47 protein-coding genes and 1 pseudogene (1 of these 48 running past the window's edge) are annotated in these 57671 nt (G+C 63.1%); 26 read left to right on the top strand and 22 right to left on the bottom strand.

What is annotated here, in order from left to right; translation table 11 throughout:
* Positions 1–60 precede the first annotated feature (60 nt).
* The 7 genes from ACGYLC_RS15200 to ACGYLC_RS15230 all read left to right on the top strand — a co-directional run bounded on the left by ACGYLC_RS15200 (position 61) and on the right by ACGYLC_RS15230 (position 7726).
* The gene (locus tag ACGYLC_RS15200) at positions 61–759 is read left to right on the top strand and encodes a GntR family transcriptional regulator (protein WP_394401061.1); all 699 of its coding nucleotides are present in this window, start codon (positions 61–63) and stop codon (positions 757–759) included.
* Positions 760–890: 131 nt separating this feature from the next.
* Positions 891–1853: a dihydrodipicolinate synthase family protein gene (locus tag ACGYLC_RS15205; RefSeq protein ID WP_394423659.1), complete on the top strand. Its 963-nt coding sequence runs from the start codon at positions 891–893 to the stop codon at positions 1851–1853.
* 174 nt (positions 1854–2027) lie between these two features.
* The gene (locus tag ACGYLC_RS15210) at positions 2028–2819 is read left to right on the top strand and encodes a cyclase family protein (protein WP_394423661.1); all 792 of its coding nucleotides are present in this window, start codon (positions 2028–2030) and stop codon (positions 2817–2819) included.
* A 3-nt stretch (positions 2820–2822) separates the two neighbouring features.
* Positions 2823–3302: a MarR family winged helix-turn-helix transcriptional regulator gene (locus tag ACGYLC_RS15215; RefSeq protein WP_394423662.1), complete on the top strand. Its 480-nt coding sequence runs from the start codon at positions 2823–2825 to the stop codon at positions 3300–3302.
* Between the two features lie 9 nt (positions 3303–3311).
* On the top strand, positions 3312–5462 hold the full coding sequence (locus ACGYLC_RS15220; RefSeq protein ID WP_394423664.1) for a thiamine pyrophosphate-dependent enzyme: 2151 nt from the start codon (positions 3312–3314) through the stop codon (positions 5460–5462).
* Complete coding sequence (locus ACGYLC_RS15225) at positions 5459–7000, top strand: indolepyruvate oxidoreductase subunit beta family protein (RefSeq protein ID WP_394423666.1); 1542 nt, start codon at positions 5459–5461, stop codon at positions 6998–7000. Before ACGYLC_RS15220 ends, ACGYLC_RS15225 begins: the two co-directional genes overlap by 4 nt.
* Before the next feature lie 123 nt (positions 7001–7123).
* Positions 7124–7726: a LysE family translocator gene (locus ACGYLC_RS15230; protein WP_394423668.1), complete on the top strand. Its 603-nt coding sequence runs from the start codon at positions 7124–7126 to the stop codon at positions 7724–7726.
* On the opposite strand, the gene ACGYLC_RS15235 is transcribed toward ACGYLC_RS15230, so the two are convergent.
* The gene (locus ACGYLC_RS15235) at positions 7723–9498 is read right to left on the bottom strand and encodes a glycoside hydrolase family 15 protein (RefSeq protein ID WP_394423670.1); all 1776 of its coding nucleotides are present in this window, start codon (positions 9496–9498) and stop codon (positions 7723–7725) included. The two genes, ACGYLC_RS15230 and ACGYLC_RS15235, sit on opposite strands and share 4 nt — an antisense overlap.
* Before the next feature lie 45 nt (positions 9499–9543).
* Positions 9544–10293, bottom strand: coding sequence for a trehalose-phosphatase (gene otsB, locus ACGYLC_RS15240; RefSeq protein ID WP_394423672.1), 750 nt, complete (start codon positions 10291–10293; stop codon positions 9544–9546).
* A gap of 198 nt (positions 10294–10491) precedes the next feature.
* Here otsB and ACGYLC_RS15245 point away from each other — a divergent pair, with 198 nt between their 5' ends.
* The 3 genes from ACGYLC_RS15245 to ACGYLC_RS15255 all read left to right on the top strand — a co-directional run bounded on the left by ACGYLC_RS15245 (position 10492) and on the right by ACGYLC_RS15255 (position 13722).
* Positions 10492–11466: a DNA topoisomerase IB gene (locus ACGYLC_RS15245; protein ID WP_394423674.1), complete on the top strand. Its 975-nt coding sequence runs from the start codon at positions 10492–10494 to the stop codon at positions 11464–11466.
* A 92-nt stretch (positions 11467–11558) separates the two neighbouring features.
* Positions 11559–12155, top strand: coding sequence for an exopolysaccharide biosynthesis protein (locus ACGYLC_RS15250; protein WP_394401032.1), 597 nt, complete (start codon positions 11559–11561; stop codon positions 12153–12155).
* A 175-nt stretch (positions 12156–12330) separates the two neighbouring features.
* Positions 12331–13722: a trehalose-6-phosphate synthase gene (locus ACGYLC_RS15255; RefSeq protein WP_394423675.1), complete on the top strand. Its 1392-nt coding sequence runs from the start codon at positions 12331–12333 to the stop codon at positions 13720–13722.
* A gap of 9 nt (positions 13723–13731) precedes the next feature.
* On the opposite strand, the gene ACGYLC_RS15260 is transcribed toward ACGYLC_RS15255, so the two are convergent.
* Positions 13732–14499: a DeoR/GlpR family DNA-binding transcription regulator gene (locus tag ACGYLC_RS15260; RefSeq protein ID WP_394423741.1), complete on the bottom strand. Its 768-nt coding sequence runs from the start codon at positions 14497–14499 to the stop codon at positions 13732–13734.
* Positions 14500–14719: 220 nt separating this feature from the next.
* Between ACGYLC_RS15260 and glpD the strand changes: the two genes are divergently transcribed.
* The 9 genes from glpD (at position 14720) to ACGYLC_RS15305 (ending at position 25030) form a co-directional block, all read left to right on the top strand.
* Positions 14720–16309 (top strand): glycerol-3-phosphate dehydrogenase, encoded by a 1590-nt coding sequence (glpD, locus tag ACGYLC_RS15265; RefSeq protein WP_394423743.1) that lies wholly within the window; start codon positions 14720–14722, stop codon positions 16307–16309.
* Between the two features lie 13 nt (positions 16310–16322).
* Complete coding sequence (locus ACGYLC_RS15270) at positions 16323–17408, top strand: ABC transporter ATP-binding protein (protein WP_394423677.1); 1086 nt, start codon at positions 16323–16325, stop codon at positions 17406–17408.
* Positions 17408–18493, top strand: a complete 1086-nt coding sequence (locus tag ACGYLC_RS15275; RefSeq protein WP_394401024.1) for an ABC transporter ATP-binding protein — start codon at positions 17408–17410, stop codon at positions 18491–18493. The genes ACGYLC_RS15270 and ACGYLC_RS15275 overlap by 1 nt, the downstream gene beginning before the upstream one ends.
* Positions 18490–19362 carry a carbohydrate ABC transporter permease gene (locus ACGYLC_RS15280; RefSeq protein ID WP_067268460.1) on the top strand — a complete coding sequence of 291 codons (873 nt, stop codon included), beginning with the start codon at positions 18490–18492 and terminating at the stop codon, positions 19360–19362. Before ACGYLC_RS15275 ends, ACGYLC_RS15280 begins: the two co-directional genes overlap by 4 nt.
* Positions 19362–20249: a carbohydrate ABC transporter permease gene (locus ACGYLC_RS15285; protein ID WP_394423679.1), complete on the top strand. Its 888-nt coding sequence runs from the start codon at positions 19362–19364 to the stop codon at positions 20247–20249. Before ACGYLC_RS15280 ends, ACGYLC_RS15285 begins: the two co-directional genes overlap by 1 nt.
* A 15-nt stretch (positions 20250–20264) precedes the next feature.
* Positions 20265–20537: a DUF2160 domain-containing protein gene (locus ACGYLC_RS15290; RefSeq protein ID WP_067268456.1), complete on the top strand. Its 273-nt coding sequence runs from the start codon at positions 20265–20267 to the stop codon at positions 20535–20537.
* Positions 20538–20608: 71 nt separating this feature from the next.
* Positions 20609–22321, top strand: a complete 1713-nt coding sequence (locus ACGYLC_RS15295) for an extracellular solute-binding protein (protein WP_394423681.1) — start codon at positions 20609–20611, stop codon at positions 22319–22321.
* A 76-nt stretch (positions 22322–22397) separates the two neighbouring features.
* The gene (glpK, locus tag ACGYLC_RS15300; RefSeq protein WP_394423683.1) at positions 22398–23894 is read left to right on the top strand and encodes a glycerol kinase GlpK; all 1497 of its coding nucleotides are present in this window, start codon (positions 22398–22400) and stop codon (positions 23892–23894) included.
* A gap of 8 nt (positions 23895–23902) precedes the next feature.
* The gene (locus tag ACGYLC_RS15305) at positions 23903–25030 is read left to right on the top strand and encodes an iron-containing alcohol dehydrogenase (RefSeq protein WP_394423744.1); all 1128 of its coding nucleotides are present in this window, start codon (positions 23903–23905) and stop codon (positions 25028–25030) included.
* Between the two features lie 33 nt (positions 25031–25063).
* Here the strand turns inward: ACGYLC_RS15305 and ACGYLC_RS15310 are convergent, their stop codons facing one another.
* The 7 genes from ACGYLC_RS15310 to ACGYLC_RS15340 all read right to left on the bottom strand — a co-directional run bounded on the left by ACGYLC_RS15310 (position 25064) and on the right by ACGYLC_RS15340 (position 33496).
* Positions 25064–26458, bottom strand: coding sequence for a M20 family metallopeptidase (locus ACGYLC_RS15310; RefSeq protein WP_394423685.1), 1395 nt, complete (start codon positions 26456–26458; stop codon positions 25064–25066).
* Positions 26455–28044 (bottom strand): gamma-glutamyltransferase family protein, encoded by a 1590-nt coding sequence (locus ACGYLC_RS15315; RefSeq protein ID WP_394423687.1) that lies wholly within the window; start codon positions 28042–28044, stop codon positions 26455–26457. Before ACGYLC_RS15315 ends, ACGYLC_RS15310 begins: the two co-directional genes overlap by 4 nt.
* A 4-nt stretch (positions 28045–28048) precedes the next feature.
* Complete coding sequence (locus ACGYLC_RS15320; protein ID WP_209219165.1) at positions 28049–29044, bottom strand: ABC transporter ATP-binding protein; 996 nt, start codon at positions 29042–29044, stop codon at positions 28049–28051.
* Positions 29041–30039 (bottom strand): ABC transporter ATP-binding protein, encoded by a 999-nt coding sequence (locus ACGYLC_RS15325; RefSeq protein ID WP_394423689.1) that lies wholly within the window; start codon positions 30037–30039, stop codon positions 29041–29043. Before ACGYLC_RS15325 ends, ACGYLC_RS15320 begins: the two co-directional genes overlap by 4 nt.
* 3 nt (positions 30040–30042) lie before the next feature.
* Complete coding sequence (locus tag ACGYLC_RS15330) at positions 30043–30945, bottom strand: ABC transporter permease (RefSeq protein WP_271690227.1); 903 nt, start codon at positions 30943–30945, stop codon at positions 30043–30045.
* Position 30946: 1 nt separating this feature from the next.
* Entirely contained in the window at positions 30947–31864 is a 918-nt protein-coding gene (locus ACGYLC_RS15335) for an ABC transporter permease (RefSeq protein WP_136720362.1), read from the bottom strand.
* Between the two features lie 114 nt (positions 31865–31978).
* On the bottom strand, positions 31979–33496 hold the full coding sequence (locus ACGYLC_RS15340; protein ID WP_394401003.1) for an ABC transporter substrate-binding protein: 1518 nt from the start codon (positions 33494–33496) through the stop codon (positions 31979–31981).
* A 164-nt stretch (positions 33497–33660) separates the two neighbouring features.
* Here ACGYLC_RS15340 and ACGYLC_RS15345 point away from each other — a divergent pair, with 164 nt between their 5' ends.
* Positions 33661–34443 (top strand): IclR family transcriptional regulator, encoded by a 783-nt coding sequence (locus ACGYLC_RS15345; RefSeq protein ID WP_394401000.1) that lies wholly within the window; start codon positions 33661–33663, stop codon positions 34441–34443.
* Positions 34444–34483: 40 nt separating this feature from the next.
* Here the strand turns inward: ACGYLC_RS15345 and ACGYLC_RS15350 are convergent, their stop codons facing one another.
* From ACGYLC_RS15350 to ACGYLC_RS15375, 6 genes and pseudogenes are all read right to left on the bottom strand, one after another.
* The gene (locus ACGYLC_RS15350; protein ID WP_394423691.1) at positions 34484–36547 is read right to left on the bottom strand and encodes a catalase; all 2064 of its coding nucleotides are present in this window, start codon (positions 36545–36547) and stop codon (positions 34484–34486) included.
* 102 nt (positions 36548–36649) lie between these two features.
* Entirely contained in the window at positions 36650–37696 is a 1047-nt protein-coding gene (locus tag ACGYLC_RS15355) for a glycosyltransferase (protein WP_394423693.1), read from the bottom strand.
* Between the two features lie 188 nt (positions 37697–37884).
* Positions 37885–38256 (bottom strand): annotated as a pseudogene (locus ACGYLC_RS15360) (class I SAM-dependent methyltransferase); the annotation flags it as partial.
* Positions 38256–38954 (bottom strand): PIG-L deacetylase family protein, encoded by a 699-nt coding sequence (locus tag ACGYLC_RS15365; protein ID WP_394423695.1) that lies wholly within the window; start codon positions 38952–38954, stop codon positions 38256–38258. The pseudogene ACGYLC_RS15360 and the gene ACGYLC_RS15365, both read right to left, overlap by 1 nt.
* Positions 38951–40039: an acyl-CoA dehydrogenase gene (locus ACGYLC_RS15370; RefSeq protein WP_394423696.1), complete on the bottom strand. Its 1089-nt coding sequence runs from the start codon at positions 40037–40039 to the stop codon at positions 38951–38953. The genes ACGYLC_RS15365 and ACGYLC_RS15370 overlap by 4 nt, the downstream gene beginning before the upstream one ends.
* Positions 40040–40212: 173 nt before the next feature.
* The gene (locus ACGYLC_RS15375) at positions 40213–40842 is read right to left on the bottom strand and encodes a glutathione S-transferase family protein (protein ID WP_394400987.1); all 630 of its coding nucleotides are present in this window, start codon (positions 40840–40842) and stop codon (positions 40213–40215) included.
* A 136-nt stretch (positions 40843–40978) separates the two neighbouring features.
* Here ACGYLC_RS15375 and ACGYLC_RS15380 point away from each other — a divergent pair, with 136 nt between their 5' ends.
* A complete protein-coding gene (locus ACGYLC_RS15380; RefSeq protein WP_394423698.1) occupies positions 40979–41482 on the top strand; it encodes a CinA family protein in 504 nt (167 codons plus the stop codon).
* Positions 41479–43542, top strand: a complete 2064-nt coding sequence (locus ACGYLC_RS15385) for an NAD(+) synthase (protein ID WP_394423700.1) — start codon at positions 41479–41481, stop codon at positions 43540–43542. Before ACGYLC_RS15380 ends, ACGYLC_RS15385 begins: the two co-directional genes overlap by 4 nt.
* 6 nt (positions 43543–43548) lie before the next feature.
* Here the strand turns inward: ACGYLC_RS15385 and ACGYLC_RS15390 are convergent, their stop codons facing one another.
* On the bottom strand, positions 43549–44769 hold the full coding sequence (locus ACGYLC_RS15390; protein WP_394423701.1) for an MFS transporter: 1221 nt from the start codon (positions 44767–44769) through the stop codon (positions 43549–43551).
* Positions 44770–45060: 291 nt separating this feature from the next.
* Here ACGYLC_RS15390 and ACGYLC_RS15395 point away from each other — a divergent pair, with 291 nt between their 5' ends.
* The 3 genes from ACGYLC_RS15395 to ACGYLC_RS15405 all read left to right on the top strand — a co-directional run bounded on the left by ACGYLC_RS15395 (position 45061) and on the right by ACGYLC_RS15405 (position 50930).
* Positions 45061–46170: an efflux RND transporter periplasmic adaptor subunit gene (locus tag ACGYLC_RS15395; protein ID WP_394423703.1), complete on the top strand. Its 1110-nt coding sequence runs from the start codon at positions 45061–45063 to the stop codon at positions 46168–46170.
* Positions 46167–49286 (top strand): efflux RND transporter permease subunit, encoded by a 3120-nt coding sequence (locus ACGYLC_RS15400; RefSeq protein WP_394423704.1) that lies wholly within the window; start codon positions 46167–46169, stop codon positions 49284–49286. The genes ACGYLC_RS15395 and ACGYLC_RS15400 overlap by 4 nt, the downstream gene beginning before the upstream one ends.
* Positions 49287–49370: 84 nt before the next feature.
* On the top strand, positions 49371–50930 hold the full coding sequence (locus ACGYLC_RS15405; protein ID WP_394423706.1) for a phospholipase D-like domain-containing protein: 1560 nt from the start codon (positions 49371–49373) through the stop codon (positions 50928–50930).
* 3 nt (positions 50931–50933) lie between these two features.
* On the opposite strand, the gene ACGYLC_RS15410 is transcribed toward ACGYLC_RS15405, so the two are convergent.
* The 5 genes from ACGYLC_RS15410 to ACGYLC_RS15430 all read right to left on the bottom strand — a co-directional run bounded on the left by ACGYLC_RS15410 (position 50934) and on the right by ACGYLC_RS15430 (position 57019).
* Positions 50934–52175 (bottom strand): OpgC family protein, encoded by a 1242-nt coding sequence (locus ACGYLC_RS15410; RefSeq protein WP_394423708.1) that lies wholly within the window; start codon positions 52173–52175, stop codon positions 50934–50936.
* The gene (mdoH, locus tag ACGYLC_RS15415; protein WP_394423710.1) at positions 52162–53967 is read right to left on the bottom strand and encodes a glucans biosynthesis glucosyltransferase MdoH; all 1806 of its coding nucleotides are present in this window, start codon (positions 53965–53967) and stop codon (positions 52162–52164) included. The genes ACGYLC_RS15410 and mdoH overlap by 14 nt, the downstream gene beginning before the upstream one ends.
* A 5-nt stretch (positions 53968–53972) precedes the next feature.
* Positions 53973–54143, bottom strand: coding sequence for a hypothetical protein (locus tag ACGYLC_RS15420; protein WP_394400963.1), 171 nt, complete (start codon positions 54141–54143; stop codon positions 53973–53975).
* Positions 54140–55639 (bottom strand): glucan biosynthesis protein, encoded by a 1500-nt coding sequence (locus tag ACGYLC_RS15425; RefSeq protein ID WP_394423711.1) that lies wholly within the window; start codon positions 55637–55639, stop codon positions 54140–54142. The genes ACGYLC_RS15420 and ACGYLC_RS15425 overlap by 4 nt, the downstream gene beginning before the upstream one ends.
* A gap of 351 nt (positions 55640–55990) precedes the next feature.
* A complete protein-coding gene (locus tag ACGYLC_RS15430; protein WP_394423713.1) occupies positions 55991–57019 on the bottom strand; it encodes an Ldh family oxidoreductase in 1029 nt (342 codons plus the stop codon).
* A gap of 106 nt (positions 57020–57125) precedes the next feature.
* On the opposite strand from ACGYLC_RS15430, the gene ACGYLC_RS15435 reads away from it, so the two are divergent.
* Positions 57126–57671: the beginning of an aldehyde dehydrogenase (NADP(+)) gene (locus ACGYLC_RS15435; protein ID WP_394423715.1), read on the top strand. It continues 972 nt past the right edge of the window; 546 of the gene's 1518 nt are visible here — the first part of the coding sequence; it begins with the start codon at positions 57126–57128; its stop codon lies off the right edge, out of view.

Genomic DNA, 57671 nt, shown 5'->3' on the forward strand with positions numbered 1-57671 from the left:
CGGCGGATTTGTTGCTTTATCCGGGGGGAGCCATGAACATAGAAAGGGCGGCATCCCCGCATGACCAGCAAACCTAAAACGGCGGAACGCAAGCGCGGGTCCGGGGCGCAATTTGTCTATTCCATCCTGCGCGATGAGATACTCGATCTGACCCTGTTGCCGGGCAGTCCGATTGACGAGATTCGTCTTTCCGAGCGGCTGTCGATGTCGCGCACGCCGATCCGCGAGGCTTTGGTGCGGCTGGCGAGCGAGGGGTTGGTGACCACGCTGCCGAACCGTTCGACTGTCGTGTCGAATATCGACTTTATGAACCTGCACACTTTCTTTGACGCGATGACCTTGATGTACCGTGTCACCACGCGTCTTGCGGCGCAGTTTCATACGCCGGCGGATATGGCCAATATTCGCGCGCGGCAGGTGGAGTTTGCCAAGGCTGTGTCGGCGCAGGACGCGCTGTCGATGATCGCCACGAACCGGGAGTTCCATGCCGAGATCGCCCGGGCGGGGCGCAACCCCTATTACGAATCGCTTTGCCTGCGGTTGTTGGATGAGGGTCGCCGGTTGCTGCGGATGTATTATCAGTCCTTCGACGATCAGCTACCCAGTGAGTATGTACAGGAGCATGAGGATCTGATTGCCGCCATTGAGGCGCGCGACATCGCTCGAGCGGATTCTTTGGCCGCGACCCATGCCGATCAGATCGTGCGGCAAATCCAAGCGTTGATTTCGCGGGATCGGCGCCAGCATATCGACTTGTAACCATTGATAGATGCGCGTTTTTCAGGCCGTCATGAGGGCTGTATAGATTTTATGTCGACAAATAAAATACAATAGCTAATATGCAGCGAACCCCGGCGGTATCGCGGCCGGTTTCTATGATGGAGAAATACATGACCCCTTCGATTTTTTCCGGCTGCATCCCGGCTCTGATGACCCCCTGTACCAAAGACCGGAAACCTGACTTCGACGCTTTGGTGCGCATGGGCAAAAAGCTCATCGCCGATGGTATGAGCGCGGTGGTCTACTGTGGCTCCATGGGCGATTGGCCGCTGTTGACCGATGCAGAGCGGATGGAAGGCGTCGAGCGTCTGGTCGCAGCGGGCGTGCCGGTGGTGGTGGGCACGGGGGCCGTGAATACGAAGCTGGCCGCCGAACATGCAGCGCATGCGCAAAGGGCCGGCGCGAAGGGGTTGATGTTGATCCCCCGCATTCTGTCGCGCGGCACCTCTGTTGCCGCGCAGAAGGATCACTTCAAAAAGGTTCTATCGGCAGCGCCCGAGCTTCCTGCCGTGATCTACAACAGCCCCTATTACGGTTTCGCCACTCGGGCCGATCTGTTCTTTGCGCTGCGGGCCGAACATTCCAACCTCGTCGGCTTCAAGGAGTTCGGCGGCGCGGATGATCTGCGCTATGCGGCCGAGAATATCACTAGCCGGGATGATGAGGTCACGCTGATGATCGGTGTGGATACCACCGTCTTCCACGGTTTTGTCAATTGCGGCGCCACTGGCGCGATCACCGGGATCGGCAATGTGCTGCCGCGCGAAGTGTTACATCTGGTTGCACTCAGCCAAGCTGCGGCGGCGGGCGATGCCGAAGCACGCCAGCGGGCGCAGGAGCTTGATGCGGCTCTCGGTGTTCTGTCCTCCTTCGATGAGGGGCCGGACCTCGTGCTTTATTATAAGTATCTGATGGTGCTCGAAGGCCATGCGGAATATGCGTTGCATTTTAATGAGACCGACGCGCTGACAGACAGCCAGCGCGGCTATGCCGAGGCGCAGTATAAGCTTTTCCGTACATGGTATGCCGATTGGAGCAAGCAGGGCGGTGCGGTCGCGAAATACGCCGCCTAAACCCTTCAGCCACCTCTCCCCGGCTGGGCAGGCCCGTCGCATTTGCGGCGGGCCTTTTGCGTTCTGGGCAAGGCTTTCGAAGAAGATAATTGCAAACGCATATAAATGTGACTAGCATCTTTGCAGGGACAACGCATCGGGAGTGGGTGCGCCATTTGAGGGAGATTAATTGACATGAGTGCTACGGATGTAATGCGTGATTTCGGCGCGATGCTGGCCTCGGGCGGGGTCGAGGTTGTCGATTGCTCGGGCGTTTTGGGGCCGGATACGCCGATCCTGCAACTGCCTGCCGATTTCGCTAAGCCCACGCCGAAGGTCGAGATTCACAAGATCAGCGAATATGACGAAGACGGCCCCTTCTTTGCCTGGAACTGGATGGTGTTGGGCGAGCATTCGGGCACGCATTTCGACGCGCCGCATCATTGGATCACCGGCAAGGATTACGACGACGGCTACACCGACACGCTCGACGTGCAGCGTTTGGTCGCCCCGGTCAATGTGATCGACTGCTCGCAGCAGGCTCAGGAAGACCCGGATTTTCTGCTCGACGCCAAGGGCATCAAGGAATGGGAAGCCGCGTATGGCGAGATCGGCGCGGGCGAATGGGTCGTCATGCGCACCGATTGGGACGCGCGCGTCGATGACGAGGCGCGGTTTCTTAACGCCGATGAGACCGGGCCGCATAGCCCCGGGCCGACGCCGGATGCGATCCAGTACCTGATGGACAAGAAGATCGTGGGCTGGGGCACGCAGTGCATCGGCACCGATGCGGGGCAAGCTGGCGGGATGGAGCCGCCCTATCCGGCGCATAACCTGCTGCATAAAAACAATTGTTTCGGTCTGGCGTCACTGGCCAACCTCGACAAACTGCCGCCCAAGGGGGCAATCCTGATCGCCGCGCCTTTGAAGATCAAGAACGGCACCGGCAGCCCCATTCGGGCGCTGGCACTGGTGCCGAAGGGCTGATCGGTGACGGATATACCATCTTCCGAGGCCGAGAATGCGCCGCTGGATCGGATGGGGCTCGATAACTTCGCGCCCTATCTGATGAACCGGATCATGGGGCGGTACAATGCCGCCCTGTCGGCGGAGATGGCCGCGCTTGGCCTGACCACGCCTCAGATGCGCTCGCTTGCGGTGCTGTCGGTGACCGACGGCATTCTGATCCGCGAATTGGCGGTCTACGCCGTGGTGCAGCAATCGACACTGAGCCGCGCGCTCGACGCGCTGGTGCGCGACGGGCTGGTGCGGCGCGAGACCGATGCCAACGACAGCCGCGCCACGCGGGTCTATCTGACCGATCAGGGGCGCGAGGCCTATGCGCGGCTCTGGCCGCATATGGCGCAGGCCTATGAGGCGATGTTCAAGGGCATCGGTGCCGAGGAGAAGGCGGCCTTCGTGGCCACCTTGCAGACCATGCTGCGCAACATTCGAAAACACGATTTCTGAGAGGGTCCGATGGCCGAACGTTCGTTCAAGGCAGAGGTGGAACATCTGCGCAAGGGAGATGGCGACGTCTTTACCGGCGAGGGCATCCTTGCGATCACCAAGGCGCTCTTGGAGAACGGCGTGGGCTATGTCGGCGGCTATCAGGGCGCGCCGATCAGCCACCTGATGGACGTGCTGGCCGACGCCGAGGAGCTGATGGGCGAGTTGGGCGTGCGCTTCGAGGCCAATGCAAGCGAGGCCGCGGCGGCGGCGATGCTGGCAGCCTCGGTCCATTACCCAATCCGCGGCGCGGTGACCTTCAAGGGGCCGGTGGGGGTGAACGTGGCCTCGGACGCGCTGGCGAACCTCAGCTCTTCCGGCGTGACCGGCGGGGCGCTGGTGATCGTGGGCGAGGACTACGGCGAGGGCTCCTCGATCATGCAGGAGCGCAGCCACGGCTTTGCAATGAAATCGCAGTTCTGGATGCTCGACCCGCGCCCGAACCTGCCCTCGATCACAAAGGCGGTGAAGGACGGCTTCGAACTGTCCGAGGCGAGCAACACGCCGGTGATGCTGATGGTGCGCATCCGGTCGTGCCATGTCACGGGCAGTTTCGAGACGAAAGACAACCAACGCCCGCCGCTCACCGTGGCCGAGGCTGCGGCCAACCCGCAGTCGGACTTCAACCGCGTGGTGCTGCCGCCGATGTCCTACCTGCACGAGAAGGACAAGATCGAGAACCGCTGGCCCGCGGCGGAAAAGTTCATCCGCGACAACAAGCTCAACGAATTCTTCGGGCCCGAGAAGGCGCCCATGGGCATCGTGGTGCAGGGTGGCATGTATAATTCCGTCATTCGGGCGTTGCAGCGGCTGGGGCTGGCGGACATCCACGGCCAGACCGAGGTGCCGCTATACGTGCTGAACGTCACCTATCCGCTCTTGCGCGACGAATTCGACACCTTCTGCGCGGGCAAGGAGCATGTGCTGGTGGTCGAGGAAGGCCAGCCCGATCATATCGAGCAACAGCTTGGCTCCTACCTCTACAAGCTCGAACGGAAGGTGAAGCTGCACGGCAAGGACGTGCTGCCGATGGCCGGGGAATACACCGGGCAGGTGCTGCTGGACGGCATGACGGCCTTTCTCAAGATCGCCGCGCCCGAGATGCTGCCGGGCGCCGTGCGCGCACCGAACGCCGAGGCACCCGCGATCCCGGACCTGTCGCAGACCGTGCCGATCCGCCCGCCGGGCTTCTGCACCGGCTGCCCGGAACGCCCGATCTTCGCGGCGATGAAACTGACCGAGCGGGAGTTGGGCAAACACCAGATCACCGGTGACATCGGCTGCCACCTCTTCGGCTGCCTGCCGCCCTTCGAGATCGGCGGCTCGACCATGGGCTACGGGCTCGGCCCTGCCTCCAACGCGGCCTTTGACGGCGGCGGCGACAAGCGGGTGATTTCGATCCTCGGCGACGGGGGGTTTTGGCACAATGGCCTGTCGACCTCGATTGGCAACATGGTGTTCAACAAGTCCGACAGCGTCGCGGTGATCGTCGACAATTACTATTCCGCCGCCACCGGCGGGCAGGACGTGATGTCCTCGCGCGCGCATAACGACACGAAAAGCACCAACAACCCGATCTCCAAGGCGCTGAAGGGCGTCGGCGTGGAATGGGTGCGCCAGATCGACCGGACCTATGACGTGGGCAAGCTGCGCGAAGTGCTGCGCGAGGCGCTGACCACCGATTACAAGGGGCCGAAGGTGATCGTGGCGTCTTCGGAATGCATGCTGAACAAGCAGCGTCGCGAAAAGCCGAAACGCAATCAGGCGATCAAGGATGGCCGCCGCATCGAGGTGCCACGCTTTGGCGTCGATGCCGATGTCTGCACCGGCGATCACGCCTGTATCCGCCTTTCGGGCTGCCCTTCACTGTCGCTGAAACGGCTCGACGATCCGCTGCGCGACGACCCGGTGGCGCATATCGACCAGACCTGCGTCGGCTGCGGCAACTGTGGCGAAGTGGCGGATACCGCCGTGCTTTGCCCGTCCTTCTATCAGGCCGATGTGGTGCACAACCCGACGAAGTTCGAGCGCTGGCGCGCCGAGAAAACCGGCCAGATCATCACCTGGCTGCAGCGGCGGCGTGACGCGAAACGGCTGCGCAATGAAGGAGTGGCGACATGAACATGGCGCTGCCGCAAAAGACCCCCGATGCGCGGGCCTCAGAGATCACCAAGCTCGCGGTCATGGCCGTGGGCGGGCAGGGCGGCGGCGTGCTCACCGGCTGGATCGAGGCGATGGCGCGGGCCGAGGGCTATGTCTGTCAGGCGACCTCGGTCGCGGGCGTGGCGCAGCGCACCGGGGCCACGATCTACTACGTCGAGATGGCGCCCAAGGGCGCGCTCGACCCGGTTTTTGCGCTGGCGCCGGCGGCCGGCGACGTGGACGTGCTGATCGCCGCCGAGATGATGGAAGTGGGCCGCGCGGTGATGCGCGGTTTCGTCACGCCGGACCGCACGACGCTGATCGGCTCGACCCACAGGGCGCTGGCGGTGAGCGAGAAGATGGCCCCCGGCGACGGGATCGCCGACGCCGATGAGGTCCGCGCCGCGGCCGAAATCGCAGCGCAGAAGCTGGTGCTCGAAGATATGGAGGGGCTTGCGGTTGGCGCGGGGTCGGTCATTTCCGCTTCGCTCTTCGGCGCTTTGGCGGGCTCCGGCGCGCTGCCTTTCCCGCGTGCGGCTTATGAGAATGCAATCCGTGCGGGCGGCAAGGGGGTGGAACCCTCGCTACGTGCCTTCGCCGTGGGTTTCGACGCGGCACAGGGGAAGTTGCCCGAAACACCGCAGACGCCCGAGGAAGAGATCAAACCGTTCAGCCTTGTGGGGCCGGAGAAGTTGCAGGCGGAATGGGCCGCGCTGGTGGCACGGGCCGACCGTCTGCCCGAACCCGCCCACGACCTCGCCCTCGCCGGGCTAGCCAAGGTGGTGAACTTTCAGGACTGCGCCTATGGCGCGCTTTACCTCGCCCGGCTCGAGACCGTGCTGGCCCGCGATGACGCCGCGCAAAACTGGGCGCTCTCGGCGGCGGCGGCGAAATATATCGCCAATGCCATGGCCTATGACGACATCATTCGGGTGGCCGACCTCAAGACCCGCGCGCCGCGCCTGTCGCACATCCGGCAGGAGATGCGCGCGGGCGACGAGAATCTGTTGCAACTGACCGAATACTTCCACCCCCGCGCCGAGGAGATCGCCGGTCTGATGCCCGCGCGGCTCGGTGCCAAGATCGAGGCGAGCGACAAGTGGATGGCCCGCCTGAACCGCTGGTTCGACAAGGGCCGCCGGTTGCGCACCGACCGGCTGCCCGCCTTCCTGATGTTGCATTTCCTGGGCGGTCTGAAGAGCTACCGGCTGCGCACCCACCGCCATGCCCTCGAGGTCGCGCATCTGGAGGATTGGCTCAGCCGTTGCCTTGCGGAGGTGGAGGGTGACTACGCCCTTGCCGTGGAACTGGTGAAATGCCGCCGGTTGATCAAGGGCTATTCCGACACCCATGCGCGGGGGCTGGGCAAGTTCGACCGGGTGATGGATGCCGCCGATCTGCTGCGCGGGCGCGACGATGCGGCGGAGTGGATCGCGCGGCTGCGCGAGGCGGCGTTGCAGGATGCGGAAGGCAAGGCGCTCGATGGGGCCATCGCCACGGTGCGCTCCTTCGTCTGAGGTGCCCGCTTTTTAAGCGGTCGCAGGGGCGATCACGCACCAAGCGGCCCCGGTTGCCTGTATCGCAGTTGACCATGGGCCAGCACCGCGCCTAGCTGGGCGCAGTCACAGGGGGCCGCCACCATGGAACTGTCGCATCTTCTCGCCTTCAACATCGCACTCATCGCGTCGATCCTCAGCCCCGGTCCGGCCTTTCTGATCGCGCTCAAAACGACGTTGAGTTCGGGGCGGCAGGCGGGCATTGCCGTGGGGGCTGGCCTCGGCCTTGTGGCGTCGTTCTGGACCCTCGCCGCGCTCTTGGGGTTGGAGGCTGTCTTCCTCGCCTTCCCATGGGCCTATGCCATCGTGAAAACCGTGGGCGCGATCTACCTGCTCTATGTGGCCTATGGCATGTGGCGCGGGGCGCGGACGCCGGTGACAAGTACCGTGACACCCGCCCGTCATGCGTTCCGGCAGGGGCTGGTGATCAATATCCTGAACCCCAAATCGGTGCTTTTCGCCGCCGCGGTGCTGGTCGTCATCTTCCCCGAGGGGATGCGGCTGAGCGAGAACCTCTTGATCGTCGCCAACCATCTGATCATCGAACTGGCCTTCTACACCGCCTTGGCCTTCGGCATGAGCCGCCCCGCCGTCAGCCAAGGCTATCTGCGCGCGAAGGTCTATTTCGACCGCATCGCCTCGGCCGTGCTAGGGCTTTTGGGGCTGCGGCTGCTGCTTGCGCGTTAAAGCTCGGCCTCCCACCGACGTGACAGGCGCATGGCGCCGTTGATGATGCCGACCATGGAGTAGGTCTGCGGAAAGTTGCCCCAGCCCTCACCAGTGGCAAAGGCGGTGTCTTCGGACATCAGGCCAAGGTGGTTGCGCGCCTCAAGCAACTCTTCGAACAGTTTGCGCGCTTCTTCTTCGCGGCCAATCCGCGCCAGCGCGTCGATGCGCCAGAAGGCGCAGACGTTAAAACCCACCTCCGGCACGCCGAAATCGTCGGCCTCCTCGTAGCGCAGCATGAAGGGGCCGCGGCCCAGCACTTCGGATAGACGTTCGACCGTGGCGATGAATCGCGGGTCTTTCGGCGGCAGAAAGCCGACCTCGCCCATCAGCAAGACACTCGCGTCGAGGGTGCTGCCGCCAAAGCTTTCGACAAAGGCGCCGCGTTCCTCGGACCATGCGTTGTCGAGGATCTTGTCGCGGATCACCTCGGCCCGCTCGGCCCAAAGGGCGGCGCGCTCGTCCAAGTCCAGATGCCGCGCAATTTTGGCCAGACGGTCGCAGGCAGCCCAGCACATCAGGGACGACGAGGTGTGAATCCGCGCACGGCTGCGCAATTCCCAGATGCCTGCGTCGGGCTGGTCGTGCAACTCCCACGCCTGTTCGCCGAGCGGCTCCAACTGCTCATAGGCGGTGCGCCCGGTGTTCATCGGCAAGCGGTGATCGAAAAACGCCGGGGCCGCGCCGAGGATGATGTTGCCATAGGTGTCATGCTGGAAATGCTCATGCGCCTGATTGCCGATCCGCACCGGCCCCATGCCACGAAAACCCTGTAGACTGGGCGAGATACGTTCGGTCAGCGCCGTCTCAAGCCCCAGCCCCAGCACCGGCTGAATATGCCCGCCCTCGGCATCGGCCACGGCATTCATTAGCCACTGGAAATAATGCTCCAGCGTGCGGGTGGCGGCGAGGCTGTTGAGGGCGCGTACGGTGAAGAAGGCATCGCGCACCCAGCAATAGCGGTAGTCCCAGTTGCGCCCCGAATCCGGCGCTTCGGGCAGGGAGGTGGTGATCGCGGCGATCACCCCGCCCGTGGCCTCATAGCTGCAAAGCTTCAACGTGATCGCGGCGCGGATAACGGCCTCTTGCCACTCGAAGGGGATCGCCAAACGCTGGGTCCAGCGCTGCCAATAGCGGGTCGTCTTGGTGCGAAAGGTGGTGCCGATCTGCTCAGGGCTGTCCGACAGTGTCTCGTCAGGGCCGAGGATGAAGGTCATCTCACCTTCGAGGTTGATCATCCGCCCGTCGAGCACATGGTCAATCGGCGCATCGGTGGTCAGGCGCATGTTTTGCTCAGGCCCGACGAAACGCACATGGTTGGAGCCGCGGGTGAGGGTCGGGGCCACTTCCCCCCATTGAAAGCGCGGTTTCAGGCGCATCCGCACACGGGGAGAGCCTTCGATGCGCCGCACCTGCCGCACCAGCATTTGGGGGCGAAAACTGCGGCCATAGGCGGTGAACCGGGGGCAGAAATCGACAATCTCGACCGCGCCTTTCGGGCTGCGCAACACGGTGCGCAGGATCGCGGTATTGGGCAGGTAGCTCTGCGCGCTCTCACGCATGTCTTCGAGTTCGACGGCAAACTCGCCGTCGCCCTCTTGACCCGCGCCATGGCCCATCAGGCTGTGAAAGACCGGATCGCCGTCGAAACGCGGCAGGCAGAACCAGTTGATCGCCCCTTCGCGGCTGACCAGTGCCGCAACCGCGCAATTCCCGATGACACCCAGATCCATAAGTCCCTCTTTTCTATTCATGATGCGACTGCCGGGCGGGCCGGATCAGCGCAAAACCTCTTTCAGCCAATCGGCAAAACCGGCCACGTCTTCGATGCGGTGATGGGCTTCGGTCGGCCCTTGGCCAATCTTGATGCCAAAGCCGCCCATGGCCTGCGCCGCGCGAAAGCCGTCTTCATCCGTCACGTCATCGCCGACCATCACGGGCAGGCGGTCCGCAAAGGCGGGAGAGGCCATGAACCGCGCCACCGCGCCGCCCTTGTCGACACCTTTCAGAGCAACCTCGCTGACCATCTTGCCATGCAAACCGCGCAGACTGGGGTCTTCGCCGACCAGCGTATCGACAAAGCCGCGACAGGCATCTTCTTGATCGGGGGCCTTGCGGTAATGCAGCGCGATCGCGCCGGGTTTGCGCTCGGATGTCACCCCATGCAGCACGGCGAATTCCTCGACCCGGTCGATCACCGGAGTGGGGATGCCCGCGCTCTGCTCCGGGGCGTGATCCTTTGCGGTGCTGAGCCGCAGCTCCAACCCATGCGATCCCGAGACCGGCAAGCGCAGCGCGCCCAAGATACGGTCGACATCCGCCATGGCCCGGCCAGAGATCACCGCCACCGCCCCATCGGTCTTTGCGACGAGCCGGGTCAGCAGATGGCGCGTTGCCTCCGGCAGACAGGCGTCTTCGGGGTTGTCGACGATGGGGGCGAGCGTGCCATCGAGATCGAGGAAGAACGCATGGCGCTCGACGTCGATCACGGGCGGCAGATTGCGGGGCGACAGGGTGGTGCTATCCATAGGGTCCGGTCTATCCGTTTCGTTGCACGGGCGTTCCCCCAGAAACCTATGCGCCGCCGCAGCGAAATCAACGGATTTATGCTGCAACTGCGCAGAGATGCGCGATGCGCCGCGCGGGAACCCAGCCGCTGCGCCCGCGTTGATCAAAACGGGGGCAGACCCCCCGCGTCACCCCGTCTATCGCAATCGGAAGCCCAGATGACCGCACCGTCGACGCTCAGGTACTACCCCGACAGCAAACCCGGCATCGCCCGGCGGCGCTGCGGGCGGGGGTTTTCCTATCACGCGCCCGATGGCCGCTGCATCAAGGACAAGGTCGAGCGGGCGCGGTTGGTGAAATTGGCTGTGCCCCCGGCCTATGAGCGGGTTTGGATCAGCCCCCATGACAATGGGCATCTTCAGGCGACGGGCTTCGATGCCCGGGGCCGCAAACAATACCGCTATCATCCGCTTTGGTCCGAGGCGCAGGCGCAAGAGAAATACGCAAGCCTGCCCGAGTTTGCCGAAACCCTGCCGCGTATCCGCCGCCGCGTGCGCCGCGACCTCAAGGAGGAGTTGGGCGACCGGGTCTTTGCCCTGGCCGCCGCCGTGGCGATGATCGACCGGCTGTCGCTGCGCGTCGGCAATCAGGTCTATGCCGAAACCAACCGCACCTATGGCACGCTGACCCTGAAACGGCGGCATCTGATCCTGCGCGATGGGAAGTTGCAGGCCTCCTTCATGGCAAAGGGCGGCAAACGGGTCCGCCGCCAGATCGCCAACCGCACCCTGATGCGCGCGCTTGAGAAAATTCGCGACCTGCCCGGCGCAGAGCTGCTGACGTGGATCGACGAAGAGGGGCAGCCGCGCAGTCTGACTTCCACCGCGCTGAACGATTATATTGCCGAAGCCGCAGGCACCGAAGGCTTCTCGGCCAAGACCTTTCGCACATGGGCCGGGTCCGTCGCCGCGTTTGACGTGGCGCTAAAGGAAGACAAGCCCAGCATCAAAGCCATGGCCGAAGCTGCCGCCGAACGGCTGCACAACACACCGAGCATCGCGCGCAACAGCTATATCCACCCGCAGGTGATCGACCTCTGCCAGACCCCGCAAGACCTGCCGGACCCGCCTGATATGGACGATATGACCCGGGCAGAAAGAGGCTTGCTGGCGTTCCTGCGCGCGAGGACGTGAACCCAGTTCGAAGATCTAGGCGAACTTTCACCGTGCTCAGGCATTGTTAACATGAACAGCACTATCGCCCGACTTTAGAAGGACTGGAACTCATGAGCGATACAGGTCGGCCAACCCTCAGCGGCGTCCTGGACGAGATGGAACATCTCTCCGGTGGCGCGGATCGGCAGATTACCGTGGAAGAGATCATCGACTGTCTGGGCAAACATTCCTTTGCCTCGACCATCCTTGCCTTTAGCCTGATCTCTACCTCGCCCGCCAGCGGCATTCCGGGGATCACGGCCTTTATTGGAATCGTGGTGCTGTTTCTGGTGGTGCAGATGATCTTTGGCCGCGACAGCCTCTGGCTGCCTGGTTTCGTCATGCGCCGCGACATCGCGGCGAAGAAACTCCGCGAGGGCGTTCGGTGGCTGCGCCGCCCGGTGGATTTCGTAGACCGTTATCTGCACGAGCGCTCCACCTTCATTCTGCACCGCCCGTGGGTTTACCTGCCTTTGTTGATGGTGATGGCGCTGTCGATGTTCATGCCGTTCATGGAGATCGTGCCCACCTCTGGCTCTATCGCCTCAGCGATGATCGCGATCTTCGCAGCGGGCTATCTCATGCGGGACGGGCGGGTGGTGATCCTGTCGATGATCCTGATGTCGTTGCTGCCTGTGGGGGTTGCGTGGTTCTTTCTTGGGCGCTGAGAAAATAATCCCCGCCATTTGCGATGCTGCGTCTGCAAAAGAATTGACCAAAGCTGCCCTAGCTGGGAACCTTTACTGACCTAAACCATTAAACCGTTAGTCGTGGTCGGCGTTCCGCCTTATCAGGCTCGGCGACCGAAAATGATTGTTCCCGGGGCTCAAAATGGCTGGCAGATTGATTGTAGTTTCAAATCGCATCCCATCGGAAGCCGCCCCTTCCGGTGGGTTGGTCTATGCGCTGCACGAAACCCTGCGCAAGATCGGCGGCATCTGGATAGGATCGCATCCCGAAACCACGGAAACACCCGCCAACAGCCTCGAAGAATATGGCGATCAGGGCAATTACACCCGGCTGAGCTTTCGCCTAACGCACGAAGATTACAAGAATTTCTACCTCGGCTTCTCGAACTCGGTGCTTTGGCCGGTCTGTCACCGCCGCGGTGATCTGGTCAAGCTCGACCGCGGCTTCGAGCGGGGGTATAGCGCTGTCAACACGCGCCTTGCCTGGCAGGTGATGGAAGTGGCCCGGCCGGACGATATGATCTGGGTTCACGACTACCATTTCTTCCCCCTCGCCACCGAGCTGCGCAAGCTGGGCTTCACCGGTAAGATCGGGTTTTTCCTGCATATTCCCTTCCCCGCCTTGGGCGATATGGGCGCCCTCCCGCGGGAGGCCAATCTGGCGCATTGGCTGGCGGATTATGATCTCGTGGGTCTGCAAACCCGCGCAGATGTGGCCCGCTGTCTTGAGATGTTCCGGGCCGAGACCGATTCCGAATTCCTGATGGACGGTACGATCAAATGCGGCTCCCGCGCGGTGGCGCTGCGGTCTTTCCCCATCGGCATCGACGTTGAGACCTTTGTGCAGGCCGCGCGAGGGGGCAGTGCGCAGGACCGTCTGGCCGACGATATGGCGGGCGATATCGTGATCGGGGTCGACCGGCTGGATTACTCCAAAGGTCTGCCCAACCGCTTTCGCGCCTTTGGCCGCTACCTCGAAACTCGGGATGAGCGCGAACGGCGGGTGAGCATGGTCCAGATCGCCCCGCCCAGCCGAGAGGAAGTCGCCGCCTACCGCGAATTGCGCTACGAGTTGGAAGAGCTTGTCGGTCGCGTGAACGGAGAGCATGGGGAGATCGACTGGACCCCGCTGCGCTATATCCATCGCAACCTCGATCGCAATCTTCTCGCCCGTCTCTATCGCCGGGCGCGGGTTGGGATCGTGACGCCCTTCGCCGATGGGATGAACCTTGTGGCCAAGGAATATGTCGCCGCCCAAGACCCCGAAGACCCCGGCGTGCTGATCCTGTCGCATATGGCCGGCGCTGCCGAAGACCTGACGGATGCGATTCAGGTCAACCCCTATGACATCGAGGACATGAGCGAGGCGCTGAAAACCGCGCTCGCCCTGCCGCTGGAAGAGCGCAAGCGCCGCCATGCAAGCTGCATGGCGCAGGTGCGGGCCACGGATGTAAACCGTTGGAGCCAGAATTTTGTCGAGGCGCTGAAAGCCTGCGCGCCGACCTTGGCGGTCAAACCCCGCGCGCGGGAATGGACCCACGCCTAGCGGCGGGGGTCATTCTTCCGGCACATAGACCACCGCGGTCTCCCACCCGCTGCATTTCTCCGCAAGGCCTGCGGGCAGGGGCATATCGGTAAAGAACATATCCACCTCCCGCGCCGAAGCGATGCGCGCGGGGGCGGAGCGTTTGAATTTGGAATGGTCGGTCACCAAAAAGGTCTTGCGCGACTGCGCGATGATACATTGGCTGACCCCCACCTCTTCGATGTCGAAGTCGAGCAGATCGCCATCCGCATCCATCGCAGAACAGCCGATCACCGCGATGTCGAACTTGAACTGGCGGATCGTCTCGATCGTCAGATTGCCGACCAGCCCGCCGTCCATCCGGCGCAGCGCGCCACCGGTCAGCACGATGCGGCATTCGGGGTTGTCGACCAGAATATTGGCCACGTTCATGTTGTTCGTCACCACCATCAGATCGCGGTGGTGGAGCAGGGCGCGTGCCACTGCCTCGGTGCTTGTCCCGATATTGAGAAAGACCGAACAGCCGTCGGGGATATGTTCGGCACAGGCGCGGGCGATGCGATTCTTCGCCTCTTCATGCAGATTCCGCCGTTCGGCATAGCCGATGTTGCTGGCCCCCGAGGGCAGCACCGCGCCCCCATGGACCCGCTCAAGCTTACCGCTGTCGGCCAGTTCCGTAAGGTCACGGCGGATGGTCTGATGGGTCACGCCGAAATGTTCGGCCAGCCCATCGACAGTGACTTTGCCTTCGCGCCGGGCGATTTCAAGGATGTCGGGATGGCGGAATGTCTGTGAAATGGGCGTCGCTCCTGCCTGCTGTTGGCGCATTATCTCCAGTGTTTTGGCTAACGCAAGCAATCGCGCAGCAGGACACGTTTAACATGTTCGCTATGTTGGCAAAACGAACATAAACGAAAATAATTCTTGTGCAGTTGGGAGTCGTTTCGTAACACTGCCCCAAATTGGACAGTCTGAGCTGGGGGAGGGCCGGATCGTGAACCAACAGCCCGATAGCCATATGGCCGCTGCCCCGGTCGATCTATTCGTCATCGGGGGTGGCATTAACGGCGCCGGGATCGCGCGCGATGCGGCAGGCCGGGGGCTGAGCGTGACACTCGCTGAGATGAACGATCTGGCCTCGGCGACCTCTTCGGCCTCTACCAAGCTGTTCCACGGCGGGCTGCGTTATCTTGAGTATTTCGAGATCGGCCTCGTGCGCCATGCGCTGACCGAGCGCGAAGTGCTGTTGAAGGCGATGCCGCATATCTCTTGGCCGATGCGTTTCGTGCTGCCCTATCACCGCGACATGCGGTTCGAGGGCGACACGCCGACCTCCAAGCTGCTGCGGCTGTTCATGCCGTGGATGCGGGGCCGCCGCCCGGCATGGCTGATCCGTCTGGGCCTGTTTCTCTATGACAACCTCGGCGGGCGTAAGATCCTGCCCGCCACCCGCAGTCTGTCGCTGCGCGGCACGCCCGAAGGGGCGCCGCTGGAGGATCGGTTCGAGAAAGCTTTCGAGTATTCCGATTGTTGGATCGAAGATTCTCGCCTTGTGGTGCTGAACGCCCGCGACGCGGAACTGCGCGGCGCGCGTATCATGACCCGGACCAAGGTCGTCTCTGCCGACCGCAGCGCAGATGGCTGGGCGGTCACCGTAGAGCATGGCGCGGATGGCCAACGCGAGGTGATCCACGCCAAGATGCTGGTCAACGCGGGCGGCCCGTGGGTGGGGGACATCATCCACAACACCGCGCGGCTGAACTCCTCCGAAGGGGTGCGGTTGGTGCGCGGCAGCCATATCGTGACCAAGCGGCTCTACGATCACGACAAATGCTATTTCTTCCAAGGCACCGATGGGCGGATCATTTTCACGATCCCCTATGAGCAGGATTTCACCCTGATCGGCACCACCGACGCCGATCATCCTGATCCATCCGTCACCCCGGAATGCACGCCCGAAGAGCAGGACTACCTGATCGACTTCGTGAACGGCTATCTCAAGCAGGACATCACCCGCGCCGATATCGTCTGGACCTATTCCGGCGTGCGCCCGCTTTATGACGATGGCGCCAGCAGCGCCACGGCGGCGACGCGGGACTATACGCTCAAGGTCGACAAGACCGGTGGCGCGCCGATCCTCAATGTCTTTGGTGGCAAGATCACGACCTACCGCAAATTGGCCGAAGACGCGCTGGAACTGATCGCGCCGCATTTCGACGGGCTGTCGGGCCATTGGACCGCGGGCGTCGCCCTGCCCGGCGGCGATTTCCCGGTGGACGGCGTGGCGCAGTTGATCGCGCGGCTGAAAGCGGATTATGACTTTTTGGATGAAAGCTGGGCAGCGCGGCTGATCCGCGCCTATGGTACGGATGCATGGGCGATGGCGGGCGAGGCCAAGACGCTTGCCGATATGGGCGAGCACTTCGGCGCCACCCTCACCGCGCGCGAGGTCGCTTGGCTGATGACCAAGGAATATGCCCTCAGCGCAGAGGACGTCGTCTGGCGCCGCAGCAAGCTGGGCCTGCGAATGGATGAGGCGCAGATCGCGCGTCTTGATGAATGGATGCAGATGCGCGCGGCGAAACAAGCCGCCTCTGCAGCGGAATGAGGGGAGGACGAACGTGAGTTTGATCCTAAAGAACGTGTCGAAAACGGTGGGCGGTCAAACGCATATCCACCCGACCGACCTGACCTTGGAAAAGGGCACGATGAACGTGCTTTTGGGGCCCACGTCCTCGGGCAAAACGTCCCTGATGCGGCTGATGGCGGGGCTGGATGTGCCGGGTACGGGGCAGGTGATCTGGAACGGCGAAGACGTGACCGGCATGCGGGTGCAGGACCGCAAGGTCGCCATGGTCTATCAGCAGTTCATCAACTACCCCTCGATGACGGTGTACGACAATATCGCCTCGCCGATGAAGCTGGTGGGCAAGTCGAAGGATGAGATCGACCGCGCCGTGCGCGAAACCGCCGAGTTGATGCAGCTCACCCCGATGCTCGACCGCAAACCGCTGGAGCTTTCGGGCGGCCAGCAGCAGCGCTGCGCCTTGGCGCGGGCGCTGGTCAAGAATGCCGGGCTGGTGCTCTTGGACGAGCCGCTGGCCAACCTCGACTACAAGCTGCGCGAAGAACTCCGCGCCGAAATCCCACGCATCTTCGAGCGGGCCGGGTCAATCTTCGTCTATGCCACGACCGAGCCTGAGGAGGCGCTGCTTCTGGGCGGCAATACCGCGACGCTCTGGGAAGGCCGCGTCACGCAATTTGGCCCGACGCCAAGCGTCTACCGCCGGCCCGAGAATGCGACCACCGCGCGGGTGTTCTCCGACCCGCCGATGAACTTCCTCAGCATGACCAAATCGGTCGACACTCTGCGCTTCGACGGGGGTGAGATGGCGGCACCGGCCAGCATGGCCAGCCTGCGCGACGGCGAATATACCGCCGGTTTCCGCCCCAACCACCTGACGCTGAGCGCGCAGGCGCCCGAGGCCATCGGCTTTGACGCGGTGCTGAACGTGACCGAGATCACGGGATCGGAGACCTTTATCCACCTCGATTACCACGGCGCGAAATGGGTCGGTCTGGTGCATGGCATCCAGCATTTGCAGCCCGGCCAGCCGCTGCCGGTCTATCTAAACCCGGCGCATATCTACCTGTTTGACGCGAACGGGGCGCTCGTCTCGGCCGCGCCCTATGCGGAGGCGGCATAATGGCCAAGATCACGCTTGATAACCTCGCCCATTCCTACCTGCCCAATCCCAGCGGTGAAGATGATTTCGCCCTTAAGGAATTGAACCACGACTGGATCGACGGCGAAGCCTATGCGCTTCTGGGCGCGTCGGGCTGTGGCAAATCCACCTTGCTCAACATCATCTCAGGGCTTTTGCAGCCTTCGCAGGGGCGCATCCTGTTTAACGACGTGGACGTGACCCATGCGCCGACCGCCGAGCGCAACATCGCGCAGGTCTTCCAGTTCCCGGTCGTCTACGACACGATGACCGTGCATGACAATCTGGCCTTCCCGCTGCGCAACCGCGGGGCGGATGCCTCTTATGTCGCGTCTCGGGTCCAGCAGATTGCCAAGATGATCGGCATGGAGGATGAACTGAACCGCAAGGCGCGGGGCCTTACCGCAGATGCCAAGCAGAAGATTTCGCTGGGCCGCGGCATGGTGCGTGAGGATGTGAACGCGCTCTTGTTCGACGAGCCGCTCACGGTGATCGACCCCCATATGAAATGGGAGCTGCGCACGCAGCTAAAATCCCTGCACCACGAATTCGGCCATACGATGATCTACGTCACCCATGACCAGACCGAGGCGCTGACCTTCGCCGACAAGGTGGTGGTGATGTATGATGGCCGCGTCGTGCAGATCGGCACGCCGCAAGAGCTTTTCGAGCGGCCCGCCCACACTTTCGTGGGCTATTTCATCGGCTCGCCGGGGATGAACCTCTTTGACGCGCAGATAGCAGGCAATGCCGCGCAGATCGCGGGCACAAGCGTCAATTTGAACAAGACCTACGCCCCCAAGGGCCAGAAAACGCAACTGGGTGTCCGGCCCGAGTTCATTCGGATCAATGGCGAAGGTCTGGGCCTGCCGGCCAAGGTGACCCGTGTCGAGGATGTGGGCCGTCACAAGATCATCCGTCTCGACGTGGCAGGCCAGCAGGTCAGCGCCATTGCCGAAGAAGGCGCGACAGTGCCAAGCGAAAACACCGCGATCAGTTTCGATCCGGCGGGCATCAACGTCTATGACGACGACTGGCGCATCAGCGCAGAGGGAGAGGCCGCATGAACAAGACCGTCAACCAAAAGGCATGGTTCCTTGTCCTGCCGGTGCTGATCCTCGTGGCCTTTTCGGCCGTGATCCCGCTGATGACCGTGGTGAACTACTCGGTGCAAGACACCTTTGGCCGGAACGAATTCTTCTGGGCCGGGCTGGAGTGGTTTTCCGACATGCTCGACAGCGACCGCATGTGGGACGCGCTTGGCCGTCAGCTGATCTTCTCGGGCGTCATTCTGGCCATCGAAATCCCGCTCGGCATCTTTGTCGCGCTCAACATGCCGAAAAACGGGTTCTGGGCCAGCTTCTGTCTGGTGCTTATGTCCTTGCCGCTGCTGATCCCGTGGAACGTGGTCGGCACCATCTGGCAGATCTTTGGCCGCGTCGACATCGGGCTTCTGGGCTATACGCTCGACAAGCTGGGCATCACCTATAACTACACCCAAGACATCACCTCGGCGTGGATCACGGTTGTGGTGATGGATGTCTGGCACTGGACCTCTTTGGTCGCACTTCTGGCCTATGCCGGTCTGCAATCCATTCCAGACGCTTACTATCAGGCGGCCAAGATCGACCAAGCCAGCCGTTGGGCCGTGTTCCGCTACATCGAACTGCCCAAGATGGCGGGCGTGCTGATGATCGCCATTCTGCTGCGCTTCATGGACAGCTTCATGATCTATACAGAGCCGTTCGTCGTGACCGGCGGTGGGCCGGGCAATGCCACGACCTTCCTGTCCATCGACCTCGTGAAAATGGCCATCGGTCAGTTTGACCTTGGCCCCGCAGCGGCGTTCAGCCTGATGTATTTCCTCGTTATCCTGTTGATTTCATGGGTGTTCTACACCGTGATGGTCAACCTCGACAAAAGGGATGGTGTGTGATGACCGACACAACCGTGCAAGCCCCCGGCGCCGCGCCCATTCCGGGTGACGTAACCGCTGCCAAACGCGCTCGCCGCAGCCGCTTCCGGCCCAAAGGCTCGGTGGTGGTGATGACGCTCTACTTGCTGTTCCTGATGCTGCCGATCTATTGGCTCATCAACATGAGCCTCAAGACCAACGCCGAAATCCTCGGGTCCTTCTCGCTCTATCCGCGGGACCTGACGCTGGCGAACTATGCCAAGATCCTTACCGATCCGAGCTGGTACATGGGCTATGTGAACAGTCTGATTTATGTGGTGATGAACACGGTGATCTCGCTCGCCGTGGCGCTGCCGGCGGCCTATGCCTTCTCGCGCTACACGTTTCTGGGCGACAAACACCTGTTCTTCTGGCTGCTGACGAACCGTATGTCGCCGCCCGCCGTGTTCGCGTTGCCGTTCTTTCAGCTCTACTCCTCGGTCAACCTCTTTGACACGCATATCGCCGTGGCGCTGGCGCATTGCCTGTTCAACGTGCCGCTGGCGGTCTGGATCCTCGAAGGGTTCATGCGCGGCGTGCCGAAAGAAATCGACGAGACGGCCTACCTCGATGGCTATTCCTTCCCGCGGTTCTTCATCCGCATCTTCACCCCGCTGATCGCCAGCGGCATCGGGGTCGCGGCCTTCTTCTGCTTCATGTTCTCATGGGTGGAACTGCTGCTGTCGCGCACGCTGACCTCGGTCGATGCCAAACCCATCGCCGCCACCATGACCCGTACCGTCTCCGCCTCGGGCCTCGACTGGGGCGTTCTGGCCGCGGCGGGTGTGCTGACCATCGTGCCGGGCGCGCTGGTGATCTATTTCGTCCGCAACTACATCGCCAAGGGCTTTGCCCTCGGGCGGGTATAAGAGAGGAGACCGCCCATGTCTTGGATGGCCTGGACCATGCCCACCGCGATCTTCTTCGGTGTCATCGCGCTGTTACTCGTGACCTTCACGATCCTCGCGATCAAATTCCCTGAGACGCCCCGCGTGGGCATCCTCAGGATTGAGACAACCCGTGGTGACCGTCTGTTCATCACGCTTCTCGGCTCGGCCTTTATCAATTTGATCTGGCTGGGTTTCGAGGCGGGGCCGCAGCCCTATGCGCTGCTGGTCTGCCTTGCCTATGCCGCAGCCGTATTTCGCTGGGTCTAGGCGCTATCACGGCGGACCCCGGGCAATCCGGGGCCGCCATACGACACGACCAAATGTCTAGGGAGGACATAATGAAACGATCTGTCATGAAATCGAGTACCGCTTTGGCGGTCACGCTTGGTCTGCTCGCCGGGCCAGCATTCGCGGATATGGAAGCCGCGAAGAAGTTCCTCGACGAGGAAATCGAACGCTCCGCGCTGAGCCGCGAAGAGCAGGAAGCGGAGATGCAATTCTTCATCGACGCGGCCGAGCCGTTTAAGGGCATGGACATCAAAGTCGTGTCCGAGACCATCACCACCCACGAATACGAAGCCAACGTGCTGGCCCCGGCCTTCAGCGCGATCACCGGCATCAACATCACCCACGACCTGATCGGCGAGGGCGACGTGGTTGAAAAGCTGCAAACGCAGATGCAGTCGGGCGAGAACATCTACGACGCCTATATTAACGACTCTGACCTGATCGGCACCCACTGGCGCTACAAGCAGGCGCGCAGCCTGACCGACTGGATGGCGAACGAAGGCAAGGACGTGACCAACCCCGGTCTCGATCTGGACGATTACATCGGCCTTGATTTCACCACTTCGCCCGATGGCGAACTGTACCAGCTGCCCGACCAGCAGTTCGCGAACCTCTACTGGTTCCGCCAGGACTGGTTCACCGACCCCGATCTGATGGCCGAGTTCAAAGAGAAATACGGCTATGACCTGGGCGTGCCGGTCAACTGGTCCGCTTACGAAGACATCGCCGAATTCTTCACCGGTCGCACGATTGATGGCGTCGAAGTCTATGGCAACATGGACTACGGCAAGAAAGACCCGAGCCTTGGTTGGCGCTACACCGATGCGTGGCTGTCCATGGCGGGCGGCGGCGATGTGGGTGAACCCAACGGCCTGCCGGTCGACGAATGGGGCATCCGCGTCAACGAAAACTCGCAGCCCGTCGGTTCCTGTGTGACCCGTGGTGGTGCCACCAACGATGCGGCGGCGGTCTATGCGATCACCAAGTCCATCGAATGGCTTGAGAAGTACACGCCCCCCGCAGCCGCGGGCATGACCTTCGGCGAAGCCGGTCCGGTGCCCGCGCAGGGTGCCATCGCACAGCAGATGTTCTGGTACACCGCCTTCACCGCCGACATGGTGAACGACAGCGCCAAGGCCGTGCTGAACGAAGACGGCACGCCCAAGTGGCGCATGGCCCCGAGCCCGCATGGCGCCTACTGGAAAGAAGGTCAGAAGGTTGGCTATCAGGACGTGGGCAGCTGGACGCTGATGGAAAGCACGCCCGTCGACCGCGCCAAGGCCGCATGGCTCTATGCGCAGTTCGTGACCTCGAAAACCGTGGACGTGGAAAAGGCCCATGCCGGTCTGACCTTCATCCGCGAGTCGACCATCCAGCACGAAAGCTTCACCGAGCGTGCGCCGAAACTCGGCGGACTGGTGGAATTCTACCGCTCGCCCGCGCGCACCGCATGGTCGCCCACGGGGACGAACGTGCCGGATTACCCCAAGCTGGCGCAGCTGTGGTGGCAGAACATCGGCGACGCGATGTCGGGTGCGAAGACCCCTCAGGAAGCGCTCGACAGCCTCTGTGCCGAGCAGGAAAAGGTCATGGAACGTCTTGAGCGCGCAGGCGTCCAAGGTGATCTGGGTCCAAAAATGAACGAGGAGCGTGAGGCCTCCTACTGGCTTGAGCAGGAAGGTTCGCCCGTTGCCAAGCTCGACAACGAAGACCCCGAGCCCGAGACCATCAGCTACGAAGAGTTGATCAAGTCCTGGCAGTAAGCCAAACTTACGGGGGCCGGGACGCAGCAGCGTTCCGGCCCCTTTTTCGTTTCATCCAACATCCGGGGGCCGCGCCATGACCCATATCCTCGCCATTGATCAGGGAACCACCTCCTCGCGGGCGATCATCTTTGACGGCAACATGTCGGTGACGGCCACGGCCCAAGAAGAATTCCCGCAGCATTTCCCGCGCTCCGGCTGGGTCGAACATGATCCGGGCGATCTGTGGTCGACGACCGCGGGCACCTGCCGCGCGGTGATCGAAAAGGCCGGTCTGCGCCCCGACGACATCACCGCCATCGGCATCACCAACCAACGCGAGACGACGCTGGTCTGGGACGCGAAAACCGGCAAGCCGGTCCATAACGCCATCGTCTGGCAAGACCGCCGCACCGCCGATTTCTGCCGCGCGCTGCGTGAAAGCGGCGACGACAAGATCATCACCGAACGCACCGGCCTGTTGGCCGATCCCTATTTCTCGGGCACCAAGCTGAAATGGATTCTCGACCACGTCGAAGGCGCGCGCGAGCGGGCGCGGGCGGGCGAGCTGCTTTTCGGCACCGTCGACAGCTATCTGATCTGGAAGCTCACCGGTGGTGCGCGCCATGTGACCGATGCGACCAACGCCGCGCGCACCATGCTCTATGACATCCACAAGGGCCGCTGGAGCACGACGATCTGCAAAATGTTCGACGTGCCGCTCGAAATGCTGCCCGAGGTGCAGGACTGCGCCGCCGATTTCGGCACCACGCGGCCTGACCTCTTTGGACGCGAGATCCCGATCCTCGGCGTCGCGGGTGACCAGCAGGCGGCGACGATCGGGCAGGCCTGTTTCCAACCCGGCATGATGAAGTCGACCTATGGCACCGGCTGTTTTGCCCTGCTGAACACGGGCGAGACGGCGGTGACCTCGACCAACCGGCTACTCACCACCATCGCCTACCAGCTTGATGGCAAGCCGACCTATGCGCTCGAAGGCTCGATCTTCGTCGCCGGGGCCGTGGTGCAATGGCTGCGCGACGGGCTCAAGATGATCCGCGAGGCGGGCGAGACGCAGGCTCTGGCCGAGCAGGCCGATCCGCATCAGAACGTGGTGCTGGTGCCTGCCTTCGTGGGCCTCGGCGCGCCATATTGGAACGCCGAATGCCGCGGCGCGATCTATGGGCTGACGCGCAACTCCGGCCCTGCGGAACTCGCGCGGGCCGCACTCGAAAGCGTGGGCTACCAGACCCGTGACCTCTTGGAAGCGATGCAAGCCGATTGGGCCGCCCAAGGCCAGCCGGGCGAGATTGCCACCCTGCGCGTCGACGGCGGGATGAGTGCCAGTGACTGGGCGATGCAGTTCCTCTCGGACGTGATCGGCGCTTCGGTTGATCGCCCCGATGTGCTGGAAACCACAGCACTTGGTGCCGCGTGGCTCGCCGGGCAGCGGGCGGGCATCTACCCTGATATGGAGGGTTTCGCCCGCGAATGGGCGCTTGACCGGCGATTTGAGACCCAGATGGACGAGGCCGCGCGCCAAGAGAAATACGGCGCATGGCAGCGGGCTGTTCAGGCGACGTTGCAGTTCTGATGCAGACGATCCCCCCTTTCGGTTTCGCCACCGCCGGACGCATCCGTTTTGGCCGCGGTGTGGCGGGTGAAGCGGTGACCGCTGCGCGAGGCTATGGGCGGCAGGTGCTTTTGCTGCGCGGCGGTTCTGTCGCTTGGGTCGATGAACTGGCGCGCGATTTGGCAGCGGCGGGCTGCGAGGTGACCCAGTTGCGCGGCAGCGGCGAGCCGTCGGTCGAAGACGTGCGCGCCGCCGTGGCGGCGGGGCGCGGGGCTGAGGTCGTGCTGGGCGCGGGCGGCGGCGCGGTGATCGACCTTGCCAAAGCCTCCGCGGCGCTGATCCCGTCGGAGTGCGATGTGATGGAGCATCTCGAAGTCGTGGGCGCGGGCAGGCCCTTGCAGGCCGATCCCCTGCCGATGATCGCGATCCCCACCACCGCAGGCACCGGGGCCGAGGTCACCAAGAACGCCGTCATCTCCGTGCCGGAGGCCGCGCGAAAAGTCAGCCTGCGCGACGACCGCATGCTGCCCCGTCTGGCCTTGGTCGACCCCGCGCTGACCGATGGCGCGCCGCGCGGGGTGACCTTGGGGTCCGGCCTCGACGCGCTGGTGCAGGTGATCGAACCCTATCTGTCCAGCAAGGCCAACCCGCTGAGCGATGCGCTTTGCCGTGCGGCGATCCCGCAGGGCATCGCCGCGCTCAAACGTCTGGCCGAGGGCGAGGATCAGCCCGCGCGGGATGCGCTGGCCTATGTCAGTCTCTCGGGCGGTTTGGCGCTGGCCAATGCGGGGCTCGGGGCCGTGCATGGGCTGGCAGGTGTGATCGGCGGGCGTTTCGGCGCGCCGCATGGGCTGATTTGCGGGCGTTTGCTCGGGCCGGTTCTGGCGGCCAACAGGGATGCGATGGGGGCCTCGGACCGGTTTTCGGAGGTGCAGATGTGGCTCTCCGGCGGGTTCGGCCTGCCTGAGCAGGGCACGTTCGACGCGCTGACCGACATGCTAGATGACTGGGGGCTGGACCGGTTGGCCCGGAGGATCCCTGATGATGCGGATCTGGGCGAGACGGCCCGCGAGGCAGCGGCCTCTTCCTCCATGCGCGCAAACCCTTGCGTGCTTGAGGCGGAAACCCTCGAAGCCTGCATCCGCGCGGCAATGTAGCGGGCAGGGGCCACGGCCCCCGCCCGGCAGTTGTCACGCGGCGCGGGGCGGCGTGTTGCCTTCGCCCAAATCCCAGAACACGCCCGCCATCACCCGCAGCGCATCGCGGCAGACGGGTTTCAACACATGTTCGTCCGGCGCGTGCTGCGAACAGCTGCGGTAGGAATGCGGCACCCAGACGGTCGGCAGCCCCAGAATATCGCTGAAACTGTCGTTGGGCAGCGAGCCTGCGAGGTTGGGCAGGATATGCGGCGCTTTCCCGGCGCTTTTCGTCAGAGAATCAGCCACGAATTTGACCCAAGGGTGATCCGCATCCAGCCGGGTCGCGCGGAAGAACCCGCGGTCGTGGGGCTCAATCCGCACATCTTCGAAGCCGTGTTTATCAAGGTGGCGGCGCAGCGCGGGCAGGATGTCTTCGGGATCGGTGCCGACGACATAGCGCAATTGGCAGGTGGCCGTCGCATGGGCCGAGATCGCGTTGACTGGCGCTTCGGGCACGCCGCTTTTCATCGCGAGAATGGCAAAGCTGTTCCAACCGTAGGCGCGCTCGACCGGGGTCAGGTCTTCTTCGCCCCAGTCGGTGTCGATGGCGGGGCCATCGTCGCTTTCGATCGGCAGGTCTTTCAACGCCGCGCGAACCGAGGGGGTCAGGCTGTCGGGCCGCCACTCGGGGATCTGGATTTGCCCGCGTTTGTCGGTGATGGTCGACAGCGCCTGCGCCAAGATCATCGCCGGATCGGCCAGCAAGCCGCCCCAGTTGCCCGAGTGATGCGCGCCTTCGCGTTTGTCGACGATCAGATCAAACGACACGCCCCCGCGCGACCCCATGAACATGGTCGGCACTTCGGGTTGCAGCCGCGGCCCGTCCGAGGCGATGAGCACATCGGCAGTCAGTTCCTCACGGTGTTCGGCAAAGAACTCGGGCAGGCCCGCGCTGCCGGTCTCCTCACTCATCTCAATCACGATGCGGCAGTTGAAACCCAGCTTGCCACGGGTTTTCAGCACCGCTTCGATGGCGGCGATGTTGATCAGGTGCTGGCCCTTGTTGTCGGCGGTGCCGCGGCCATAAAGCTTGTCGCCTTCTTCGACCAGTTTGAAAGGATGCAACCCCTCGCGCCACTGGTCGGTCTGGGCGCGGATCACGTCGCCGTGGCCATAGGTCAGCACGGTCGGCAGGTCGTCGCCCTCGCGGCGCTCGCCCACCAGAAAGGGGCCGCCGCGTGGGTCGGAATTGTCGTGAAAGCGACAGGCAAAGCCCATCGCCGTCAGCCGCGGCTCCATCGTCTCGACCAGATAGCGTTTGAGTTCGGGAGCTTGGTCGGAGTTCTGGCTTTCGGTCTCGTAGGAAACGAGATTGGCCAGTTCGGCTTGGAACGTCCCCTCATCGAAATAGGTCGAGATCGCTTCGATCGCTTGATCGCGGGTCATGCTTCAATGTCCTTTGTCATATCTTCGGAAATGGCGTCGCCCCAAGGCGACATGATCTCGGTGCAGCCGGAATTCTGCCCGTTTGTGCGCATCACGCCTGCGGGACAGGCGAAAGCGTAGGGAAAGATCGTGCGTTTGGTCTCGGCGACCTCATTGTTCTCGCGCAGCCGGTCGAGCACTTCGCGCGGCAGGCTTTCATCGGCAATAAGATGGTTTACGTCCGAGGCGTCGATGCGCGGGGCGTGGAAACTGTCTTCGAGCGACATGTCGAAATCGGTGACGAAGGAGGACAGTTGCGCCACCGCGCCTAGAATCTTGCGACCGCCGGAAGCCCCGAAGGCGAAGCGTTTGTCGCCCTGTTCGCCGATCACCGGGCAGACGTTCATCAGGCAGCGCTTGTTCGGCCCCAAAGAATTCGGGCGGCCCTGAACCGGGTCGAACCACATGATGCCGTTGTTCATCAAAAAGCCCGTGGAGGGCGAGACGACGCGGGAGCCGAAGATCGACAGGAGCGTCTGCGTCTGCGCCACCATATTCCCATAACGGTCGACGACCGAGAAATGCGTGGTGCAGCCCGGGGCTTCGGGGCTTTCGCCGGTGTCGCCCATGGAGCCGAGCCTGCGGGCATAGGCGCCTTTGAGCGCCTCGGCCATGGCGGCATAGCTGTCGGGGCCGGGGGCTTGCCCGAGGTCTTCGGTCGCGAGGGAAGCAAAGGTGTCGCGGAAGGTCGGCCCGGCGGTCAGCCCCGGCACGACATGGAAACGCGCATGGCGGTAGGCGAAGTCGAGCGGCGCGCTGAATTCGGCGCGGTAAGCTTGCAGGTCGTCGTGGCTGAGGCAGCCGCCTTTCTCCTGCACATCCCGCGCCATCGCGGCCCCGAGGTCACCATCATAGAGCGCGCGCGCCCCGTGCCGCGCGATCTGGTCAAGGCTGTCGGCCATGCGCGATTGGTCCAGCCGTTTTTCGGCCAGCGCGGTCCAGCCGCTGATCGTCGGCCATTGCCCGTCTTCGAGGAAGAGGTCCGCCGCATCCGCATCCTTGGCCAGTTCGCGCGTGCAAGAGGCGATGACCAGCGCGGCATACCAATCCACCAACAGACCCTTGCGGGCATGTTCGATCGCCGGGGCAAGCAGATCGGCCCAAGGCATCTTGCCGAACCGTTCATGCGCTTGGCCCAGCCCGTCGACCACGCCGGGCACGGCGATGGCGGTGGCGCCTTGGACGTTGCGGTCTCCCTCGACATGTTCCCAGGGGAAGAGATCGCCCGCCTTGCCCCGCCCGCTCAGCGGATAGTTCGCGGGATCGAGCGCGCGGGGGCTGCGCATCCCGTGGTTGAGCGCATGGGCTTGGCCTTCCTCGGCGCGCCAGAGCATCATCGCCCCGCCGCCCGCAGGGCCGCTCATCCAAGGTTCCAACACGCCGATGACGAAAGAAGTGGCCACGGTGGCATCCACCGCATCGCCCCCTGCCGCAAGCACCTCGGCCCCCGCGATTGCTGCCAACCGATGCTGCGCGGCGACGACGCCATGTTCGGTTTCGATGACGGTTTTGCGGGTTTGACTGCTGTGCGACAGGTTCGATGACATGGGATTACTCTTGTTCGTACATGGGGGTTTCCGGATCGTGCAGGTGGCAGGCGACATGCCCCTGCGGGATCGGGGTGTGACGCGGTGCCTTTTGCTTGCACAGATCCGTCGCGCGCGGGCAGCGCGGGTGGAAATGACAACCGGGCGGCGGCGCGATCGGGTTCGGGTAGGCCATGCCAAGCTGCGTGTCCGGCACGCCCAAACCGGGCTCAGGCGTCAGCACGGATTTCAAAAGCGCCTTGGTGTAAGGGTGGCGCGGCGCATCAAACAGACCGGCGACCGAGTTCTGCTCCACGATCTCGCCCAGATACATCACCGCCACGCGGGTGGCGAGATGTTCGACCACCGCGAGGTCATGGCTGATGAAGAGGTATGTCAGGCCGAACTCTTCGCGCAGCTCGCCCAGAAGGTTGAGGATCTGGCTTTGGACCGAGACATCCAGCGCCGAGGTCGGCTCGTCGCAGATCACCACCTCGGGCTTCATGATCAGCGCGCGGGCGATGGCCACACGCTGGCGCTGCCCGCCCGACATCTGGCTGGGGTAGGTGTTGATCACCCGCTGCGGCAGGCCCACAACGTCGAGGATCTCCTTCACCTTTTTCTTGCGGCTCTCCTCGTCACCGATGTTGTGCACCCGCAGCGGCAGAGAGATCACGTCATAGATGCTCTTGCGCGGGTTGAGCGAGGAATAGGGGTCTTGAAAGATCGGCTGAATCCGCCGCGCCAGCGCCAGACGGCCCTGTTGGGTAATCTCTTCACCGTCGATCTTAACGTGACCCGCGGTCGGCTCCTCCAGCCCCAAAAGGATTTTGGCAAGGGTGGATTTGCCGCAACCGGATTCACCGACGAGGCCCAGCACCTCCCCCTTGCCCAATTGCAGCGACACATCATTCACCGCCGTGAGCGGTTTGACCTTGCCGAACATGCCCTGTTTCACCCGGTAGGTCTTGCTGACGCCGGAAAGCTCCAGCACCGGGGGTGTGTTCACGCTGTCCTTCATACGGTCAGCTCCTTCTCGGAATGGCGTTTGCCATCGGGGAAAATGCAGCGGAAGGCGTGGTTGCCGTCCTCGCGCTTGGGGATGTCGCCACGGCATTCGGCCACGGCATGGGGGCAGCGGGTGCGGAAGACGCAGCCTTCGACCGCGCCCACCAGCGAGGGCACAATGCCCGGGATCGTACCCAGTTTCGCGCCGCGGTCGGTCTTGCCGGGGAGCGGGATGCAGCGCAGCAGCCCGCGGGTGTAGGGATGCGAGGGGGCGTTAAAGATATCGCCCACCGGGCCGGTCTCGACCAACTCGCCCGCGTACATCACCGCGACCTTGTCGGCCACGCGGGCCACGACCCCGAGGTCATGGGTGATCAGGATCACGGCCATGTTCATCTCGCGCCCCAGATCGTGCAGCAGCCGCAGGATCTGCGCCTGAATGGTCACGTCGAGCGCGGTTGTCGGCTCGTCCGCGATGATCAGTTCGGGCTCGCACATCAGCGCCATGGCGATCATCACACGCTGGCGCAACCCGCCCGACAGCTGGTGCGGGTACTGCGACAGACGGCTCTCGGCGGCGGTAATGCCGACCTTTTCCAAAAGCTCGATGGCCCGCGCCCGCGCCTGCTGGCGGCTGACCTTGCGGTGCAGCAGCAGCGCCTCGGCCAGCTGGTCGCCGATGGTGTAGGCCGGGTTGAGCGAGGTCATCGGCTCTTGAAAGATCATCGACATCCGCGCCCCGCGCAGCCTGCGCATCTGGCCGTGGCTGGCGGTGGTCAACTCGGTCCCGTCAAAGGTCATCCGGTCGGCGCTGCGTTTGATGGATTTGCCCAAAAGCCCCATCAGCGCAAGCGAGGTGAGCGATTTGCCCGAGCCGCTTTCGCCGACGATGCAGAGGGTCTCGCCACGGTTAAGGTCGAAGTCGATGCCGCGCACCGCATGTAGGGTGCCGCCGCCCGTGGGAATGTCGAGCCGCAGGTTGCGGACGCTCAGAAGGGGTTCTGTCATGGGTCAGCTCCGGTTTTCGGGGGCAGTGACGTCGCGCAGACCGTCACCCATCAGGTTGATTGCCAGCACCAGCACGAAAAGCACGGCGCCCGGGATCAGCACGAGCCACGGCTCGAAGAGCATCATGTTCTTGCCTTCTGAGACCATCAGCCCCCAGCTCGGCGTCGGCGGCTGCACCCCAAGGCCGAGGAAGGAGAGCGCCGCTTCCAGCAGGATCGCATGGGCCATTTCCAGCGTCACCACGACGATGAGGTTGTTGGCGATATTGGGCATGATCTCGGACAAGAGGATGCGCGGGGTAGAGGCACCGATGACCTGCGCCGCCGCCACATATTCACGCCGCCGCACCTGCATGGTCGAGGCGCGCATGACCACCGCGAAACGGTCCCAAAGCAGCAGGCCCAGCACCATGATCACCACTTGCAGCGACCCGCCAAGGATCGCCACCACGGCCAGCGCCACCAGCACCACCGGCATCGCAAGACGCACGTTGATGAGGAAGGTGACGACCGCATCGACCTTGCCGCCAAAGTAGCCAGCAGCCACGCCCATGGCGGTGCCGATCAGGCCCGAGATCAGCGCCGCCACGGCCCCGATCAGCAGCGAAATCCGTGCACCATAGATGAGACGCGACAGGTAATCGCGGCCCAGATGATCGGTGCCCAAGGGATGCTCCCATGTGCCGCCCATGAACACGGGGGGCTCCATCCGGGTCATCAGACTTTGGGCATAGGGATCATGCGGCGCAATCCACGGCGCGAGAATCGCGATGATCGTGAGGATGATCAGAACGACCGCCCCGATCAGCAGACCTTGGTGCCCGAAGATGCGCTTGCGCAGCATCTGGCCGGGGGTCGGGCCGGTGATTTCGTCCAAAAGGCTGTCATGTGTGCTTGCCGTGGCCATGTCAGCTGCTCCTCATGCGGGGGTCGAGCCATGCGTTCAGCACGTCTGCGAGGAAGGTGAAAACAATGTAGAACATCGAGAAGATCAGGATCAGCGCCTGCACGGTGGGCAGATCGTTGCGCGCGATGCTCTCCCAGGCCAGATAGCCCGCGCCATGCAGCGCGAAGATCGACTCGACCACGATGGAGCCGCCCAGCATGAAGCCCATCTGCACGGCGGCGAGGCTGACCACCGGGATGATCGCGTTGCGCAGCGCGTGGCGGAAAAGCACCCTGCGCTCGTTGGCGCCCTTGGCCCGCGCGGTGCGGATGTAGTCGGAGTTCAACACGTCCAGCATGCCCGCGCGCGTCAGGCGCATGATCGCGGGCATGGCGTAATAGCCCAGCACCACGGTCGGCAGGATGAAATGGCGCCATGTGTCGGTGCCCGAAGGTGGCAGCCAGCCCAGTTGGATGGCGAAGACCACGATGAGGATCAGGCCGAACCAGAAGCTCGGCATCGCTTGGCCGGCGACCGATATGAAGAGCGCCACACGGTCGATGATCGAATTGGGGCGAATCGCGGCGACTACGCCCAAGGGCACGGCGGTCAGCAGCGCGAAGGTGATCCCGCAGACGCCGAGCGTCATGGTTACGCTCAACCGGTCAGCGATGAGCGAGGCGACGGGCAGGCGGAAATAGTAGCTTTCGCCGAAATCGCCCTGAAGGGCCGAGAACAGCCATTCGCCATATTGCACCAGCATCGGACGGTCGAAACCATAGAGACGGCGCAGGGCCTCGATATCTTCGCCACTGGCGGTTTCACCCGCAAGTGCTGCGGCGGGGTCGCCCGACAGGAACAGCAGGCTAAAGCTGATAAACGACACGGTGAAGGCCACGAGAAGGGCCAGTCCCAATCGTTTGAGAATGAATTGAAGCACGGGTGCAACTACCTTGAGGCTGCGCCGCAGGCGGGGGCCTGCCGCGTGGGTCTGGGTTGGGTGCGGAAGGGGAGAAGGGCAGGGGCACCGGTCACGGCGCCCCCGCCGATTGGTTTACTTCCAGCTGGCCGTGGTGAAGCGCAGAACTTCGTCGGCTGTGGGGGTGTATTCCACCTCATTGGTGGTCACATAGTTGGTGTTGTAGGAGAACATCGGCGCCCAATAGGCTTCCTCGGTGATGCGTTCGATCGCCTTGGAGTAGTTCTCTTTACGGACCTCGGGATCGGTCGAGCTGTCGGCGATGTTGAGGTATTCCAGCGTCTCGTCGTCCATCGCGTAGTCGAGCGAGCCATGTTTGAAGAACTGGCTGACCATGGCGGAGGCGTCGTTAATCGAATAGCTGCCCCATGTCTGGAACGACACGGCGGTTTCGCCCTTCATGTTCTGCTCCCGCAGGGCGGAATATTGCAACATCTTGAAGTTGGTATCGATGCCCACGGCGTTCAGGTAGCTGGTGATCGCCTCGGCATATTCGCGGTCGCGATAGGCGTAGAAGTCGATGGTCAGACCGTCTTCGTAGCCCGCCTCGGCCAGCAATTCCTTGGCTTTCTCGGGGTTGTATTCATACTTCACCGCCGCCTCTTCGTCACAGCCGAACTGGCTGGGGAAGCAGGGGGTGTAGACGACCTTGGATTTGCCTTTGAGCAGCGCGTCGACCAGTTCCTGACGGTTGATGGCGTAGTTCACGGCCTTGCGCACGCGCACGTCGGTGAAGGGGCTGTCCTCGGACCGGCCTGCCGCATCGAGCGTCAGATAGCCCACACGCATGGTGGATTCGTTGGAGACCTGGAACTCATCCCGCTCGGCCAGCTTTTCGGCCTGGTCCGACGGCACCTGCCAGATCAGATCAAGCGAGCCGCTAAAGAGTTCGGCCATCTGCGTGTTCACATCCGGGATGGTGCGGATGTCGATGTTCTTGATGCTGGGCTTGCCCTTGGGGCTGTCGTGATAGCCCTCATAGGCTTCCAGTTTGAAGTGCTGGCCGGGGACGACTTCGGTCACCTTGTAAGGGCCGGTGCCGACGGGTTTGAGGCCCATGCCTTCGGGGCCGGCTTCTTCGTAATAGTCGCTGGGATACATCGAAACGGGGCCAGAGAGGAATTCAATCGCCGCCGGGAACTTCTCTTTCAGCATGATGCGCACGGTGTAATCGTCGACCTTCTCGGCCGATTTCATCCAGTTCACGTTGCGCTGCGTTTTCACGCCGTTAGCTTCATCGGCGACGTAGTTCACGGTAAAGACCACGTCATCGGCGGTGAAGTCCGACCCGTCGTGGAATTTCACGCCTTCGCGCAGTTTGAATTCGATGGTCGTGTCGTCGATCCATTCCCATTCGGTGGCGAGGTTGCCGATGTATTCGTTGCTGACCGGATCGCGGTAGATCAGACCATCCCAGACCGCGCGTTGCAGCACCACGCCTTCGCGAGACGAGTTGAAGTAGCTGTCGACGTTCTCAAGCTCTTTGGTGAAGGCGACATTCAGCGTGTCATTGGCTTTGTCCGCCCAAGCCGCGCCGGTGGCGGCGGCCAGGACAAGTCCGGTGATGGTTGATTTCAGGACCGTGGATTTCATGGTCAACTCCCCTGTTGGTTAACGAATTCGGTTCCGTATCTTTTTGGCTTGCGCATCGTATCATATAGTAATACTTGATATCGCAATACGATTAATAAACGCAATCGGACCGACATACGTCAAGCCCCGGTGTGAACGATTGGGCCAGTTTTCAGGGTAGGTGATTGGAAAAGAAGCAAAATACCCTCTACGTCGGGTCGCTCGCTAAGGGGTTGCGGCTGCTCCGCGCCTTCGATGAATCGCATACGGAATTGTCGTTGGTCGAGCTTGCCGCGCGCAGCGGATTGGACAAAAGCGCGGTTCAGAGGCTGGCGAATACGCTGCATATCGAAGGCATGTTGGAAAAGGATCCGGCAACGCGGCGCTACCGCCCGTCCCATGCATGGCTCGAACTGGCCTATGCCTATTACTGGTCTGATCAATTGGTCGGGCAGGCGATTCCCAAGCTGATCGACCTCAGCCAAGAGATCGGGGAGACGGTGAACCTCGCCGAGCTTTCGACCGATCACATCATCTACGTCAGTCGCTTGCCTTGCCAACGGACCTACTTCGCGGCCACGGTGATCGGGCGGCGGTTGCCTGCGCTTTCAACGTCGGCGGGCCGGGCGATCATCTCGACCTTCTCGCCCGAAGACCGGGAAGAGGCGATCGAGACTTGGCCGCTCAAGCCCTTTACCGCGCGCACCACGATGGACCGCGCCACGATCCGCAACAGCATTGGGGAGGCCGTGCAGCAGGGCTATGCGATCTCCAGCGATCAGATGATTTTGTCTGAGATTGGCGTGGCCTGTCCGATCATCGGCCCCGATGGGCGGGCCTTTGCGGCGGTGCAATCTTCGGTCTCGGCGCATACTTGGACGCGGGAGCGGATCAGGGCCGAGATTCTGCCGCGCCTGCAGGACACCGCGAACGCCATTTCACCCTCATCACAGGTGCACCGGCGTTAGAAAAAGGGCCGGGGCATTGCCGCCCCGACCCGGTGTTTTCTTATTCCCAGTTCATTTTTTCTTCGCGTTTCCAGAACCGAAGTTTGCGGCAGGTCTCAAGGAATTTACCGGCGTTATCGGCAGAGACCTCCAACGTGCCTTCGTCCTTCTCGACCCCGGCGGCGTTGAGCAGCGGATCGGCGGCTGTGGTCCAAGCGATGAACTTGTTATGCGCAAAGGCGTCCGAAACGAAATCCTGTGCCGGTTTGTTCTTGGCGATCTTATCGGCTTTCTCATCACCAAAGACCAAGGCCACCGCATCAAAGACCACCGACGGGCCGCCGTCGATCTTCTCATCCGCTTGCCGGGTGCTGCCGTCCGACAGGGTCACCCCTTGGATATGCGGCGTCACGATGGCCACCATCGCGCCTTCATCGGCAAAGGCTTTTTCCAAGGCTTCCACCACCGAGGCATCCGCGCCCTCGGTCAGGAACAGGCCCAGCTTGCGGCCCGCGAATGTGTTCGGCGCGTTCTTCAGAATGCTGAGCGCGTCGGACGGCGGCAGATCGGTGATCGGCTCCCGCACGGGTTTGGCGGGTTCCGGCATTTCGGTCACGCCCAAGCCTTCGGCCACCTGTTTCGCCAGATCGTCATGGACGTTCATCAGATGCGAGAGCATCCGCAGGCGAATGCGCTCTTCCTGACATTTCGACAACTCGAAGGTATAGGCCGCCGCGATATGCTGCTGCTCGATCTCGGTTTGACTGATGTAGAACTGGCGCGCTTGGCTGTAGTGGTCGGCGAAAGTCTCGGACCGCACGCGCTGTTTGGTGCCGCTGACCTCTTCGGGGTAGCTTTTGAACCCAATCTCCGGGTTTTCCCGCGGGCCACCCTCCTCGCCCCAGCTGTTGGGCTCATAGTTCACGCGGCCCTTGGGGTTGTGCATCGCCATATGGCCGTCTTGCTGGAAGTGGTGGAACGGGCATTTCGGCGCGTTGATCGGGATATGGGTGAAGTTCGGCCCGCCGAGGCGTTTGATCTGCGTGTCGAGGTAGGAAAAGTTCCGGCCCTGAAGCAGCGGGTCGTTCGTGTGGTCGATCCCGCGCACGATGTTTTGGGTGCAAAAGGCCACTTGCTCGGTCTCGGCAAAGAAGTTGTCGACATTGGCGTCAAGCGTCAGCGTGCCGATGATGCGCACCGGCACCTGTTCCTCGGGGATCAGCTTGGTCGCGTCGAGGATGTCGAACTCGAAGTTGTCGGCGAATTCGTCGTCAAAAACCTGAATGCCCAGATCCCATTGCGGATAGTCGCCCGCATCGATGGCATCCCACATGTCGCGGCGGTGGAAATCCGGGTCCGCGCCATTGATCTTGAGCGCCTCGTTCCAGACCACCGATTGCACACCCTGCTTCGGCTTCCAGTGGAATTTGACGTAATGCGATTTGCCTTCGGCATTGATCAGCCGAAAGGTATGCACGCCGAAGCCTTCCATGAAGCGGAGCGAGCGCGGGATCGCCCGGTCGGACATCTGCCACAGCGTCATGTGGATCGCTTCGGGCGAGAGCGAGACGAAATCCCAGAAGTTGTCATGCGCCGACTGCGCCTGCGGGAAGCCACGGTCCGGGGCGGGTTTGACCGAGTGGATGAGGTCGGGGAATTTGATCGCGTCTTGGATAAAAAACACGGGGATGTTGTTGCCGACGAGATCCCAGTTGCCCTCTTTGGTGTAGAACTTCGTCGCAAAACCGCGCACGTCGCGGGCCAGATCGGCAGAGCCCTTGTTGCCCGCCACGGTCGAGAACCGGGTGAAGGTCGGGGTCTTTTCGCCGACACGCTGGAAAATATCGGCGCAGGAAAGTTCGGGGATCGCTTCCTTCAGTTCGAAATGCCCGTGCACGCCGTAGCCGCGGGCGTGAACGACACGCTCTGGAATGCGCTCGTGGTCGAAGTGGAACATCTTCTCGCGGAATACATGGTCTTCCATCAAGACCGGGCCACGCGGACCTGCTTTGAGTGAGTTCTGATCATCCGCGATCGGGCCGCCCTGCGCGGTCGTCATCGTCTTTTCCCGGTCCGTGGTTTGCTGGCGGGGTTCGCCGCCTTTGCCAAGTTCTTTGTCTGTCATGATCTTTCTCCACAGCGCCCCCGGAATATAATCGGGAGGATTTGTTGCTAATATCTAGCGGGCGAAAAGGCCTGCTTTAGAGCGAACGGTGAGTGCCGGACCCTATGAAAGTTCAACCACCCCCGAGGGCACGGGTTCCGATGCTTTTGCGCCGCAGGCAGGAAAGTTCTCGCAAGGGCGGAGATCGGCGGAACCCGAGGTAAGAGGGGCGGGTGTCTCGCGCGTCACCGACCGGTTAAAAAAGCCGCGCAACAGCGCGATATGCGCGGGCAGTTCCGCAACCGGTATGCATTCAGCCTGCGGCACCTGAGCCGGCCAGCAGCCCAATGCCCCCCGGCGCAGTTGATCCAGCAGGCGGCCCGCATCCGGCAAACAGTCATCGGCCAGATAGTTCGCTCCGCTCAGCCGAATGCGCAGCGTATCCGCCATGCCGCCCGCCGCCCGCCCGACCAGCCTGCAAGAGGCTTCGACCCAGACATCATCCGCGTGATGCACCCGAAGGCCCGCCGCCCGCGCGGCACGGATGATCGCGCGGTCCTCGCCGCAGGGGATCGGGGCAAAACCGCCGACGGCCTCATAGGCCTCGCGGGTAAAGCCAAGACTGGCCCCCGGCGCTTCGCCATGGCTGTCCTGCAAATCGGCGCAGTTCGGGGCGTGCCGCGCGTAGAGCGCGAGCACCAAGCGGCGGTAGGCCATTTCATGGACCTCGAGCATCGGGTCTTGCGGCGCCAATGTGGCGGCCTCTTCGGGGTTCAGCGTGACCCTGCCGCAAAGCGCGTCAAAACGTTGAAGGTGGTGAATGCTACGCGCCACCCAATCGGCGCTGACGCGGCAATCGGCATCGGTGGTCAGGATCTGGCGCAGATGGGGCATCTGTTCCAGCGCCACGGCGCAGCCTTTCCGCCTTGCCGCGCCAACCCCCATGCCGGGGGGAAAGGTCAGATCGAGCACGGTGAGGTCGATGCCAAGCCGGCCCGCCGCCGCCTTTGCGATCTTGGCAGTGTCGTCATCGGTGTTGTTCACCACAAGGATCACGCGGACCCGGTCGTTGCACTGGGGCGCGAGGGCGGTGAGGCAAGCGCCGATCCGCTCCGCCTCGTTCCGGGCGGGGATGATGATCGCGGTGTCTTTCCAGCGCTCGAAACTCATCTGCTCTTCCCCGGAAAGGCGCGGTCGATGCGGTAGTCCTCGGTCGCGCTGACGCAGGTGAAGGCATGGGTGTCGAGCACCTTGGCAAACCCGTTTAGCGCCTCTTCCCCTTGCAGCGGATTGCCGGTGTCGCCGCGCCACGTCACGCAGATGATCTCGGCCTGCGGCCAGCGGCTCGCGATGTCGGTCGCCAGTTGGTCCAACCCTGCGTGATCCAGAAAATAAAGCACTTCCGAAAGGATCAGCAGATCGAAATCCCCCTCGGGCAGGGGGCCGGGATAGAACCCTTGGATGAAGCGCGCCTCCGGCACCGTCTCGCGCGCGGCGGTCAGGGCGCTTCCCACGGCATCCATCCCGGTATAGCGCGCGCAGATGTCGATCAGGTGACGTGCCAACTGGCCATTGCCGCAGCCCAACTCGAAAGCCGAGCGATAGCCGTCTTGCGAAAGCGCCGCCCGCGTTGCCGTGAATTTGGCTTGCTCATAGGCGCTATGTTCGAACCCCCAAGGATCGGCTGTCTCGGCATAGAGACCTTGGAGATGATCCAACCCCACCCCCATCACGGCATCCTCCAAAAGATTTCATCTTGCTGCGCGAAGAGGTCGATCATCGCCTCGGGCAGGACAAACCCATCGGGATCGTCTTTTACGGTCTGGCCAAGCTGGCTCCGATGCGCGTGGATCGCGGCGCTTTTGGCATCGCGATAGGCGGCGGTGTCGAAGGTAAGGGGGGCGTAGCCCGCCGTGTTCGCGGTAAAGTTCGGATCATCGAAACGGCTCCACACCGGATAGCTATGGAAATGCAGGCAGGGCCGCTGCACGCGTAGGCTGTCGGCCAGTGACGCGGTGGTTTGATGGTCGCAATGTTTGTCTTCGCGGGCCGGGACGAAGATGTGGCGGGCGGCTTGGGCGTCGATCACCTCTGTCAACTCGGTCAGGAGGGTATCGGCAGGCACCTCGTGCAATCGGCTGTCGGGATGGCCGAGCCATGTCAGATCCGCCGCCCCGCCACCAAGGAAATCAAGCGCCGCTGCCAATTCCGCGCGCCGCGTCTCGGCCAATCGGGCCGGGGGCCATGCACGGGAACCGGGATGGCTGGCACCACCATCGGTCAGGCAGATCACATGCGCCCCGGCCCCTGCGAAAGCGCGGGCCAAAAGACCGCCGCAGCCGAGTGTTTCGTCGTCCGGGTGCGGCGCCAGAACCACGATCTTTGCGCGGCCCGACAATGCCTTGGCGAGGGGGGCGTTAGGGCTCATCCAAAGACACCCCAAACCGTCTGGTCGCTGGAAAGCGCATGGCGGGCGGCGCGTTGCAGGAAGGCATCGCGTGCGGCTTGGCGCAGATAGACGGAGAGATCGCGCGCCATGCGACCTGTCTCGGAGGTTCCGGCAAAATGGCGCAACCCAAGGCTTTGCTCTACCGCTTTAATCGCGTCGAGGGCGACTTCCTCGGTATAAATCCGCGCGGCGATGGCGGTGCTGACGAGGGTCTCCTCCGCGTGCACATCCGCGGTGGTGAGGGCGGCGCGTTCGACCAATGCCATTCCGGCCCATATCCGCATCAGCACCTGCATCAGGCGGCTCAGCTGGGCCTCGGCCTCAAGCCGGTCCATCTCGCGCAAGGCAGTGGCCGCCGCATCGATCAACCCCGCCGCCGCGCCCGCCTGAAGCGCCGCGATCCGCCAGACGCCGCCGACGAAATGCGGCTCTTTCAGATAGTCGCCGGGAGCACCGATAAGGGCGTCATCCTCAAGGGTCAGGCCGGAAAAGTCATATTTCCCCGAGGCTGTCGCCCGCATTCCCAGCATGTCCCATTGCGAGGCATCGCCGCGCGCGGGGTCGGTCACGTCGATCAGCGCAAGCTGCACATCAGGGCCGGAATTGAGCGAGACGAGCGCATGGCTGACAGTGCCGAGGCCCGAGGCGAAAATCTTTTCGCCTTGGAGAGTGCCTTTCTCGAACCGCGCCGGATTGCCGCCATCAGCGCCCCAGACGCCCAGAAGCCCGCCCTGCCGGATCACCTGTTTCGCCCGCTCGACCTGCGCCGCGCTACCATAAAGGCGGATCAGGCGCAGCGCGTTGACGTGGCCTTCCCACAGGCGACCGACGCTGAGGTTGGCGGCACCGATCTGCATCAGCGCATGGGCGGTGCGCAAGGGGGCCGTGGCGCCATCTTCCAGCATCAGACTCGCGTCGCGCAGAATGTCGATAGAGCCGCTGACCGGGGCGGTGCCTGTCTCTTCGGCTCGCGCCGCGTGGCGCAAAGCCTTCCGAGCAGATTGCGACAGGATATTCCTTTGCGACTGGGGCGGGAAAGGGTCGAAACGCGGCGCACTGTTCATAGTAACGCCGCACGGCGGCACGAGGATACATCTCTGAGATCAAGCGTCACGATACTGCCCCCCATTCATGAAAAGGGCAGCCTGCGCGGGTGGCAGCACTGCCTTCGAAGGTGCAACCGTTCAACCTGTCTCTTGGTTCCTGCCTATGTTGCAATCGCGGCGGCGGGCGGATGTCAGCCCTCGGGAATCTCGCCCATCACTTTGGGCACGTGGTAGCCCTTCTGCACCGCGTCCCGTGCGCGCAGGCGCTGATACCACGCACGCACATTGGGATAATCGGCAAGGTCGATCTGCTGCCATTCATAGCGCGACACCCACGGCCAGCAGGCCATATCCGCGATGGAATATGCGCCGCAAATGTGGTCCCGCCCCTCAAGCTGTTTGTCGAGCACGCCGTAAAGCCGTTTGACCTCGGCCCTGAACCGCTCTTCGGCATAGGCGGCCTTGCCGGGGTTGAAATGCAGGAAGTGATGCGCCTGCCCGGCCATTGGACCAAAGCCGCCCATCTGCCACATCAGCCATTGCATCACCTCGGCCCGCGCGGCCAGCCCTTCGGGCAGGAAGCGGCCATGTTTCTCGGCAAGGTAGACCATGATCGCGCCGGATTCCATCAGGCTTACCCCAGTGTCATGGTCCACGATGGCGGGGATTTTATTGTTGGGGCTGATCTTAAGAAATTCGGGCGCGTACTGCTCGTCCTTGCCGATGTCAATGGCGTGCACATTGTAGTCGATCCCCAATTCTTCGAGCAGGATCGAGACCTTGCGGCCATTGGGGGTGGTCCATGTGTAGAGATCAATCATCGCTTCGGTCCCATATGCAAAGGTGCGTTTTGGTTTCTTGCAATGTTAAGCAGGCGGCTCGCGGCGGGTCAACGCAAGGAACCGCCGTAGCGGATCGGGGGTTTTGCTTAACAAGGCACCAAGTGGCGGAGCGAAGATGCAGAACAGTGATCCTTTAGCGCAGCCCGACATCGCAGATCGCGCGAAATCCGTTTTGAAAGTGCTTTGCGACCGCGACATTCACATCGCCACGGCGGAAAGCTGCACCGGCGGGCTAGTCGCGGCGTTGCTCACGGATATCGAAGGCTGCTCCCACGCGTTTGAGCGGGGTTTCGTCACCTATACGGATCAGTCCAAGCATGAGTTGTTGGGAGTCGACCGGGCGCTTTTGGACCGCTGCGGCGCGGTTTCGCGCCCCGTGGCTATTGCGATGGCCGAAGGCGCGCAGCACCGCTCGGGCGCGCAGATCGCCGTCTCGACCACCGGCTTTGCCGGGCCGGGCAGCCCTGGGGATGAAGAGGGGCTTGTGCATTTTGCGCTTGCGCGCGAGGGGTGTAACACGGTTCATCGGGCCGAGTCCTTTGGAGCCATTGGCCGGGATGCGATCCGGCAGCGATGCCTTGAAACGATTTTGGATATGTTGGAAGAGAGCCTGACGTGAGCAAAAGCCAAGCCGCCGCCTTTACCGCCTACCACCGTCATGGTTTTGTCCGGGTGGCGACCTGCACGCCGCATGTGCGGCCTGCCGATGTGGCCTTCAACCGCGACAGCCTGTTGGGCGAAATGCGCAGGGCCGATGCGGCGCGGGTGGATTTGCTGGTTTGCCCCGAACTGTCACTCTCGTCCTATGCCATCGACGATCTGCACATGCAGGACGCGCTTCTGGCGGCGGTGGAAGAGGCGCTTGGCGACCTGATCGAGGCCAGTGCCGAGATGACCCCCGTGATCCTGCTCGGCGCGCCGCTGCGCCGCGAGGGAAGGCTTTACAATTGCGCCATCGCCATTTCACGCGGGCAGGTGCTGGGCGTGGTGCCGAAATCCTACCTCCCCAATTACCGTGAGTTCTATGAGAAGCGCTGGTTCGCCCATGGCCGGGACACCGGCGGAGAGATCACCGTCGCGGGCCGGACTGTGCCCTTTGGCGATGACCTGATTTTCGAGGCGACGGATCTACCCGGTCTGATCTTCCATGCCGAAATTTGCGAAGACCTCTGGACGCCTGCGCCGCCTTCGGCGGATGCGGCTTTGGAGGGCGCCCTTATTCTCGCCAATCTCTCGGCTTCCAACATCGTGATCGGCAAATCCTCTGACCGTCACCTGCTGTGCCGGTCGCAATCCATGCGCGCCTTCGCGGCCTATGTCTATTCCGCCGCCGGGCCGGGGGAGAGCACGACCGATCTGGCGTGGGACGGGCAGGGGATGATCCATGAGTTGGGGGATCTCTTGGCCGAATCCACCCGTTTCCCGCTGGAGCCGGAACTGACCATCGCCGATGTGGATTGCGGGCGTATCCAGTCAGAGCGGATGCGGACGGGTAGTTTCCATGACGCCGCGCGGCACCGCGCGCCGGAGTTCCGCCGCGTGACCTTTGCCCATCAACCGCATCACGAAAACGCCGGTCTGATCCGCCCCGTGCGCCGGTTTCCCTATGTGCCGAACCGCGAAAGCCATCTCGACCAAGATTGCTACGAGGCGTTCAACATTCAGGTCGAAGGTCTGCGCCGCCGGTTTGAGGCGACCAAGGGCAAGACCATGGTGATCGGCATCTCCGGCGGGCTGGATTCGACCCATGCGCTGATCGTGGCGGCGAAAGCCTGTGACCGTATGGGCATCCCGCGCGACCGGATCCTCGGGTTCACGATGCCCGGCTTCGCCACCTCTGAAGGCACCAAATCCAACGCGTGGAAATTGATGCGGGCCATGGGGATCACCGCGGATGAGATCGACATCCGCCCCGCCGCCCGGCAGCTGCTTGAGGATATGGATCACCCCTTTTCGGACGGGGAGCCGATCTATGACATCACCTTTGAAAATGTCCAAGCCGGTCTGCGCACCGATTACCTCTTCCGGCTCGCCAACCAGCGGCAGGGCTTTGTCATCGGCACCGGCGATCTGAGCGAATTGGCGCTTGGCTGGTGCACCTACGGCGTTGGCGACCAGATGAGCCACTATGCGGTGAACACCGGCGTGCCGAAAACGTTGATCCAATATCTCATCCGTTGGGCCACCCGGTCGGGGCAGTTCGACGCTGAGACGGACAAGGTCTTGCAAGCCATTCTCGACACCGAGATCTCGCCCGAACTGGTGCCCGCGGGTGAAGGTGAAGAGATCCAAAGCACCGAGTCGATGATCGGCCCCTATGAGTTGAACGACTTCTTCCTCTTTCACACCATGCGCTACGGGCTCGCCCCGTCAAAGGTGGCCTTTCTGGCATGGCACGCTTGGCATGATGTCGAGGCCGGGCGCTGGCCCGAGGGCTTTCCGCAGGGCAAACGCAATGCCTATGATCTGGAGACGATCCGCCACTGGCTCGAAAAATTCCTGCATCGTTTCTTCGCCACAAGCCAGTTCAAACGTTCGGCCCTGCCGAATGGGCCCAAGGTCAGCGCCGGGGGGGCATTGTCGCCGCGCGGAGACTGGCGCGCGCCGTCCGATTCCGTTGCCACCCCGTGGCTGGAAGAGTTGCGTCGCAACGTACCGGAGAGCTGGCCCCAAAGCTGAGACGCGCTATTCCTCGCGGCTGAGCTCGCCTTCGACGAAGTTGGGGGTCAGGGGCGGCGCCGCGTGGCGCTCCTGGGTTTCGGGATCGCTGCGCAGGGTCATGCGCAGCAGCCCCCATGCCACGATGGTCAACTGAAAACCGCCAAGCGCCAGCGGCAAGCCGCGCGGCCCCAGCGTATCCAGCAGCACACCCGCCAGCAGCGGTCCGATGGCGGCGCCAATCCCCTGCATCAGCACCAGCCCGCCCGAGACGGCCACCACGGCAGAGCCGGGGGCGCGGTCGTTGACATGGGCGATGACGATGGATTGCGCGGGCAGGACCAACCCGCCAATGGCAAATCCCAGCACCAGCAGCATCGTCCCCGACGGCGCCGGGATCGGCAGGGTCAGCAACATCAAGGCGCTGCCAGCGGCGGCGAGCCCCACGCCAAGACCGCGGCGGCTCATCCGGTCAGACATCCAGCCCAGCGGGAACTGAAGCACCAAGCCGCCGATGGTAAAGGCCGCGATCAGCAGGGCGATGCGCGATTGGGTATAGCCCATCTCCTGCGCGAAAAGCGGCGCCAGCCCGTAGAACGTCCCGATAGAGGCTCCGACCAGCCCTGCGGCCACCGCACCGTAAGGCGACAGCCCCCAGAGTCGGCGCAGCGATGGCGGTTCCTGCGCACCTTCCGAGCGCGGCCCTTCCACACGGCTGAGCGAGATCGGCACCAGCGACAGCGACATCACGATGGAGACAAGCACGAAGAGAATGAACTCAGCCGGATCCCCGAGGTTCAGCAGGAACTGCCCCGCCGCCCCCGAGGCCATGCCGACCATGCCGTAGACCGCCAGCAATTTGCCCCGCTGCGCGGAACTGACCGAGGCGTTGAGCCAGCTTTCCGTCACGATGATCAACCCGGCAAAAGCGAACCCCGTCAGGCAGCGCACGGCGATCCAGACCCAAGGGTCGATGAAAGCCAAATGCATCAGCGCCGCGGCAGAGGCGACAGAGGCGAGTGCGGCAAAGGTGCGGATATGGCCCACCCCGCTGATCAGCCGGGGTGCTACGAAGGAGCCCACGCTCAGCCCCGCGAAAAAGCCCGACATGATGAGGCCGGTGGTCGCCCCGCCAAACCCTTCGAGCCCCGCACGCACGGCCAGAAGCGTGCCCTGCAACCCATTGCTCATCTGCAATAGTGAAAAGCCCAGTAGCAGTGTCGCCAGTGGTAGAACCGTCGCGCGCATGATGTCCCCTCGGTCTTTGATCCGGCTTGGGCCAGAATATGTGCGGCGGAAACGGAATTTCTAGTAATCAACCCCATTGCCCTTCCACCGGGCAGGCTTCCGCGCCATAGTGCTAACAGCCAGCGGCCCCTTCGGGGAATGCCCTGCCATTGATCAAGCAGAATTGAGGTGCCTTTTTGGGGCCGATGCTCAATTATGCGCCTCGTAACATATTTTGAAAGCGCATCCCCCGTGAAAGCCCTGCGCCAATTTTTCGTATTTCTGCTGGTTCTCGTTGCGGGTCTCTACGCGATGTTAACCTATGTCCCCGCCTCCCGCCCCTATGTGGCCGAGACCGGCTTGCTCGATCTACTGGGGATTGAGGAGGTCGCGGAGGCGCCACAGTCCTCTGGCCGGGGTTGGGGCGGCGGCGGGCCATCGCTGGTCGTCACCGCTCCGGTCAGCGAAGAGACTTTGGCCGACCGGATCACCGCCATCGGCGACGGGCGGGCGCGCCGGTCGGTAACGCTGCGCTCCAACGCCGTGGGGGTCATCACCGATCTTAACCTGCCCGCCGGGCAGTTGATCGAAGCAGGCACCGTTGTGGCCCTGTTGGAGAATGAGGCCGAGCAGATCGCCCTGAAACAGGCCGAACTTCAGCTTGAAAACGCCCGGACCGAGCAAGACCGCGTAGAGCGGCTGCAAAACACCGGCGCGGTCAGCGAAGTGCGCCTGCGCGAGACGGAACTGGCCCTGCAAAGCGCGGAACTGGCCCTCAGCCAAGCGCAGTTCGATTTGTCGCAACGCCGCGTTCTCGCGCCGATCTCGGGTTGGGTGGGGATCACCGATATTGAAGAAGGCGACCGCGTCAATGCGCAGGATCAACTCGCCACCATCACCGACCGCAGCGAGATCCTGATCGATTTCCGCGTGCCTGAACGGGTGGTGAGCAAGCTCTCATTGGGCAAGGAAATCACCGTCACCCCGCTTGGCATGCGCGATTTGACCCTAATGGGCGAAGTCAGCGCCATCGACAGCGTGATCGACCGCGCCAGCCGCACGCTTTTGGTGCAGGGCCGGGTGCCGAATGAAAGCGACCAGCTGCGCGCGGGCATGGCCTTCTCGGTCAGCCTGACCTTTGTCGGCGATCCGTTTCTGGCGATCCCGCCGTTGGCGGTGCAATGGTCCTCGGACGGGCCGTTTGTCTGGACCGTACGGGAGGGCAAGGCGCATCAGGTCGCGGTGGAGATCGCGCAGCGCAACAGCAATTCCGTGCTCGTCCTGTCGGACGACCTGACCGCCGATGATGTGGTGGTGACCGAAGGCGTGCAAACTCTGCGCGAAGGCGGCGAGGTGCGCGAGGTCAACCAGGCGGGCCGCGTGCAATCAGATGCCGCCCCGGCTGAGAAGACAACCCTATGAGCGCCGCCCCGACCGAGGACGCCACGCCGCCCGCGAGCACCGCCTCGGGCACCGCGCTTTTTGTGCGCCGCCCGATCCTCGCCTTCGTGCTGAACGCGCTGATCGTTTTGGCAGGCATCGCCGCGCTTTTCGGCGCGGAGGTGCGGGAACTGCCCAATGTCGACCGGCCCGTGGTCACGGTCACCACGTCCTTTGCGGGCGCCTCCCCGGAATCCGTGGATCAGGAGCTGACGGGGCGAATCGAAGGCGCCGTGGGGCGGGTCTCGGGCGTGCGGGCAATTTCATCGAACTCGCGGTTTGGCCGTAGCCGGGTCACCTTGGAGTTCAACGACAGCACCGATATCGACGTGGCCGCGACCGATGTGCGCGATGCGGTGGCGCGGATCGTGAACCAATTGCCCGACGGGGCCGACCAGCCGCAGATCGTCAAGGCCGATGCCAATGCCCAGCCGGTGATGCGCATCGCCGTGACTTCCATGGGTCGCTCGCCAGAGGAGCTCACCAAACTGGTGCAGGACCGCGCCGAAGACCGGCTGATCTCGGTCAACGGCGTGGCGGATTTGCAGATCTACGGCGACCGTGAGCCTTTTTTCCGCGTCGATATCGACCAGTTGGAACTGGCGAGCCGGGGCCTCACCCTAGGCGACATTCAGCGCGCCTTGGCCGATGTGGCCTATGACGCGCCCGCGGGCGATCTGGCGGGCGACCGCCAGTCGATCAACGTGCGCACCACGGCCAGCGTCGTCACCACACAGGCGTTCGAGGCGATGGAGATCAAGCAGAACGTGCGGCTCGGCGATGTCGCCAGCGTCACGCTCGGCCCCGCCGAGGGGGAGACGATCCTGCGTGCCAATGGGCAATTGGGCCTCGGCATTGGCATCATCCGGCAGGCCACGTCGAACACGCTTGAGATCTCGCGCGATGTGCGCGCCGTGGTGGGGGAGTTGAACGAGACCCTGCCCGAGGACGTGCGGATTTTCGTGACCTCGGACGATGCGACCTTTATCTCGGGCTCGATCCGCGAGGTGCTCTCGACGCTGGCCTTTGCTGTGGGCATCGTGGTGGCGGTGATTTTTGTCTTCCTGCGCGATTTCCGCGCCACGCTGATCCCGGCGCTGACCCTGCCCGTGGCGCTGATCGGCACTTTGGCGGCGATCTATCTGGTGGGCTTTTCGATCAACATCCTGACCCTTTTGGCGCTGGTTCTGGCCACCGGGATGGTCGTGGATGACGCGATTGTGGTGCTGGAGAATATCGTGCGCCAACGGGCGGCGGGCATGGGGCCGCGCGCGGCGGCGGTGCTGGGCACGTCGCAGGTGTTCTTTGCGGTCGTCACCACCACGGCCACGCTGGCGGCGGTTTTCGTGCCGCTGTCGTTCCTGCCCGGACAGGCGGGCGGGCTGTTTCGGGAGTTTGGTTTCACCCTCGCCATCGCGGTGATGCTGTCCTCGGTCGTGGCGCTTAGCCTTTGTCCGGTACTCGCCAGCCGCCTGCTGACCAAACCCGCAGCGGAGAACCCGCGCGGCCCCGTCGTCTGGCTTGGCAACCTGCTGTACCGCGCCTATGCGGCGACCCTCAGATGGGCGCTGGCGATGCCCTATGTTGTAGTGCTGATCGCGGCCTTCGTCGCGCTGACTGCGGTGCTGGTCTCCGGCGAGATCCGGCAAGAGTTGACCCCGCGCGAAGATCGCGCCGTGGCGCTGCTGAGCGTGACGGCCCCGCAGGGCGTCTCGCTCGATTATACCCAAAGCAAGATGCGCGAGATCGAAGACCTGATCACCCCACTGCAAGAGACCGGAGAGGTGACAAATATCTTTTCCATCACCGGGTTTGGCGCGGACAATCGGGGTTTCATGGTCTTCACGCTCGCCGGTTGGGAAGACCGCGTGCGCAGTCAAGATGAGATTGTAGGCGAGATCAACGGCAAGCTGGGCGGTATCGTGGGCGTGCGGGCCTTTGCGATTCAGCCGAACTCCCTCGGGATTCGCGGCGCGGGGCGGGGGCTGTCCTTCGCCATCACCGGCAATAATTACGAGCAACTGTCCCAAGTCGCGCAAGCGATGGTGGACCTGCTGAGCACGAACCCCGCAATGGGACAGGTGCGGCTGGAATATGAACGCACGCAGCCGCAGCTTTTCGTGCAAATCGATCGGACGCTGGCCGCTGACTTGGGCGTCGACATCACCGGGCTGGGGCAGGCTTTGCAGGCCATGCTCGACGGGCGCGAGGTGGCATCGGTCTTTATCGACGATACCAGCTATGGCGTGCAGATGCTGTCGACCTCGGACCCGGTGAACGACCCGCGCGACCTTGAGAACGTCTTTGTCCAATCGGGCAACGGGCAGATGATTTCGCTGGCCAGTTTCGTGACCCTTGAAGAGCGCGCCGTCGCGCCCGAGTTGGACCGCGAAGGGCAGAACCGCTCGGTCGAGATTTCCGCCGGGCTGACGTCGGGCCTGTCGCTGGGCGATGCATTGGAACAGGTGCGCGCGGTCGGGCAGAAGGTGTTGGACGATGAAAACCTGATCGTGCCGCTGGCCGAGGCCGCGGCGTTGGATCAAACCAGTTCGGGGCTTCTCGTGACCTTCGGCTTTGCGATCCTCGTGGTTTTCCTTGTCCTTGCCGCGCAGTTCGAAAGCTTCATCTCTGCCATTGTGGTGATGGCCACGGTGCCCTTGGGGCTGGCCTGCGCGATCTTTGCGCTGCTGATGACGGGGCAGAGCCTCAACGTCTACAGTCAGATTGGGCTGGTCATGCTGATCGGGATCATGGCCAAGAACGGCATTCTGATCGTCGAGTTTGCCAACCAATTGCGCGATCAGGGGGCGGATATCCACGAGGCGATCTTTGGCGCCTCCACCATCCGCCTGCGTCCGGTGATGATGACGATGACCTCGACCGTCTTGGGCGGTGTGCCGCTGATCCTCTCGGCGGGCGCGGGGGCCGAGGCGCGCGAGGCGCTTGGCTGGGTGATCGTTGGGGGGCTTGGCATGGCCACGCTTTCGACCCTCTATCTCACCCCGGTCGCCTATTTCCTGCTGGCGCGGTTCACCACGCCCAAAGCCGCCGAAGAAGCCCGGCTTCAGGCCGAATTGTCCCAAGCGCAGCCGGTCTGAGCCCATCCGATATTTGGGCATTGATGCAACTTCGCGCGGGAATGGGCGTTTAGCCCTGTAGGATCGAAGAGAGAGGGACAAAACGTGCAGGGCGATTTGGAACTGGCTAAGACGAACCACGCGCAAGCGGCCAACGGCCAAAGCCTGTTCAATGACAAAACCACATGGCGCATCGCCCGGGCCGATCGGTTCGGCCTCATCGTCGATGCTGCGGATTATTTCCGGGTCTTGCGTGAGATTTTCCTCGGGGCGCGGCAGCAGTTGATGCTGATCGGCTGGGATTTCGATTTCGAGCTTGAGATGCTGCCCGGCGAAAGTGACGAAGACGGCAATGCGCCCGATGGGTTTCCCAACCAGCTTGGCGCTTTTGTCGAGGCGGTGGTGGAGCGGAGGCCGGAACTGAATGTCTATCTGCTCAAATGGAATGGCGCCGTGCTGGCCGCGCCGGGGCGTCTGCTGCCCTCGCTGGCGCTGAGCCTTTTTGGCGGCGACCGGATTCACTTCGCGCTAGACGGCCACCACCCTTTTGGCGCTTGCCACCATCAAAAGATCGTCGTGGCCGACGATGCTCTGGCCTTTTGCGGCGGTATCGACGCGACCGAAGACCGCTGGGACACGCCTGACCACCTGCCGCACGACCCGCGCCGCCTGCGCAAGGATGGCACGCCGTCCGACCCTTGGCATGATGCGACCTCGGCCATGTCCGGCCCTGCCGCCACGGCTTTGGGTGAGCTTTCGCGTCGGCGTTGGTTCCGCGCCACGGGGGATGAGATCGCGCGGCCCGAAGATGCGCCGATGTCCGAATGGCCCCAAGACCTGCCGATTGATGCCGAAGGGGTTGAGGTGGGCATCGCCCGGACCGAGCCGCCTTTCGACGAAGAGCCGCTGATCAATGAGATCGAACGTCTCTATATCGCGGGGATCCAATCGGCGCGTGACTATATCTATATTGAATCGCAGTATTTCGCAGCCGCTTCGGTCTGCGATGCGCTTAAAGCCCGGTTGGCCGAAGAGGACGGGCCTGAGATCGTCATCATCAACCCGCGAGATGCGGAATCCCAGCTGGAAGATGACGCCATGCATGTGCTGCGTGAGCGGCTTGTGGAAGACCTGAAACGCGCCGATCACCAAAACCGCTTTCGCATCTATTTCCCCGTCACCGAGGAGGGGGAGCCGATCTATGTTCATGCGAAGATCATGATCATCGACGATCACCTTTTGCGCCTCGGCTCCAGCAACCTCAACAACCGCTCCATGGGGTTTGATACCGAATGCGATGTCGCGATCGAACGCCCCGCAAAGGTGATCGAAGGGTTCAGAACCCGGCTGATTGCCGAACACCTCGGCCTGTCGCCTGACCATGTGGCCGAGGTGATGGATGAAAAGAAGTCGATGATCGGCACCATCGAAACCCTCAATCGCAGGAAGGGCCGCGGTCTGCGGGCGGTGTTTCGGGGCAGCGAGACTGTCGTCGGTGGTTTTCTTGCAGATACCCGCCTGCTCGACCCGCGCTACCATCCGGGGGAGGCCACGACCACCGGGCGCGGCATCCGCCCACGTCACATGGCGCTGATCGCGGGCGGGCTGGGGCTTGCATGGCTGGCTTGGCGCAAATGGGGGCGGGGCGACGACCGGCGTTCGTAAAGGCTACGGGGCGGCTTCGGCGGTTGATGCTTCAAGCGGCGCGGGTGCGGGTTTGGGGTCAGCCGGTGCGTTTAGCACCCGCCGCGATGCCTCCGCAGCCCGCGCGATGGCGTAGAGCGCCAATGTGCCGGCGACCGGCAAGACCCAAGGCATCCACAGCGCCTTGGGCTGTGCCATCATCATGACCTGACAGACCAGTGCCAGAACGGTGCCGCTGGCAAAGATCAGCAGACCATGCCGACCGATCAGCCGCATAGGGCTGGCCATGGCATGGGCCGACAGGCGGGTAACGCTCTGCAATTGCGACAGGAAATATCCCAAGACCAAAATATGGATGAACCGCGGGGCGGAAAGATAGGTCTTGTCATGCGAGGTGATGTTGAAGGGCACGCCAGCCTCGCGCAGATGATGCATTTGCAGGTTCAGGAACTTGCCCAAACCCGGCACATAGCGCCATGCGAGAACGCCCAGCAGGACGGCGACAGAGAGCCAAAACAGAGCCTTCGACCGCGGGAAAAACCGATAGCCCTGCCGTTGACTCAGACCCACCAGCAGCCCGCAGACAAAGATCGCCTGCCATGCGAAAGGATTGAAGAACCAGCCGCCCGGGTTGGGGTAGTTCGGCAGGTTCAGCCGAAAGACACCGGTCAGCAACCAGAGCAACAGCGACAGCACAAGAAGCAGGCGCGGCCAACGCAGCCCCAGCATAATCGCCGCCGGGGCACAGATCAGCAGGACGGAATAGGCAGGCAGGATGTTCACATAGCCGAATTGATGCGTCAAAAGCGGAATGCCGATCACGCTTTGGGTGGGGTTTTGAAAGACCTGACGCATGTTGATCTTGGTCAGGAACGGGGCCTCTGCGGTGATCTGGAAGGCGGCGGCGAAGATGCCCAAGGCCACTGCCGAAAGAAGGATTTGCACCACATAGAGCGACCACGCCCGCCTCCACAGCGGTGCGATGGCGCGCCAAAGGCCGTGGCGCACCCGGTCTCGCGCGATGAAACGCGGTGTATAGGCCAAGCCCGCGGCGATACCGGACATAAGAAAGAACGCCTCCGCCGCGTCGGCGAAACCGAGGTTGCGGATGGTCAGCGTCTCATAGGGGTTGCCCGGCACGTGGTTGATGAAAATCATCACCAGCGCCAGCCCGCGAAACAGGTCGATGCGCGGATCGCGGGCGGATTTGGGAGCCGCGCCCACAGCCCGTGCCGCAGGCGACAGGCCGGTGTTAGGCAGTGGCATTGGTCAGCTCCGCCGTTTTGGGGTCTGGCATGAGATGTTCGTCATTCCACGTCAGCCGCCAGACATCGCAGATACTGTCGTATGCCGCGACAACATCGAGCGGCGCGGCATCCTCGGGCACGGCGAAAAGACTGCGGGGCAGGGGGCGAGAGGTCCAGGCGATGAGCAGCGGGGCCAGCAGCATCGGGACCGCCACGGGCAGCAGCCAAACGGTCAGATCGGGCGCGATCCACTGCACCGCCGCGATGATCGCCGCACCGATGAACACGATCCACCGGCCCGCCGCCCAGCCATCGGCCAAGCTCAACTGGCCCTCGTTGCGTTGGTTGGCGGGCCAGCCGCCGTCTTGGCCCGAGAGGACCTGCATCACCGCGCGGCTATGATAGAGCAGCATCAAAGGGGCCAGAAGCGTGGTCAGCACGATCTCGGTCAGCACCGACAGCGCCATCCGCAGAGCGCGGCCAAAGTCGCGCGCTCGGTCGGTCAGAAGCGCATGGATCAGGATCAGCAGCTTTGGCACCACAAGCAGTCCCAATACTCCCAAGGCCAGCAGCGTGATCTCGCGCGTGCTGGTATCGGGGAAGACGGGGAAAAGCTGGTAGGGGCCGGGGAAATACTCAGGCGGCGGCGCATAGAGCGTGCTGACCGCCGAGGTGATCAGGAAGGCCGCCCAGAGAAGCGAGACGACATAGGCGGTCACGTTCTGCAAAAAGACAAAGCGGCTCCACCCCGCCAAGCCGGGCGCAAAGATCAGCCGCGCATGTTGCAGGTTGCCTTGGCACCAGCGCCGCTCGCGCCGCGCGAAGGAGAGGACGTTCTCGGGGCCCTCCTCAAAGGAGCCGCCCAAAGTTTCATCCACTTCTACCTTCCAACCGGCGCGGGCGAGCAAGGCCGCTTCGACATAATCGTGACTCAGGATATGACCGCCCAAGGGCGGCGGGCCGGAAAGCTCGGGCAGGCCACAGCTTTCGGCAAAGGCGCGCACACGGATAATCGCGTTATGGCCCCAAAACGGCCCCGTCGCCCCTTGCATCCGGGCAAGGCTGCGGGTGAAAATCGGCCCGTGGAACCACGCGGCGAACTGCAGGGCGCGGCCAAAGAATGACCGCGCGCCGATGATCTTGGGCAGGGTCTGCAAAAGCCCCAGCTGCGGATCGGCCTGCATCCGGGCGATCATGGCGCGGATCGTCTCGCCCTCCATCAGGCTGTCGGCGTCGAGGATCACCGCAAAGTCATAGGCTGCGCCATGGCTGCGAATGAACTCTTCGATATTGCCCGCCTTGCGGCCCGCATTGTCCTGCCGTCTGCGGTAGAAAATGCGGCCTTGGCCCTCGGTCTCCCGCAGCAGGCGGGCGAAGGCAAATTGCTCTTTCCCGGCCAGCGCATCATCGCGGGTGTCCGACAGAACGACGAAATCCGCCGTAACCCCGGCTCGGGCGACGGAACGGTCGATGGCGGCGATGCGGGCGAAGGTGGTGAGCGGGTCTTCGTTGCAGATCGGCACCGCGATCACCGTGCGCGGCTGGGGTGCCTCAAGCGCGGGGCGGGGCGGCGTTGATCTGCCGCCGAAGAGCCCGATCAGCGCCAGCGACGCCCCCCAGGCCAGCCAAGCGGTGGTGGCGAAAACGAGCAGGGCGCGGAGGCCATCCCAGCCGCTGAAGCCGTTCCGCGCCGCGGCCTCGGCCAAAAGGGCCGAGGCAAGCGCCGCACACCCGAGTGACAACATCAGGGCGACCGCCCGTGCAAAACGGGTCGGGCCATCCGCCGCGATCTGCCTGTGCTGGGGTGTCATGGTGCTCAGGCCTTACGCCGCAGCAGAAATTCCCGCGCAAGGTCGGCCAGCCCGGCCAGATGGCCGCGCCGTTCCAAGCTTTGCCTTGGCATCGCAAGCGGGGCGGCGGGCGGCATCCAATTCTCGGCCTCGCCAGCCATTGCGGAAGTGGGGGTTGTCGCGTCTTGAAGGGTCATGCGTTGATCCATTGGTACACCCATGTCTCTGTCAGATTGCGGTCATATCCCGATAGAACTGCCTTGATCTCGACGATGGCGTCAGGCTCGGCGCGCAGTTCCAACACCAGCCGCCATTCGTTTCTGCCATCCACCCGGCTCAGGATCGCCTCCACGATCTCGCCGTTCTGTGCGCTGGTGACGGGTTCGAGCTTGGCGTCGCTTGGCATGTCGCTGAGCTGCCCGCCGGCGAAGTCGATGACGAATTTGCGGGCCTCGGTGTCTGCCTCAACACCCGCCACCCCGCCATGGCCCGCGCGCAGCCGCACCACGCGGCCAAGGGTCTGCGGTGTTGCGCCCGGCGGGGTCATCCCCCAATGCATGCGGTAGCCATAAGCCAGTTCATCGCCCGCACGGGTCTCCCCTTCGGGGATCCAATAGGCCACGATGTTGTCATTGCCCTCCAAATCCGAAGGTATCTCGACCAGCCGCAGTGTGCCTTTGCCCCAATCACCCATGGGTTCGATCATCAGCGAGGGGCGGCGTTCGTAATGGGCCTGCGCGTCGAGGTAATGCTCAAAGTCCCGGTTGCGCTGCGCCAGCCCGAAAGACCGCGGGCTTTGCGCCCCGAAATAAGAACTCGCCAAACGCGGCGGATTGTTCAGCGGGCGGCAGAGGGTGGTGTCCTTGCCTGTGTTCAGCACCAAGACTTCGCTGTCATGCACCGCGGGGCGGAAATCGTCGAAATTGCCTTTGTCCGCGCCATTGTGCAAAAACATCGAGGTCAGCGGCGCAATGCCAAGCTGTTTGATGTCTTCGCGCAGAAAGAGCCGCATGGTGACGTCGACGGTGGTATCTTCGCCCGGTGTGATCACGAATTGATAGGCCCCGGTCACCGAGGGGCTGTCGAGCGCGGCATAGATCGTGGCACTGTCGTCGCCCGGTTCGGGGCGGCGCAGCCAAACCTCGCGGAAGCGGGGGAATTCCTCGCCTTCGGGCAGGCCGGTGTTGACGGCCAAACCCCGCGCGCTCAGCCCATAGAGCGTGTCCTTGCCCAAGGCGCGGAAATAGCTCGCCCCTTGGAAGACGATCAATTCATCGAAGATATCGGGACGGTTGAGCGGGGTGTGCAGTCGGAAACCGGCGACGCCCGGCATCCCGGCATTGGGGGGGACCGACTTGGCGAGTTCTCCGTCGTCATACTCGAAATCGGCGGTGGTAAAGCCCATCGGCTCCACCGCGTCGCCCCGGACTTCGTTGATCTTCACCGCTTCCTTGAACAGCCAGCCGGGGTGGAAGGCGTGCAGCCTGAAGGCCACGCCTTTTTCCTGCCAACGGGCCTGCTCGGGCCGGAACCGTATGCGTTGGTAGGCGTCGTAATCAAGATCGGCTAGAAAGCCTTCGACGGGCTTCGGCGCGGCATAGGATGTCTGCGCCAACTGCCGCATGTCTTCGACGAGTTTGTCGAAGGTGAAAGAGGCGTCAGGCACCTCTTGCGCATGGCTGTACTGCGGCATCAGGGCAGCGGCAAAGGACGCGGCAGAGAGGGTTAGAAACTGACGTCGCTTCAGGTTGTCGGGTCGCAGATTATTAGGTCGTGCGGGTCGGGAATTCGGCAAAACAATACCTCGGGAGACACGTTAAGAGTGTGCAATTTTCCCCTATCTAATCTTTTCGCGCGTGCTGGAAACTTGATTTTACAACTTTCAGCGGAATGCTGCAGAGCAGCGCGGAAAACCGCCGATGGCCGCGCCGTGCAGATGGGCCTGCACAAAATTTTGCCTTGAATTCCGTGGGATCGCCGCTTTTTTGTGACAATCGCCTTTAGGGTGGGCGCGCCCCGACCCCGGGCCGGAGCGCGAAACGCATCAAACGGCGTCGAGCCCTTCTGCCAGCAAACGCTCAAGACTGCGCATCTCGGCATCCGTCAGGGGGATGCCCTCGGCCCGCGTCTTGGCCCGTGCCCTGAACCGGCGCTGCGAGGGCAGCCGCGCGCCTTGGTCGGTGATCGCGTCAAAGAGGGTTTCCGCCCGCGCGAAGGGATCGCCGGGGCGGTCTGCGGCAAACGCCTTGGGGTCGAAGGCGATGATCAATTCGCCATGGGCGGGCGCGAGGGTGAGCGCGCCCAAGGCATCGCGCGCTTCAGGGCTGGTCAGGTCACCGATCATCACCCCGGCGAGCAATTCGATCATGGTCGAGATGGCCGAGCCCTTGTGGCCGCCGAAGGGCAGCATGGCCCCGGCGAGGGCGGTTTCGGGGTCGGTTGTCGGGCTGCCATCGGGGGCGATGGCCCAGCCTTCGGGCAGGGGCGTGCCCGCGCGGCGGTGCAATTCGATCTCCCCCCGCGCGGCGACGCTGGTGGCGAAATCGAAAACGTAAGGGTTGCCCGCTTCCCGGGGCCAGCCAAAGGCGAAGGGGTTGGTTCCCATCAAGGGGTCGCTGCCGCCAGAAGGGGCGACGCTGGCATAGCTGGGGCACATGGCCATGGCGGCAAGGCCCATGTCGGTCAGCGCCTCGATCTCGGGCCAGAGGGCGGCGAAATGGGTGCAATCGTTGATCACCATGGCGGCGATCCCGGTGGTGCGGCACCGCTCGGCCAGCACCGGCGCGCCCGCCTCGAAAGCGGCATTGGAGAACCCGCCGCCCGCGTTCACGCGCACCACGGCGCTGTCGTCATGATGCACCCGTGGCACGGCGTCGGGCACCACCTTGCCCGCCTTGATCGTGCGCAGGCAGCCTTCGATCCGGTAGATGCCGTGGGATTTGCAGGCATCGCCTTCGCCCGCGACGATCACCCGCGCGAGCGCGCCGGCATTCAGCGCCGACAGGCCCGCGCCTTGGAAAATCCGAATGACCATCACGGTCAGGTCGTCATGGGAGAGGGTTGTGTCGGCCATCTGAAACCTCGCGGGGCTTGGGTTGCATTCATGCATACATCATGTATGCAATGACGGAGAGACGCAAGCTGACACCGGGCCGCGGCCCGCATGAAAGGATAGTTGGATGGCCTTTACCCCTCATGGCAAACACATGATCGCTGGCGAATGGATCGCCACGGATGACCGCTTTAGCTCCAGCCCGGCCCATGGGCCTGCGCGTGACTTTTCGGTCGGTACGGTGGAATTGGTCGATCAAGCCTGCGAAGCCGCCGAAGCGGCGTTTTGGGACTATGGCTATTCCAGCCGGTCGACCCGCGCCAAATTCCTCAATGCCATCGCCGATGAGATCGACGCCCGCGGGGCCGAGATCACCGAGATCGGCAGCCAAGAAAGCGGTCTGCCCGAAGCGCGACTCGAAGGGGAGCGGGGCCGGACCGTGGGCCAGCTCCGCCTTTTCGCGGCGCATATCGAAAAGGGCGACTACCTCGACCGCCGTTTCGATGCCGCCATGCCCGAACGCCAGCCCGCCCCGCGCCCGGCGATCACCATGCTGCAACGCCCCATCGGGCCCGTGGCCGTCTTTGGCGCGTCGAACTTCCCGCTGGCCTTTTCGGTCGCAGGCGGTGACACGGCGGCGGCGTTGGCGGCAGGCTGTCCGGTCGTCGTCAAA

The organism is Sulfitobacter sp. 1A12157 (assembly GCF_043557345.1).
Classification (GTDB): domain Bacteria; phylum Pseudomonadota; class Alphaproteobacteria; order Rhodobacterales; family Rhodobacteraceae; genus Sulfitobacter.

Bases quoted from the DNA above. Each gene is read 5' to 3' on its own strand.
- ACGYLC_RS15425 (WP_394423711.1), bottom strand. From the start codon at position 55,639: ATGCCGCAGTACAGCCATGCGCAAGAGGTGCCTGACGCCTCTTTCACC.
- ACGYLC_RS15330 (WP_271690227.1), bottom strand. From the start codon at position 30,945: ATGGCCACGGCAAGCACACATGACAGCCTTTTGGACGAAATCACCGGC.
- ACGYLC_RS15310 (WP_394423685.1), bottom strand. From the start codon at position 26,458: ATGACCCGCGATCAAGCGATCGAAGCGATCTCGACCTATTTCGATGAG.
- ACGYLC_RS15280 (WP_067268460.1), top strand. From the start codon at position 18,490: ATGAACAAGACCGTCAACCAAAAGGCATGGTTCCTTGTCCTGCCGGTG.
- ACGYLC_RS15205 (WP_394423659.1), top strand. From the start codon at position 891: ATGACCCCTTCGATTTTTTCCGGCTGCATCCCGGCTCTGATGACCCCC.
- ACGYLC_RS15355 (WP_394423693.1), bottom strand. From the start codon at position 37,696: ATGAGTTTCGAGCGCTGGAAAGACACCGCGATCATCATCCCCGCCCGG.
- ACGYLC_RS15340 (WP_394401003.1), bottom strand. From the start codon at position 33,496: ATGAAATCCACGGTCCTGAAATCAACCATCACCGGACTTGTCCTGGCC.
- otsB (WP_394423672.1), bottom strand. From the start codon at position 10,293: ATGGATAGCACCACCCTGTCGCCCCGCAATCTGCCGCCCGTGATCGAC.
- ACGYLC_RS15380 (WP_394423698.1), top strand. From the start codon at position 40,979: ATGCAGAACAGTGATCCTTTAGCGCAGCCCGACATCGCAGATCGCGCG.
- glpD (WP_394423743.1), top strand. From the start codon at position 14,720: ATGGCCGCTGCCCCGGTCGATCTATTCGTCATCGGGGGTGGCATTAAC.
- ACGYLC_RS15410 (WP_394423708.1), bottom strand. From the start codon at position 52,175: ATGCCACTGCCTAACACCGGCCTGTCGCCTGCGGCACGGGCTGTGGGC.
- ACGYLC_RS15350 (WP_394423691.1), bottom strand. From the start codon at position 36,547: ATGACAGACAAAGAACTTGGCAAAGGCGGCGAACCCCGCCAGCAAACC.
- ACGYLC_RS15420 (WP_394400963.1), bottom strand. From the start codon at position 54,143: ATGACCCTTCAAGACGCGACAACCCCCACTTCCGCAATGGCTGGCGAG.
- ACGYLC_RS15235 (WP_394423670.1), bottom strand. From the start codon at position 9,498: ATGGATCTGGGTGTCATCGGGAATTGCGCGGTTGCGGCACTGGTCAGC.
- ACGYLC_RS15315 (WP_394423687.1), bottom strand. From the start codon at position 28,044: ATGTCATCGAACCTGTCGCACAGCAGTCAAACCCGCAAAACCGTCATC.
- ACGYLC_RS15325 (WP_394423689.1), bottom strand. From the start codon at position 30,039: ATGACAGAACCCCTTCTGAGCGTCCGCAACCTGCGGCTCGACATTCCC.
- ACGYLC_RS15230 (WP_394423668.1), top strand. From the start codon at position 7,124: ATGGAACTGTCGCATCTTCTCGCCTTCAACATCGCACTCATCGCGTCG.
- mdoH (WP_394423710.1), bottom strand. From the start codon at position 53,967: ATGACACCCCAGCACAGGCAGATCGCGGCGGATGGCCCGACCCGTTTT.
- ACGYLC_RS15390 (WP_394423701.1), bottom strand. From the start codon at position 44,769: ATGCGCGCGACGGTTCTACCACTGGCGACACTGCTACTGGGCTTTTCA.
- glpK (WP_394423683.1), top strand. From the start codon at position 22,398: ATGACCCATATCCTCGCCATTGATCAGGGAACCACCTCCTCGCGGGCG.
- ACGYLC_RS15430 (WP_394423713.1), bottom strand. From the start codon at position 57,019: ATGGCCGACACAACCCTCTCCCATGACGACCTGACCGTGATGGTCATT.
- ACGYLC_RS15375 (WP_394400987.1), bottom strand. From the start codon at position 40,842: ATGATTGATCTCTACACATGGACCACCCCCAATGGCCGCAAGGTCTCG.
- ACGYLC_RS15275 (WP_394401024.1), top strand. From the start codon at position 17,408: ATGGCCAAGATCACGCTTGATAACCTCGCCCATTCCTACCTGCCCAAT.
- ACGYLC_RS15295 (WP_394423681.1), top strand. From the start codon at position 20,609: ATGAAACGATCTGTCATGAAATCGAGTACCGCTTTGGCGGTCACGCTT.
- ACGYLC_RS15320 (WP_209219165.1), bottom strand. From the start codon at position 29,044: ATGAAGGACAGCGTGAACACACCCCCGGTGCTGGAGCTTTCCGGCGTC.
- ACGYLC_RS15200 (WP_394401061.1), top strand. From the start codon at position 61: ATGACCAGCAAACCTAAAACGGCGGAACGCAAGCGCGGGTCCGGGGCG.
- ACGYLC_RS15220 (WP_394423664.1), top strand. From the start codon at position 3,312: ATGGCCGAACGTTCGTTCAAGGCAGAGGTGGAACATCTGCGCAAGGGA.
- ACGYLC_RS15245 (WP_394423674.1), top strand. From the start codon at position 10,492: ATGACCGCACCGTCGACGCTCAGGTACTACCCCGACAGCAAACCCGGC.
- ACGYLC_RS15250 (WP_394401032.1), top strand. From the start codon at position 11,559: ATGAGCGATACAGGTCGGCCAACCCTCAGCGGCGTCCTGGACGAGATG.
- ACGYLC_RS15395 (WP_394423703.1), top strand. From the start codon at position 45,061: ATGTTAACCTATGTCCCCGCCTCCCGCCCCTATGTGGCCGAGACCGGC.
- ACGYLC_RS15370 (WP_394423696.1), bottom strand. From the start codon at position 40,039: ATGAACAGTGCGCCGCGTTTCGACCCTTTCCCGCCCCAGTCGCAAAGG.
- ACGYLC_RS15285 (WP_394423679.1), top strand. From the start codon at position 19,362: ATGACCGACACAACCGTGCAAGCCCCCGGCGCCGCGCCCATTCCGGGT.
- ACGYLC_RS15365 (WP_394423695.1), bottom strand. From the start codon at position 38,954: ATGAGCCCTAACGCCCCCCTCGCCAAGGCATTGTCGGGCCGCGCAAAG.
- ACGYLC_RS15225 (WP_394423666.1), top strand. From the start codon at position 5,459: ATGAACATGGCGCTGCCGCAAAAGACCCCCGATGCGCGGGCCTCAGAG.
- ACGYLC_RS15210 (WP_394423661.1), top strand. From the start codon at position 2,028: ATGAGTGCTACGGATGTAATGCGTGATTTCGGCGCGATGCTGGCCTCG.
- ACGYLC_RS15290 (WP_067268456.1), top strand. From the start codon at position 20,265: ATGTCTTGGATGGCCTGGACCATGCCCACCGCGATCTTCTTCGGTGTC.
- ACGYLC_RS15400 (WP_394423704.1), top strand. From the start codon at position 46,167: ATGAGCGCCGCCCCGACCGAGGACGCCACGCCGCCCGCGAGCACCGCC.